The organism is Ruegeria sp. CG8, assembly GCF_056537165.1.
Genome location: NZ_JBQFRA010000001.1, coordinates 840,568 through 895,949 on the forward strand (window position 1 = coordinate 840,568; position 55,382 = coordinate 895,949).

Annotated in this window: 54 protein-coding genes (1 of these 54 running past the window's edge); 25 read left to right on the forward strand and 29 right to left on the reverse strand. The window is 62.5% G+C overall.

Features of this window, described 5'->3' with window-relative positions:
• The first annotated feature begins 105 nt into the window (after window positions 1–105).
• Window positions 106–867, forward strand: a complete 762-nt coding sequence (locus ACR0EF_RS04120; RefSeq protein WP_170357534.1) for an ion channel — start codon at window positions 106–108, stop codon at window positions 865–867.
• On the opposite strand, the gene cobS is transcribed toward ACR0EF_RS04120, so the two are convergent.
• Window positions 864–1,628, reverse strand: coding sequence for an adenosylcobinamide-GDP ribazoletransferase (cobS, locus tag ACR0EF_RS04125; RefSeq protein ID WP_170371247.1), 765 nt, complete (start codon window positions 1,626–1,628; stop codon window positions 864–866). The genes ACR0EF_RS04120 and cobS overlap by 4 nt on opposite strands.
• Window positions 1,629–1,707: 79 nt before the next feature.
• Here cobS and cobT point away from each other — a divergent pair, with 79 nt between their 5' ends.
• Complete coding sequence (cobT, locus tag ACR0EF_RS04130) at window positions 1,708–2,721, forward strand: nicotinate-nucleotide--dimethylbenzimidazole phosphoribosyltransferase (protein WP_170371246.1); 1,014 nt, start codon at window positions 1,708–1,710, stop codon at window positions 2,719–2,721.
• A gap of 27 nt (window positions 2,722–2,748) precedes the next feature.
• Here cobT and ACR0EF_RS04135 read toward each other — a convergent pair whose 3' ends face one another.
• Both ACR0EF_RS04135 and ACR0EF_RS04140 read right to left on the reverse strand, forming a co-directional pair.
• Window positions 2,749–4,626: a monovalent cation:proton antiporter-2 (CPA2) family protein gene (locus tag ACR0EF_RS04135; protein ID WP_170371245.1), complete on the reverse strand. Its 1,878-nt coding sequence runs from the start codon at window positions 4,624–4,626 to the stop codon at window positions 2,749–2,751.
• Between the two features lie 19 nt (window positions 4,627–4,645).
• A complete protein-coding gene (locus tag ACR0EF_RS04140; RefSeq protein ID WP_093961793.1) occupies window positions 4,646–5,101 on the reverse strand; it encodes an Lrp/AsnC family transcriptional regulator in 456 nt (151 codons plus the stop codon).
• Between the two features lie 145 nt (window positions 5,102–5,246).
• Here ACR0EF_RS04140 and hppD point away from each other — a divergent pair, with 145 nt between their 5' ends.
• On the forward strand, window positions 5,247–6,344 hold the full coding sequence (hppD, locus tag ACR0EF_RS04145) for a 4-hydroxyphenylpyruvate dioxygenase (protein WP_170371244.1): 1,098 nt from the start codon (window positions 5,247–5,249) through the stop codon (window positions 6,342–6,344).
• A 61-nt stretch (window positions 6,345–6,405) separates the two neighbouring features.
• On the opposite strand, the gene ACR0EF_RS04150 is transcribed toward hppD, so the two are convergent.
• On the reverse strand, window positions 6,406–8,436 hold the full coding sequence (locus tag ACR0EF_RS04150; RefSeq protein WP_170371243.1) for a hypothetical protein: 2,031 nt from the start codon (window positions 8,434–8,436) through the stop codon (window positions 6,406–6,408).
• A 164-nt stretch (window positions 8,437–8,600) separates the two neighbouring features.
• Here ACR0EF_RS04150 and ACR0EF_RS04155 point away from each other — a divergent pair, with 164 nt between their 5' ends.
• Entirely contained in the window at window positions 8,601–9,296 is a 696-nt protein-coding gene (locus ACR0EF_RS04155; RefSeq protein ID WP_170371242.1) for an SIMPL domain-containing protein, read from the forward strand.
• A gap of 2 nt (window positions 9,297–9,298) precedes the next feature.
• On the opposite strand, the gene ACR0EF_RS04160 is transcribed toward ACR0EF_RS04155, so the two are convergent.
• The 3 genes from ACR0EF_RS04160 to ACR0EF_RS04170 all read right to left on the reverse strand — a co-directional run bounded on the left by ACR0EF_RS04160 (window position 9,299) and on the right by ACR0EF_RS04170 (window position 12,376).
• A complete protein-coding gene (locus ACR0EF_RS04160) occupies window positions 9,299–10,009 on the reverse strand; it encodes a GNAT family N-acetyltransferase (RefSeq protein WP_170371241.1) in 711 nt (236 codons plus the stop codon).
• A 6-nt stretch (window positions 10,010–10,015) separates the two neighbouring features.
• Window positions 10,016–11,308, reverse strand: a complete 1,293-nt coding sequence (locus ACR0EF_RS04165) for an O-acetylhomoserine aminocarboxypropyltransferase/cysteine synthase family protein (protein WP_170371240.1) — start codon at window positions 11,306–11,308, stop codon at window positions 10,016–10,018.
• A 72-nt stretch (window positions 11,309–11,380) separates the two neighbouring features.
• On the reverse strand, window positions 11,381–12,376 hold the full coding sequence (locus ACR0EF_RS04170; protein WP_170371239.1) for a hypothetical protein: 996 nt from the start codon (window positions 12,374–12,376) through the stop codon (window positions 11,381–11,383).
• 151 nt (window positions 12,377–12,527) lie between these two features.
• Here ACR0EF_RS04170 and ACR0EF_RS04175 point away from each other — a divergent pair, with 151 nt between their 5' ends.
• The 3 genes from ACR0EF_RS04175 (at window position 12,528) to preA (ending at window position 16,028) form a co-directional block, all read left to right on the forward strand.
• Window positions 12,528–13,160, forward strand: coding sequence for a cupin domain-containing protein (locus ACR0EF_RS04175; RefSeq protein WP_170371603.1), 633 nt, complete (start codon window positions 12,528–12,530; stop codon window positions 13,158–13,160).
• Window positions 13,161–13,319: 159 nt separating this feature from the next.
• The gene (locus ACR0EF_RS04180) at window positions 13,320–14,654 is read left to right on the forward strand and encodes an NAD(P)-dependent oxidoreductase (RefSeq protein WP_170339638.1); all 1,335 of its coding nucleotides are present in this window, start codon (window positions 13,320–13,322) and stop codon (window positions 14,652–14,654) included.
• 69 nt (window positions 14,655–14,723) lie between these two features.
• Complete coding sequence (preA, locus tag ACR0EF_RS04185) at window positions 14,724–16,028, forward strand: NAD-dependent dihydropyrimidine dehydrogenase subunit PreA (protein ID WP_170371238.1); 1,305 nt, start codon at window positions 14,724–14,726, stop codon at window positions 16,026–16,028.
• 43 nt (window positions 16,029–16,071) lie between these two features.
• Here the strand turns inward: preA and ACR0EF_RS04190 are convergent, their stop codons facing one another.
• Window positions 16,072–16,680 carry a TetR family transcriptional regulator C-terminal domain-containing protein gene (locus tag ACR0EF_RS04190; RefSeq protein WP_170371237.1) on the reverse strand — a complete coding sequence of 203 codons (609 nt, stop codon included), beginning with the start codon at window positions 16,678–16,680 and terminating at the stop codon, window positions 16,072–16,074.
• A gap of 171 nt (window positions 16,681–16,851) precedes the next feature.
• On the opposite strand from ACR0EF_RS04190, the gene ACR0EF_RS04195 reads away from it, so the two are divergent.
• The 10 genes from ACR0EF_RS04195 (at window position 16,852) to ACR0EF_RS04240 (ending at window position 26,140) form a co-directional block, all read left to right on the forward strand.
• A complete protein-coding gene (locus ACR0EF_RS04195) occupies window positions 16,852–18,102 on the forward strand; it encodes a Zn-dependent hydrolase (protein ID WP_170371236.1) in 1,251 nt (416 codons plus the stop codon).
• A 72-nt stretch (window positions 18,103–18,174) separates the two neighbouring features.
• Window positions 18,175–19,629, forward strand: coding sequence for a dihydropyrimidinase (hydA, locus tag ACR0EF_RS04200; RefSeq protein ID WP_170371235.1), 1,455 nt, complete (start codon window positions 18,175–18,177; stop codon window positions 19,627–19,629).
• 51 nt (window positions 19,630–19,680) lie between these two features.
• Window positions 19,681–20,478, forward strand: a complete 798-nt coding sequence (locus ACR0EF_RS04205) for an ABC transporter ATP-binding protein (protein WP_170371234.1) — start codon at window positions 19,681–19,683, stop codon at window positions 20,476–20,478.
• The gene (locus tag ACR0EF_RS04210; RefSeq protein ID WP_170371233.1) at window positions 20,478–20,909 is read left to right on the forward strand and encodes a GNAT family N-acetyltransferase; all 432 of its coding nucleotides are present in this window, start codon (window positions 20,478–20,480) and stop codon (window positions 20,907–20,909) included. The genes ACR0EF_RS04205 and ACR0EF_RS04210 overlap by 1 nt, the downstream gene beginning before the upstream one ends.
• Window positions 20,906–21,823, forward strand: coding sequence for an ABC transporter permease (locus tag ACR0EF_RS04215; RefSeq protein ID WP_170371232.1), 918 nt, complete (start codon window positions 20,906–20,908; stop codon window positions 21,821–21,823). The genes ACR0EF_RS04210 and ACR0EF_RS04215 overlap by 4 nt, the downstream gene beginning before the upstream one ends.
• Window positions 21,820–22,665, forward strand: coding sequence for an ABC transporter permease (locus ACR0EF_RS04220; protein WP_170371231.1), 846 nt, complete (start codon window positions 21,820–21,822; stop codon window positions 22,663–22,665). Before ACR0EF_RS04215 ends, ACR0EF_RS04220 begins: the two co-directional genes overlap by 4 nt.
• Before the next feature lie 53 nt (window positions 22,666–22,718).
• Window positions 22,719–23,708, forward strand: coding sequence for an ABC transporter substrate-binding protein (locus tag ACR0EF_RS04225; protein WP_170371230.1), 990 nt, complete (start codon window positions 22,719–22,721; stop codon window positions 23,706–23,708).
• A gap of 153 nt (window positions 23,709–23,861) precedes the next feature.
• Entirely contained in the window at window positions 23,862–24,575 is a 714-nt protein-coding gene (locus ACR0EF_RS04230) for an ABC transporter permease (RefSeq protein ID WP_093961810.1), read from the forward strand.
• Window positions 24,568–25,302 (forward strand): ATP-binding cassette domain-containing protein, encoded by a 735-nt coding sequence (locus tag ACR0EF_RS04235; RefSeq protein ID WP_170371229.1) that lies wholly within the window; start codon window positions 24,568–24,570, stop codon window positions 25,300–25,302. The genes ACR0EF_RS04230 and ACR0EF_RS04235 overlap by 8 nt, the downstream gene beginning before the upstream one ends.
• A 19-nt stretch (window positions 25,303–25,321) precedes the next feature.
• The gene (locus ACR0EF_RS04240; RefSeq protein ID WP_170368320.1) at window positions 25,322–26,140 is read left to right on the forward strand and encodes an ABC transporter substrate-binding protein; all 819 of its coding nucleotides are present in this window, start codon (window positions 25,322–25,324) and stop codon (window positions 26,138–26,140) included.
• Between the two features lie 6 nt (window positions 26,141–26,146).
• Here ACR0EF_RS04240 and ACR0EF_RS04245 read toward each other — a convergent pair whose 3' ends face one another.
• The 10 genes from ACR0EF_RS04245 to ACR0EF_RS04290 all read right to left on the reverse strand — a co-directional run bounded on the left by ACR0EF_RS04245 (window position 26,147) and on the right by ACR0EF_RS04290 (window position 35,317).
• Window positions 26,147–27,019: a helix-turn-helix transcriptional regulator gene (locus ACR0EF_RS04245; RefSeq protein ID WP_170371228.1), complete on the reverse strand. Its 873-nt coding sequence runs from the start codon at window positions 27,017–27,019 to the stop codon at window positions 26,147–26,149.
• A complete protein-coding gene (locus tag ACR0EF_RS04250; protein WP_280525655.1) occupies window positions 27,020–27,145 on the reverse strand; it encodes a hypothetical protein in 126 nt (41 codons plus the stop codon).
• 13 nt (window positions 27,146–27,158) lie between these two features.
• Complete coding sequence (locus ACR0EF_RS04255) at window positions 27,159–28,421, reverse strand: c-type cytochrome (protein ID WP_170371227.1); 1,263 nt, start codon at window positions 28,419–28,421, stop codon at window positions 27,159–27,161.
• Entirely contained in the window at window positions 28,422–29,630 is a 1,209-nt protein-coding gene (locus tag ACR0EF_RS04260; protein WP_170371226.1) for a formate dehydrogenase subunit gamma, read from the reverse strand.
• A 71-nt stretch (window positions 29,631–29,701) separates the two neighbouring features.
• The gene (gene fdh3B, locus ACR0EF_RS04265) at window positions 29,702–30,295 is read right to left on the reverse strand and encodes a formate dehydrogenase FDH3 subunit beta (RefSeq protein ID WP_005983764.1); all 594 of its coding nucleotides are present in this window, start codon (window positions 30,293–30,295) and stop codon (window positions 29,702–29,704) included.
• Between the two features lie 11 nt (window positions 30,296–30,306).
• The gene (locus ACR0EF_RS04270) at window positions 30,307–33,201 is read right to left on the reverse strand and encodes a formate dehydrogenase subunit alpha (protein WP_170371225.1); all 2,895 of its coding nucleotides are present in this window, start codon (window positions 33,199–33,201) and stop codon (window positions 30,307–30,309) included.
• 129 nt (window positions 33,202–33,330) lie between these two features.
• Window positions 33,331–33,519, reverse strand: a complete 189-nt coding sequence (locus ACR0EF_RS04275; protein ID WP_005983760.1) for a twin-arginine translocation signal domain-containing protein — start codon at window positions 33,517–33,519, stop codon at window positions 33,331–33,333.
• A gap of 61 nt (window positions 33,520–33,580) precedes the next feature.
• A complete protein-coding gene (locus ACR0EF_RS04280; RefSeq protein WP_005983758.1) occupies window positions 33,581–34,192 on the reverse strand; it encodes a TorD/DmsD family molecular chaperone in 612 nt (203 codons plus the stop codon).
• A gap of 4 nt (window positions 34,193–34,196) precedes the next feature.
• Complete coding sequence (locus ACR0EF_RS04285) at window positions 34,197–34,766, reverse strand: DUF3306 domain-containing protein (protein WP_170371224.1); 570 nt, start codon at window positions 34,764–34,766, stop codon at window positions 34,197–34,199.
• Window positions 34,763–35,317 carry a DUF3305 domain-containing protein gene (locus ACR0EF_RS04290; RefSeq protein ID WP_170371223.1) on the reverse strand — a complete coding sequence of 185 codons (555 nt, stop codon included), beginning with the start codon at window positions 35,315–35,317 and terminating at the stop codon, window positions 34,763–34,765. The genes ACR0EF_RS04285 and ACR0EF_RS04290 overlap by 4 nt, the downstream gene beginning before the upstream one ends.
• 252 nt (window positions 35,318–35,569) lie before the next feature.
• Between ACR0EF_RS04290 and ACR0EF_RS04295 the strand changes: the two genes are divergently transcribed.
• Complete coding sequence (locus tag ACR0EF_RS04295; protein WP_170371222.1) at window positions 35,570–37,525, forward strand: 4Fe-4S binding protein; 1,956 nt, start codon at window positions 35,570–35,572, stop codon at window positions 37,523–37,525.
• On the opposite strand, the gene ACR0EF_RS04300 is transcribed toward ACR0EF_RS04295, so the two are convergent.
• On the reverse strand, window positions 37,519–38,247 hold the full coding sequence (locus tag ACR0EF_RS04300) for a c-type cytochrome (protein ID WP_170371221.1): 729 nt from the start codon (window positions 38,245–38,247) through the stop codon (window positions 37,519–37,521). The two genes, ACR0EF_RS04295 and ACR0EF_RS04300, sit on opposite strands and share 7 nt — an antisense overlap.
• Before the next feature lie 63 nt (window positions 38,248–38,310).
• On the opposite strand from ACR0EF_RS04300, the gene ACR0EF_RS04305 reads away from it, so the two are divergent.
• The 4 genes from ACR0EF_RS04305 to ACR0EF_RS04320 are packed head-to-tail and all read left to right on the forward strand — an operon-like array spanning window position 38,311 to window position 40,737.
• Window positions 38,311–38,508: a DUF6494 family protein gene (locus ACR0EF_RS04305; protein ID WP_005983748.1), complete on the forward strand. Its 198-nt coding sequence runs from the start codon at window positions 38,311–38,313 to the stop codon at window positions 38,506–38,508.
• Window positions 38,505–39,566 carry an Mrp/NBP35 family ATP-binding protein gene (locus tag ACR0EF_RS04310; RefSeq protein ID WP_170371220.1) on the forward strand — a complete coding sequence of 354 codons (1,062 nt, stop codon included), beginning with the start codon at window positions 38,505–38,507 and terminating at the stop codon, window positions 39,564–39,566. The genes ACR0EF_RS04305 and ACR0EF_RS04310 overlap by 4 nt, the downstream gene beginning before the upstream one ends.
• Window positions 39,563–40,261 (forward strand): biotin/lipoate--protein ligase family protein, encoded by a 699-nt coding sequence (locus tag ACR0EF_RS04315; protein ID WP_170339035.1) that lies wholly within the window; start codon window positions 39,563–39,565, stop codon window positions 40,259–40,261. Before ACR0EF_RS04310 ends, ACR0EF_RS04315 begins: the two co-directional genes overlap by 4 nt.
• On the forward strand, window positions 40,258–40,737 hold the full coding sequence (locus tag ACR0EF_RS04320; RefSeq protein WP_170339033.1) for a DUF6505 family protein: 480 nt from the start codon (window positions 40,258–40,260) through the stop codon (window positions 40,735–40,737). Before ACR0EF_RS04315 ends, ACR0EF_RS04320 begins: the two co-directional genes overlap by 4 nt.
• On the opposite strand, the gene ACR0EF_RS04325 is transcribed toward ACR0EF_RS04320, so the two are convergent.
• From ACR0EF_RS04325 to acs, 8 genes are all read right to left on the reverse strand, one after another.
• On the reverse strand, window positions 40,738–41,238 hold the full coding sequence (locus tag ACR0EF_RS04325) for a flavin reductase family protein (RefSeq protein WP_170371219.1): 501 nt from the start codon (window positions 41,236–41,238) through the stop codon (window positions 40,738–40,740).
• Between the two features lie 86 nt (window positions 41,239–41,324).
• Window positions 41,325–42,737 (reverse strand): 3'-5' exonuclease, encoded by a 1,413-nt coding sequence (locus tag ACR0EF_RS04330; protein ID WP_170371218.1) that lies wholly within the window; start codon window positions 42,735–42,737, stop codon window positions 41,325–41,327.
• 2 nt (window positions 42,738–42,739) lie between these two features.
• Window positions 42,740–43,258 carry a hypothetical protein gene (locus ACR0EF_RS04335; protein ID WP_170357569.1) on the reverse strand — a complete coding sequence of 173 codons (519 nt, stop codon included), beginning with the start codon at window positions 43,256–43,258 and terminating at the stop codon, window positions 42,740–42,742.
• A gap of 30 nt (window positions 43,259–43,288) precedes the next feature.
• A complete protein-coding gene (locus tag ACR0EF_RS04340) occupies window positions 43,289–45,112 on the reverse strand; it encodes a DUF294 nucleotidyltransferase-like domain-containing protein (RefSeq protein WP_170371217.1) in 1,824 nt (607 codons plus the stop codon).
• Window positions 45,113–45,220: 108 nt separating this feature from the next.
• A complete protein-coding gene (locus tag ACR0EF_RS04345) occupies window positions 45,221–47,005 on the reverse strand; it encodes a sodium:solute symporter family protein (protein ID WP_170371216.1) in 1,785 nt (594 codons plus the stop codon).
• A 15-nt stretch (window positions 47,006–47,020) separates the two neighbouring features.
• Complete coding sequence (locus ACR0EF_RS04350) at window positions 47,021–47,305, reverse strand: DUF4212 domain-containing protein (protein WP_093962930.1); 285 nt, start codon at window positions 47,303–47,305, stop codon at window positions 47,021–47,023.
• Window positions 47,306–47,487: 182 nt separating this feature from the next.
• Window positions 47,488–48,171 carry an adenylate kinase gene (locus ACR0EF_RS04355; RefSeq protein ID WP_170357572.1) on the reverse strand — a complete coding sequence of 228 codons (684 nt, stop codon included), beginning with the start codon at window positions 48,169–48,171 and terminating at the stop codon, window positions 47,488–47,490.
• Window positions 48,172–48,178: 7 nt separating this feature from the next.
• Window positions 48,179–50,143: an acetate--CoA ligase gene (gene acs / locus ACR0EF_RS04360; RefSeq protein WP_170371215.1), complete on the reverse strand. Its 1,965-nt coding sequence runs from the start codon at window positions 50,141–50,143 to the stop codon at window positions 48,179–48,181.
• Window positions 50,144–50,572: 429 nt separating this feature from the next.
• Here acs and ACR0EF_RS04365 point away from each other — a divergent pair, with 429 nt between their 5' ends.
• From ACR0EF_RS04365 to ACR0EF_RS04375, 3 genes are read left to right on the forward strand one after another with little or no spacing between them, the layout of a single operon-like run.
• Complete coding sequence (locus ACR0EF_RS04365; protein ID WP_170371601.1) at window positions 50,573–51,589, forward strand: C4-dicarboxylate TRAP transporter substrate-binding protein; 1,017 nt, start codon at window positions 50,573–50,575, stop codon at window positions 51,587–51,589.
• Window positions 51,590–51,647: 58 nt separating this feature from the next.
• Complete coding sequence (locus ACR0EF_RS04370) at window positions 51,648–52,277, forward strand: TRAP transporter small permease subunit (RefSeq protein WP_170371214.1); 630 nt, start codon at window positions 51,648–51,650, stop codon at window positions 52,275–52,277.
• Window positions 52,278–52,280: 3 nt separating this feature from the next.
• Complete coding sequence (locus ACR0EF_RS04375) at window positions 52,281–53,684, forward strand: TRAP transporter large permease (protein WP_170371213.1); 1,404 nt, start codon at window positions 52,281–52,283, stop codon at window positions 53,682–53,684.
• 172 nt (window positions 53,685–53,856) lie between these two features.
• Here ACR0EF_RS04375 and ACR0EF_RS04380 read toward each other — a convergent pair whose 3' ends face one another.
• Window positions 53,857–54,897, reverse strand: coding sequence for an ornithine cyclodeaminase (locus tag ACR0EF_RS04380; protein ID WP_170371212.1), 1,041 nt, complete (start codon window positions 54,895–54,897; stop codon window positions 53,857–53,859).
• Between the two features lie 10 nt (window positions 54,898–54,907).
• On the reverse strand, window positions 54,908–55,382 hold the 3' portion of the coding sequence (gene ctlX / locus ACR0EF_RS04385) for a citrulline utilization hydrolase CtlX (RefSeq protein ID WP_170371211.1). The gene runs 446 nt beyond the window's last position; the window shows 475 of its 921 coding nt (coding positions 447–921); its start codon lies off the right edge, out of view — the gene reads right to left on this strand; the stop codon is at window positions 54,908–54,910.

Here is a 55,382-nt window from a genome sequence, read left to right on the forward strand (position 1 = left end):
AAGGGCCGCTCTGGTTTCAGAGCGGCCTTTTTCATGCCCGATCGCTTGGTTCGCGCCGCCTTTCCCGCTAATTTCCCTGTTATTGGAACCGTATACGGGTCAGTCATGAAGCAGACGGTCAAGGCACTCTATATCGGCAGAGGGGCGGTTTCGGTCTGGTTCCGGTACTGTCTGATCCTGTTCGACCTTGCCTCGATCGTGTTTTTTGTGGCGACGGCGAACATTCCGCACGGCCCAGGATTGATTGCAGTCAGTTGGGCGGTGGGGCTGATCATTCTGCTGGATTTCTCGGCTCGGATGTGGATCGCGAAAGACCGCAAGAAGCTGCTGTTCAAAATCTACACGCTTGCGGATCTGGTCGTGATCGCCTCGCTGATCCTTGACCCCTTCCTGACCGGCAGCCTTGCGTTCCTGCGGATTCTACGCGCGCTGCGGCTGATCCATTCCTATCACCTGTTGCATGATCTGCGCCGCGACAGTGAGTTTTTCCGAACCCACGAGGATGCGGTCATCGCGGCCGTGAACCTGCTGGTGTTCATTTTCGCAACATCCACCGCCGTACTGGTTTTCTATATCCCCGAGGACAGCCAGACCCCGTATATCGATGCGCTGTACTTCACGATGGCGACACTGACCACGACGGGTTTCGGCGACATTACACTGAACTCTCCGGGCGGCAAGCTGTTTTCCGTGTTCATAATGGTGGTCGGTGTGGCGCTTTTCGTGCGGCTGGCTCAGGCCATTTTCATGCCACAGAAAGTACGCCACAAATGTCCCAATTGCGGCCTGTTTCGGCACGACCCGGATGCCGTCCACTGCAAGCACTGCGGTGAGACACTGCGGATCAAAACCGGCGGTGTCGGCTAGAGCAGGGCGGCAACGGCCAGCAGGAAAGCAACCTCGGACAGCTGTTGAGAAGCCCCCAGGATATCACCGGTCTGACCGCCAATCTTGGTTTTGGCTATGATTGCCAGACCCACGGTTGCGGCTGCCGCACAGGCGACGGGCAGAAGGGCGGTCCAGCCCAGAAGGGCCAGAGAAAAAACGAAAGCCAGCCCGAGACCGGCTGCAACCGACAAAGGCGGAGGAGCGCCGACGCTATGGCTCAGACCGCTGCCGCGGGCGTTCGGCAGGCCCGCCATCAGTGGTGGCATCACCGCTCGGGAAATCACAGCCGCCGCCAGTATTCCGGCCGGACTTCCTGCCGCCAGTAGTGTTGCGACCGCCGAGATCCTGAGCAGTTGAATGACCAACAAGGCCAACACCCCGTAGGTGCCGATATGGCTGTCCTTCATGATCTCGAGTCTGCGTTCGGGTGTATATCCGCCCCACAGCCCGTCCGCGGTGTCGGCCAGCCCGTCCTCGTGCATGGCGCCGGTCGCTGCGATCAGAACGGCGACAGCAAGGACTGCGCCGACTGTCCCGGAAAGGCCCACGGCCATCGCAGACCAGCCTACGATGCAGCCCAAGCCGCCAACGACCAGCCCGGCCGCAGGATAGGCCCAAGCGGCTTTGGACTGTCGCTCGAAGAGCGATTTGGGCAGCACGGGCAGTGGCAGCCGTGTCAAAAGAACCAGAACCAGCGGCACGTCCCATGGCGAAAAGGTTCGAGTGTCGTTTTTGTGCACTTGCGCGCCTTTCGAGGGGTTGTTGCTTTGCCTGCTTCGGTTAAACACGCAGGACCACTCCGATGCAACGAGGCTTTGAATGCTGCCTGAACTCAATGATCTGAATACCTTCCGCGACGCCTTGCGCAATGTCCCGGGCCCGGATGAGGCTGCAAAGCAAGGGGCTGCCGACCGCAACGGACAGCTGACCAAGCCGCCGGGTGCGTTGGGCCGGCTCGAAGATCTGGCGATCTGGTATGCCGGTTGGCGCGGGGATGCCCGACCGCAGATTGAGGCACCTCAGGTGATTGTATTTGCCGGCAATCACGGCGTGACGGCGCAGGGTGTTTCGGCCTTTCCGCCCGAAGTTACGGTTCAGATGGTCATGAACTTCGAGCACGGAGGCGCGGCCATCAACCAACTGGCCAAGGCGGCCGGGGCCAAGATGACGGTACACGCGCTGGACCTGGATCGGCCGACGGCCGACTTCACAAAGGCCCCGGCAATGTCCGAGGACGAGCTTCTGACCGCTTTGCAGACCGGCTGGAACGCCGTTGATCCCACCGCAGACCTTCTGGTCGTGGGCGAAATGGGCATTGGTAACACCACCCCTGCAGCGGCCATCGCCTGCGCGTTGTTTGGCGGAGAAGCCGCCGATTGGACCGGGCGCGGAACCGGTGTGGACGATGCTGGCCTTGCCAACAAGACGCGCGTCGTGGCCGAAGGTGTTGCGCTGCACAGAGCATCGGACGACGGGCTTGAGATCCTGCGGTGTTTGGGAGGGCGCGAGATCGCGGCCATGGCAGGGGCCATTGCAGCCGCTCGAATTCTGCGCATCCCGGTCATTCTGGATGGGTTCATCTGCACCTCGGCTGCGGCTTGCCTCGATCGTCTGGCGCCGGGCACGCTGGACCATGCCGTTGCTGGCCACCAGAGTGCGGAAGGTGCGCACGCAGCCATGCTGACCAAGCTGGACAAAGCGCCCTTGCTGAGCCTCGGGCTGCGGCTGGGCGAAGGGTCGGGGGCTGCGCTGGCCATCAACATCCTGAAAAGCGCCGTCGCTTGCCATTCGGGTATGGCCACTTTTGCCGAAGCCGGTGTGTCGGACGGTTGAGCTCGGCTGACCCGGGAGATCCCCGGGTTAGGCCGACTTCTTTTCGTTCTTTTCGGCCAGTTCCAGCAGGGCGGTCTCCAGGTCTTTCTCCAACTCGCGCGCGCGTTCGATGTACTTCTTATTCTCGGCTGTCGGCATGCCGGGAACCCAGAGTTCGGCCAGTTCGCGAATTGCCTGCCGATCGTGATGATAGAAGGTCTGCTGTGCTTGCGCGGCCTCGTATTCGCTCAAACCAATGTTCTCCAGCACATAACGCCCGGCCCGCAGAGAGCTGTCGAACAGCTCACGCACGATGTCATCAGCGCCGGCCTGATACAGCTCGTATACATGGGTCCGGTCATGCGCGCGCGCGACGATGTGAAGGTCGGGGCGCTGCCGGCGGGCGTAGCCGACCAATCGGGTCACTTCCTTGCGGTTGTCCATCGCAGCCACCAAAACGGAAGCCTTCTCAAGACCTGCGGCCCGCAGCAACTCGGGGCGCGTCGGATCACCCAAGAATCCTTTGACGCCGAAACGACGCATCAGTTGGATCGTTTCGATATTGTGGTCCAGCACCACCGTCTTGAACCCGCTGGCGCGCACCAGCCGGTTGACGATCTGTCCGAACCGCCCAATTCCCGCAATGATGACGGGTCCTTTTTCGTCTATTTCCTCGGGTTCAACCTCGGGTGAGTTGTCGCGGATGTGGCGCGAAAGGTAGTCATAGATGATGAACAGAAGCGGTGTGATCAGCATCGTCAGGGCAATGATCATCAACAGCTTCTGCGACAGGGCCGGGGGAATGACATTTTGCTTGGTCGAAAAGGCCAGCAGCACGAAGCCGAACTCACCCGCCTGAGCCAAACCCAGCGTGAACAGCCAATGGTCGCGGCCGCGCAACTTGAATGCACGACCAACGGCATACAGGATCAGGCCCTTGACCAGGATCACCAATAGGGCCAGCCCGATCAGGTCGAACGGGTCGTTGAAAAAGTACCCTATGTCGATCCCGGCCCCGACCGTGATGAAGAACAGGCCCAGCAGCAATCCCTTGAACGGCTCAAGGTCGCTTTCCATTTCGTGCCGGAACTCGGAACTGGCAAGAACGACGCCAGCGAGGAAGGCGCCCAACGCCGGGGACAGGCCCACCAGCGTCATCAGGAACGAGATCCCTACTACGATCATCAGGGCCAACGCCGTGTACATCTCGCGCAGGCGGGTGGTGTGGATGAATCGGAACAAGGGACGGGTCAGGTAGACGCCGACTACGATCACGAATGCGATCGCGCCCAATGTCACCAGCGTCACCGCCCATCCGGGCAGGCCATCGACCAATGATAATGTATGGTGCGCGTCGCCGTGCCCGTCGCCGCCGCGCGTGATTGATCCGTCATCCTCGATAAAGATGCTGGCCGGCATGGCCAACAGCGGCAGAAACGCCAGGATCGGGATCACGGCGATATCCTGCGTCAGAAGGACCGAGAACGTGGATCGTCCGCCGTTTGTGCGCATCAAGCCCTTTTCCGACAGCGTCTGCAGCACGATGGCAGTTGACGATAGAGACAGTGTAAGTCCCACGGCCAAGGCAACTGACCACGGTTGACCAGTGTAGAAGGTAACTGCTCCAATCACGACCGTAGAGACCGAGATCTGTAGTCCGCCAAGCCCCAACAACCGGTGTCGCATATCCCAAAGTGCGCGGGGCTCAAGCTCGAGCCCGATCAGGAACAGCATCATGACGACGCCAAATTCCGCGACATGCTGCAAGTCCTTGGTTTCCGCACCCACGAGCCCAAGGATCGGGCCGATGGCGATACCGGCGGCGAGATATCCGAGGACAGACCCCAGCCCAAGCCGCGCCGACAGGGGGACGGCGATCACGGCGGCTGCCAGATAGATCGAAGCCTGATACAGGAACTCGTTCATCTTCTTCCTTTCCTTGCCGTCAGGTCGGCAGCGGAGCGTCGCGTTTCAGCTGGTCCATCACGATCTGGCTTTGCACCCGTGCCACCGCAGGATGGGGCAGTATCACCTCGTGAAGCAAGGTGTTCAGCGCGGAAAGATCCTCGCAATAGACATGGAGCAGATAGTCTGCCTCGCCAGTCATCGTCCAGGCGCTGGTGATTTCCGGGCGGGTTTCCACCATGCGCGCAAAACTTGATGATTGTTCGGGGCCGTGGGTGCCGAGGTGAACCTGTACGAATCCCTGAACCTGCAGCCCAAGTTTGCGCGGGTCGAGCCGCGCCGCGTAGCCAGTGATATAGCCCTCGGCCTCCAGCCGCTGACGGCGGCGCCCGGCCTGACTGGGGGACAGGTTCAGCATTTCGCCCAACTGATGCGCGGTCAGGTGCGCGTCTTTTTGCAGCGCGGCCAGAAGGCGAGTATCGGTTGCGTCCAGCATGTGCGGAGATTCTCACAATTTTCGGGTTTTGGTGCGGAGATTTCGCAGGCTTCTGTAGTTTACATGAAAAGAATGCGCAAAAACAGCGCTGAAAAAGGCGTATTCTTGAATCAGCAAAGAATTTCCTGTTTCAAGAGGACAAGCCATGGGCCCTTTCCCGCACAACGCCCCGAAATCCGTGATCAGCGCCGAGAACCCTGCCGGCACCGACGGCTTCGAATTCGTCGAATTCGCCCATCCCGAGCCGCAGGAACTGCGCTATCTTTTCGCCAAAATGGGTTTCGAAATGGTTGCCCGCCATAAGGACAAGCCGTCGATCGAGCTGTGGCAGCAGGGCGACATCACCTATATTCTAAATGCTGATCCCGACAGTTTTGCCGCGAAATTCGTGGCCGAGCACGGCCCCTGCGCCCCGTCGATGGGGTGGCGCGTGGTCGATGCGCAAAAGGCGTATGACCATGCGGTGTCGAAAGGGGCCGAGCCCTATGAGGGCGCCGACAAAACCATGGACGTGCCCGCGATCAAGGGCATCGGCGGGTCGCTGATCTATTTCATCGACCAGTATTACGAAACCTCGCCCTACAATCAGGAATTCGAGTGGCTGAAGCAGTCTAAGCCGCGCGGCGTCGGTTTCTATTACCTCGATCACCTGACGCACAATGTTTTCAAGGGCAACATGGACAAGTGGTTCAAGTTCTACGGCGATCTGTTCAACTTCCGCGAAATCCGTTTCTTTGACATCCAGGGCAAATATACCGGCTTGCTCAGCCGTGCATTGACCTCGCCCTGCGGCCGTATCCGGATTCCGATCAACGAAGACCGTGGCGAGACCGGTCAGATCGTATCCTACTTGAAGAAGTACAAAGGCGAGGGCATCCAGCACATCGCCGTCGGCAGCGAGAACATCTATGACTCGACCGATGCAATCGCTGAACGCGGCCTGAAGTTCATGCCCGGTCCCAACGATGCCTATTATGATATGTCCTTCGACCGCGTGAAGGGCCATGACGAGCCGGTGGACCGCATGAAAAAGCACGGCATCCTGATCGACGGTGAAGGCGTGGTGGACGGCGGCGAGACCAAGATCCTGCTGCAGATCTTCTCGAAAACCGTGATTGGTCCGATCTTCTTCGAGTTCATCCAGCGCAAGGGTGATGACGGCTTTGGCGAGGGCAATTTCAAGGCTCTGTTCGAGTCGATCGAGCGCGAACAGATTGAATCCGGAGAGATTTCTGCCGCCTGAAGAAGACCCAGAATTTGGAACCCAGCCTACCGGGTTCCAATTTTCCGAAACGCGGCGCGCTTTACCCGCGCGGCATCTTCAACGTGACGTTGCGGCCGCCTTTCTGATAACGAAGCTCGCTGTCGCCAATCGCGACGACTTTGCCGCCGTCAATCCGATCTCCCACTTTCAGCTTCTTGTACCGACCGCTTGGTAGCCGGACCAAGGCACGCCGATTGGCCGGCGTACCGTAAACGCCGATCAGGTTCAGACGCCGCAGATTCAAAGCATTGTCAATCGTGGCTTGGCGCGCCACCGAGGCCCGGCTGGGTATCTTGGGTGCGACGGTTGTGGGTTTGAACGATCCCGCTTCATCGTCATCCGCCTTTGCTACCGCTGCGGTCGACCCCAGAGTGGCCGAGCCGGTTGTTGCTTTTCGGGCCGCCAGAGCGGCCACGGTCGACGGACGAACGCGGGGGCGAGGGACGCGCACCACGGCCAATGCGGTTGGCGTGCGGTCCACCGCCTCGCGCTCTTGGATAGACGCCGGCCTGGATTTCGGACGAATGACCGCCAGCTCGTCCACCGTCCGGCCGCCCAACTGCCCACGCTCAAAGTTCTCAACCAGCGTTTCAGGGCGCAGGCGCGGACGCAGGCCGGCCAGCCTTGTGTCGTCGTCTGTGACAGTCGGGTCGGTTTCGAACCTGACCGGCACCTGGGGGGGAACCGACGATGGGCGGCCGAGGAACACGAGGATGCCGTCCGGGTTCAACGTCCCTTCGGGTGTCGGAGTGACAAGGCCACGGTCATCAAGGTCAAAACGACTGCCCGCGGCATTGGGCAGACCAACAGTGGCCACCGGCTCGTCGGTATCAAAGCTCTCTTCGGCAGGAAGCGCCACGGCATCCTGCGACAGCTCCGCGTGATCGACGGACGACAGGTATACGTCCTCGGGCACCTCGGGGTCTGGCACCGGCAGCGGATCGGGCGCGGTGATCGTCAGGCCAGAGGCTTCTTCGAAATCCTCGACACTTTCCGGATCGCGTTCGACCTGCTCGACGGGCGAGGGCGCAACATTCAATGCTTCCAGAATTGCCTGATCCGTCGGCGTCAATTCGGGGGGCGTGGGTGTCTCCGGCTCGACCAGGGGCGTGCTGGCTTCAAACGTCAGGTCTTCGTCGGCCATTGCCTCGGGGTCGGGCGTGTCCTCGGGCTCAGGAGCGACTTCTGCAAGTCCTTCAGCTTCGGTCTTGGTCAGCGGTGGGGCAGCGATAGAAACTGGCGCAGGTGCCGTTTCGACGACCGGCGCAGTCGCCACAGGGCTGCCAGTTTCGTCTGACCCCGACCAGATCAATGCGACAACGGCCAACGCGACGGCGCCCGCCGCAGCGGCACCAATGTAGCGAACCGGTATGCCGGAGTTTGATGCCGCAGGATTCTGTGAGGCGGTTTCAGTCGCTTCTATCGGCGATACGAATACGTCCGGCTGAGCCGGGTCAGCAATCGGATGCGCCTGAGGCGAGGGGGCCGGATCGGGTTCCGATGCCTGCGAAGCTTGAGGCGCGGGATCTGCGTCTTCGGCCGGCGCGACAGTATCAATCTCCTCGGCCGGTGGCTCGGGCGGTTGTGTGACGGATGTCGCGCGCTCAGCAAACTCGAACTCTCCGGTACCGGTCCAAGGCGCATCGGGGGCCAGTGTTGCAGCGAACCGAACAGGCACGAACCCGTAGCGACTGGCAAAGGCTCGGGCCTCTTCTACTGTCTCTTTCGCCACCGCAGCTACCAGAAGATCCGACCCATCCGCACGGAGGTCATACATCAACTCGGCAATCTCACAGCCCGTGGCCTGAGCCAATTCCGCCTCGACCACTTGCGTCACGTCGGAGTCGTCTGGGCTGGCGACCGTGAGGTAGCGCACGTGGTCCGAAGGAATCACGACCGTACAGCTCAGGTCATTGGCCAGCGCGAAACCTCGACCGCGAAGCTCGTTCAGCTGTTCGGAAAAATCCGGCGCGTCCAGTGATACGGTACCGATGCCAAACCATTCGTCATCCGAATGGTGCAGCAGAGTGATCCCGTTATCCGAAAGAGACAGCGCAAAAGCGGGTTTCATTATTCAAGGGTGCCGTAATTGTCTGAACCAAAGCAAACGCCCTTGCGTCCGCGCACCGAGATTAAAGCAGGAACCCGCCGAGGGAAAGGAAAAGGCAAAATCTCCCCTTGTCCGGCGAAGGCTTGCCAACCCATCTTTGATCTCAGAAAACAGGAGAGATCACATTGAAGACATTTGCTTTTTTGGCGGCGGTATTGGCGGCGACAGTTGCCGTGGCCGCCCATGCGGAAGAACGTCGCATCCAGGTTTATGGGACCGGAACAGCCGAGGCCGCGCCGGATATGGCAACCATCACGGTGGGGGTGACAAATCAAGACGCGCAGGCTTCGGCAGCAATGCAGGCGACCTCGGACGCGGTTGCCACCGTCCTGAGCCGCCTGAGTGAGATGGGGATCGAATCGCGCGACCTGCAGACCCGCGATCTGTCTCTGTCCCCGGTCTGGTCCGGACGGGGCAACGCGGATGGCGAAGCACCGAGGATCACGAGCTTCGTTGCGTCGAACCGTGTGTTCGTGCGGGTCAGAAATCTGGATGATCTGGGGCAGATCATGGATGCGGTCATTCAGGATGGTGCGAATGATTTTGGTGGTTTGACCTTCACAGTTCAGGATCCCAAGCCGCTTGAAGCGAAGGCGCGCGCCCAAGCCGTCGCCGATGCGACAGCCAAGGCCGAACAATTGGCTCAGGCCGCCGGTGTCACCTTGGGTTCAGTCGTGTCGATCAACGAGCAGGGAGGGGGCATTCGCCCAATGCCCCAGATGCGCGAGATGGCCATGGCCGATTCGGGCGGGGTACCGGTCGCCGGTGGCGAGGTTTCGGTTTCGGTCACCGTGTCGATGGAGTTCGACATTTCCGAGTGACCTCAGCTTTCGCTGCGGGCCGTCAGCGGTTTCCGCTGTTGGCCCGTGGCATCGAAATTCTCAGGTGACAGCCAGGTTTCGAACGCCTGCCGGATGCGTGGCCAGTCCGTGTCGACGATCGAAAACCACGCCGTGTCGCGGTTGCGCCCCTTGTAATGGGTGGCTTGCCGAAATTCGCCTTCAAAGACAAAACCCAACCGTTCGGCGGCCCGGCGCGACGGGGCATTCAGCGCATCGCATTTCCATTCGTAGCGGCGATAGCCCAACTCATCGAACACGCGGCGCATCATCAGAAACATCGTTTCGGTCGCGACCGGCGTGCGCTGCATCAACGGCGAGAAATGGATGTGTCCCACCTCAATCGCGCCCGCATTGCGGTCGATACGCAGGTAGGACGCCATCCCGACGGGCTGTCCGTCTTGGTCCAGAACCGTGTGGAACAGCGGATCGTCCCCCGTGCAGGTTTGGGCCAACCAGGCGGCGAACTCGGCTTGCGAGTCGAACGGGCCGTAGGGCAGGTAGGTCCAGTTGCGCCTGTCGGTATCGGCGGCAAACGCCCGGAACAGGCCGGGCGCATGCGCATTCATATCCAAGGGCACCACGCCGCAAAACCGCCCCTGCATGGGCGCACGGGGCGGGGCCGGGCGCGGAAACTCCCCCGCAACCGGCAGGCCCACGGGCTGGCCCAATGCATTGATCCGGTGCCCTGGCATTTCGGACTAGGCGCAAGCCTTGGACAGCGCCTGATCAAGATCGGCGATCAGATCGTCGGCATCCTCGATCCCGATCGACACCCGCACCACGTTCGGTCCGGCGCCGGCGGCCTCTTGCTGTTCGGGGGTCAGTTGCCGGTGCGTGGTCGAGGCCGAATGGATGATCAGCGACCGCGCATCGCCCAGGTTGGCGACGTGGCTGAAGATTTCCAGCGCGTTCACCAGCTTGACGCAGGCGTCATAGCCGCCCTTGACCGCAAAGGTGAACAGGGCCCCGGCGCCTTTGCGGTAATGCTTCTTGACCCGGTTGTGATATGGCGACGAGGGCAGGCCCGCATAGGTCACATAGTCCACGCGGTCGTCTTTCTCGAGCCAGGCGGCGATCTTTTCGGCGTTTTCGACATGGCGCTGCATGCGCAGGCTCAGCGTCTCGATCCCCATCAGCGTGTAATGCGCCGCCTGCGGGTTCATCGTCATGCCCAGATCGCGCAGGCCCACGGCGATACCGTGGAAGGTGAAGGCCAGCGGGCCGAAGGTTTCGTGGAACTTGAGGCCGTGATAGGCAGGCTCCGGCGCGCTGAGCGAGGGAAACTTGTCATTGGCGGACCAGTCGAACTTGCCCGAATCCACGATGCAGCCGCCGGTCACCGTGCCATTGCCGGTCAGGTACTTGGTGGTCGAATGCACGACCAGCGTGGCGCCATGCTCGATCGGGCGGCACAGATAGGGGGTGGCCGAGGTGTTGTCGACGATTAGCGGAATACCGGCGGCATCGGCCACATCGGCCAGTGCGCGGATATCGGTGACATAGCCGCCCGGATTGGCGATGGATTCGCAGAACACCGCGCGGGTATCGTCGTCGATGGCGGCCTTCACCGCATCCAGATCATCGGTATCGACGAACTTGGCTGTCCAGCCAAAGCGCTTGATGGTCTGGCTGAACTGCGTGACCGTCCCGCCATACAGCCGGGTCGAGGCGACCACGTTGCAGCCCGGCCCCATCAGCGGGAACAGCGCCATGATCTGCGCCGCGTGCCCCGAAGAGCAGCACACCGCGCCAACGCCACCTTCCAGCGTCGCCACCCGTTCCTGCAGAACTGCCACCGTGGGGTTGGTCAGGCGCGAGTAGATATAGCCGACCTCTTGCAGGTTGAACAAAGCGGCCGCGTGATCGGCATCGCGGAACACATAGGCCGTGGTCTGATAGATCGGGGTCTGGCGCGCGCCGGTCGCCGGATCAGGGCGGGCGCCCGCGTGAATTTGCAGCGTGTCAAAACCATAGGTGGGGCCGTCGGACATCCGTCACTCTCCTGTTGGGAATATGCGTCGCAGAATCTCTAGGCGATTGCCGGGCCCGGCACAATGTCCGCGTCAGCGCAGCCACAGCCCCTTGTTCTTGATGACCTTGCGGATGGCCTGTTCGCGCTGGGGCAGGTTGTCCCGGTCGAACATGGCGCGGATCTTGGCGCCCTTGCCCTGATAAACCAGCCGTTTCAGCGGATCATAGTTCTTGAGCACCTTCTTGACCTTGTTGGGCGCGGCAACGGTTTCCAGCACCTCGACCACCCGGTCGCTTTCGCGCGCATAGAGCAGCGGGAACAGGCGATAGTGGCAGCTGACCGAGCCATCCAGCAGGCCCACGGGCAGAACATCGCGCCCGCCGCCAAGCGCGTGGACGACCAGCGGAAGCGCCGCCTGATCCAGCCACGGGTCCAGGTTCTGGCCGGTCAGGGCGGGGATCTCTTCATCCCGGATCGTGCGCGCATAGTCCAGAAACCGTGCGCCGAATTGGCGGGGGCATTTGTAGAAGAAATAGCCCGCATTGAAATACAGGTACCGCCGCCAGTATTCCGCCGGTTGGGTCGGGTCGATCGAGCTTTGGAAATCCAGCCCGAACCGGTCATAAAGCGCCCGCCAGATGCCGTCGAAGCCAGGCCCGTACAGGGTTGGCTTGGGCCAGGTGCCCTCGACCTTCTGCGATGCGCCGGGCCGGTCGAAATCGAACGGCACCGCGGCTAGGTCGCCGGTGATCAGCGTGTCGGTGTCGAAGAACACAAAGGGCTCACCCTCGGGCAGGGCAGCCAGCGCTTCGATCTTGTTGCCGTAGGGATAGCTTTCGCCGAACACCTCGGACGAAAAGGGCAGGATCTCGGCATCGAGCTGTTTCAGCGCCTTCAGAACATCCTCGTTGCGGATGCTCGGGTCCTGACTCCAGCGCGGGCCGGGTTGTGGAACGCCCACGAACAGGCGGCCCGAAAATCCGGGCGCGGAATGGCGCAGCGAGGCGGCGAACAGAACGGCTTCGTATTGTAGGCGGTTGTTCTGCCCGATGATCAGGATGTTGAATTTCTGCCGGTCTGCCTGCATCTGCGCCTTCCGTTCGGGGCGCTTGCCCGCCCCTTGCCGTTGGTTTCGACCTACAGCATCGCGGAACCTGCGTCAAAACCGTTGACGCCCCGTGTTTGAAATCGGGCCCGGCGCGCCCATGTTGATGGAGAGGATCAGACAGGAGCGCGACATGCGGATCAATGCGGATTTCACCCAGCGGGTGGCGGTTCACTTCGACCAGACCGAGTGGGTGGCCTCGCCCGCCGAAGGGGTCGAGCGCAAGATGCTGGACCGGATCGGCGACGAGGTGGCGCGCGCCACGACCATCGTGCGCTTTGCCCCCGGCAGCGCCTTTGCCGCCCACACCCATGACGGGGGCGAGGAATACCTGGTTCTGGACGGCGTGTTCCAGGACGAGACCGGAGATTTCCCGGTGGGCAGCTATGTCCGCAACCCGCCGACCTCGTCGCATACGCCCTCGGCCAGCCAAGGCGCGACGATCCTGGTCAAACTGCACCAGTTCGACCCGAACGACCGCACCACCGTGCGCCGCTCGATCAACGGTGCGGACCACGTGCCGCTGTTCAAGGACGACCATGAAGCGGTCGAAATGCGCAGTTGGCCGCCGGGTCAGGTCGTGCCGATTGACGCGCCCGGCGGGGCCGAGGTCTTCGTGATCGACGGCGGTTTCACCGAACAAGGCGAGGAATTTGCGCGATGGGACTGGCTGCGGCTGCCGCCCGGAACGCGCACCGAATTGGGGGCAGGACCGGATGGCGCCCGCGTCTGGGTGAAATCAGGGCACCTGTCCGGCATGGTCTGAGGCCGGTTTCGCCTGAAAAACAGGCAAGTGCCGCCAAAAACCGGGTCATTCGGCCCGGTTTTCTCTTTTTTGACCAATTGGCAAATTTTACCAATTGATAAAATTTTTGTTTGTGGCAAGCTGGTCTCAATAACAAACATATCTACAGGGAGTAGAGTGATGGCACAGGGCCAGATGGCACCCGGCATCGTCGCCGGACGGCTTTCCAGCGATGAGCTGACCTCGAATTTCACCGATCTGCATCCGCCTCTGGCGCCGCACGAGGCTGCTGTGGCGGCCGATCGGTGTTATTTCTGCTATGACGCGCCGTGCGTGACGGCCTGCCCGACCGACATCGATATTCCGCTGTTCATCCGGCAGATTCAGGCGGGACAACCGGAATCGGCGGCCAAGACGATCCTCGATCAGAACATTCTGGGCGGCATGTGCGCCCGTGTGTGTCCGACCGAAACGCTGTGCGAGGAAGCCTGCGTGCGCGAAACAGCCGAGGGCAAGCCGGTCGAGATCGGGCGCTTGCAGCGGTATGCGACCGACACGCTGATGCAGGCCGGTGTGCACCCGTTCACACGCGTGGCCCCCACCGGCAAGACCGTTGCCGTGATCGGGGCAGGGCCGGCGGGGCTGGCCTGTGCGCATCGGCTGGCGATGTTGGGCCATGACGTGGTTATCCATGAGGCGAAACCCAAACCCGGCGGGCTGAACGAATACGGGATCGCCGCCTACAAGGCGACCAATGACTTTGCCCAGGCCGAGGTGGACTGGCTGCTAAAGATCGGCGGCATCGCGATCGAAACCGGATCGGTCCTGGGCGACACGATCTCGTTGGACGGATTGTTGGAGGCCTACGACGCGGTCTTCCTGTCAATCGGCCTTGCAGGCGTCAACGCCTTGCGCGCGCAAGGGTCGGACAAGGACGGCGTCAGGAATGCTGTCGACTTCATCGCAGATGTTCGGCAAGCATCCGATTTGGCAAAACTGCCGGTAGGCCGAAATGTGGTGATTATCGGCGGTGGAATGACGGCCGTGGATGCCGCGGTGAAATCCAAGCTGCTGGGGGCCGAACATGTGACCATCGCCTATCGCCGCGGTCGTGACGCAATGGGCGCCAGTCGCTACGAACAGGATCTGGCCGCATCCCACGGCGTCCGAATTCTGTGCAACGTCCAGCCCGTTGCCATCCATGGCAACGGAGCGGCGGCCGAGATCGAATTGGAGTATACTGCCACCGTAGATGGCACGTTGACCGGCACGGGCGAAACCATTCGCCTGCCTGCGGATCAGGTTCTGAAGGCCATCGGTCAAACCTTGGATGGTGCTCCGGAAGGTTTGGAACTCGACGGCAACAAGATCGCCGTTGACGCTACCGGCCGCACCTCGGTTCCCGGGGTCTGGGCCGGCGGAGACTGTGCCGCAGGTGGCGAGGATCTGACCGTGACCGCAGTGGCCGAGGGCCGCGATGCCGCGATGGACATTCACGCCAGCCTGAGTGCCTGAGCGAGGCGTCGGCGCGTGAATATGTGTGACAAGACGAAGATGCATCTTCGCATCAGGGAGGCCGGATAAATGGCTGATTTAAAAACGAACTTTCTGGGCATCGAAAGCCCCAACCCCTATTGGCTGGCCTCGGCGCCGCCGACCGACAAGGAATACAACGTCCGCCGCGCCTTCGAGGCCGGATGGGGCGGCGTCGTGTGGAAAACGTTGGGATCCGAAGGGCCGCCGGTGGTCAACGTGAACGGCCCCCGTTACGGGGCGATCTACGGGGCCGACCGGCGTCTGCTGGGCCTCAACAACATCGAACTGATCACCGACCGACCGCTCGAGGTGAACCTCGAGGAGATGGCCCGCGTCAAGGCGGATTACCCGGATCGCGCCCTGATCGCCTCGATCATGGTGCCGTGTGAGGAGGAGGCCTGGAAAGCCATCCTGCCGCGCGTCGCTGAAACCGGCGCCGACGGGATCGAGTTGAACTTCGGCTGCCCGCACGGGATGAGCGAGCGCGGCATGGGCTCGGCCGTGGGGCAGGTGCCCGAATACATCGAAATGGTCACCCGCTGGTGCAAGAAATACTATGACCGCCCGGTGATCGTGAAGCTGACGCCCAACATCACGGACATTCGCAAGCCGGCGGCTGCGGCCAAGAATGGCGGGGCCGATGCGGTGTCGCTGATCAACACGATCAACTCGATCACCAGTGTCAATCTGGACACGTTCAGCCCTGAGCCTTCGATCGACGGCAAAGGCAGCCACGGCGGCTATTGCGGCCCGGCGGTCAAGCCCATCGCCCTGTCGATGGTCTCCGAGATCGCCCGCGCCGAGGCGACCCAAGGCCTGCCGATCTCGGGCATCGGCGGGGTGACCACATGGCGCGACGCGGCCGAGTTCATGGCGCTGGGCTGTGGCACGGTGCAGGTGTGTACCGCGGCGATGACCTTTGGGTTCAAGATCATCGACGAACTGACGGCGGGCCTGTCGCAGTGGATGGACGAGAAGGGATACTCCAACGTCTCGGAAATCGTCGGGCGGGCCGTCCCGAACGTGACCGACTGGCAGTATCTGAACCTGAACTACGTCGCCAAGGCCAAGATCGATCAGGATCAGTGCATCAAGTGCGGCCGCTGCTATGCGGCCTGCGAGGATACCAGCCATCAGGCCATTTCGATGTCGCCCGACCGCTTGTTCGAGGTGATCGACGAGGAATGCGTGGCCTGCAACCTGTGCGTGGATGTCTGCCCGGTCGAGGGCTGCATCTCGATGGTGCCGATGGCGGCGGGCGAGGTCGATCCGCGCACCGGCAAGGTGGTTCAGTCGGACTATGCCAACTGGACGACCCACCCGAACAACCCGATGGCCAAGGCCGCCGAGTGACCGGCGTCAGATCACCAAAAGGGGCCGCGCTGCGGCCCTTTTTTCATGGGGTCAGCAATTTACGGTACAGGGTGTCGATGAAAGGCGCGGCCCCTTCGAACGGGTCTTCGTCGCCCAGGATCGCGCGCACCTGAACATCAAAATCCGCATAGTGCTGGGTCAGCGCCCAGATCGAAAAGATCAGGTGATGCGGGTGCAGGCGGGCGATTTTTCCCTGGTCCATCCAGTGCGTCAGAATGGTTGCCTTCTGATCGACCAGCGCCTTCAGATCGTTCGACAGGGCGTCATGGATGCGAGGCGCGCCCTGCACCAGTTCGTTCGCGAACAAGCGGCTTTCGCGCGGCAACTCGCGGCTCATCTGCAGCTTGCGCTTGATGTACGAGAGGATCTCCTCCATCGGCTCGCCGTTTTCGTCAAGGTCGTGCAACGGCGCCAGCCAAGTATCTAGCAGTCCGGATAGAAGCGCAGTGTGGATCGCCTCTTTTGACGGGAAATAATACAAAAGGTTCGGCTTGCTCAGCCCGGCTTCGGCCGCGATCTGATCGACGGTCGCCCCGCGAAAGCCGTGGGCCGAAAACACGTTCAGCGCGGCCTCGAGAATCGCGGCGCGGTTCTTTTTCTGAATTCGGGTCGGGGCGCGGTCTTTGGGCATGTATGCAGGGCGTCTCTTTTTCGAACAAGCAGGTGTTGAATATGCCGATTTTTGCATCGGTGCGATGCAATTTCTTGACTGATGTCGAACCCGTGATAGCGTGAGTTTGACCAGATGGTCAAATCAAGACACCAAAAGCGAGCCAAATCGCAAGCAACAGGGAAGACGAACATGGCAGCTCCGGCGCAGAATCTCAGGATCAACGGCGACAGGTTGTGGGACAGCCTGATGGAGATGGCCAAGATCGGCCCGGGCGTTGCCGGCGGCAACAACCGCCAGACCCTGACCGACGAGGATGCCGAGGGCCGCGCGCTATTCCAGAAATGGTGCGAAGAGGCCGGCTGTACCACGGGCCTTGACCAGATCGGCAACATGTTCGCCATACGCCCCGGCACCGACCCCGATGCGCTGCCGGTCTATGTCGGTTCGCACCTGGATACGCAGCCGACGGGCGGCAAGTATGACGGGGTGCTGGGGGTTCTGGGCGCGCTCGAGATCATTCGCACCCTGAACGATCTGGGCATCAAGACCAAACACCCGATCGTGGCCACCAACTGGACCAACGAGGAGGGCACGCGGTTCGCCCCCGCCATGCTGGCTTCGGGCGTGTTCGCGGGGATGCACACGCAGGACTGGGCCTATGACCGCGAGGATGCCGAGGGCAAGAAATTCGGCGACGAATTGCAGCGCATCGGCTGGCGCGGTGACGAAGAGGTCGGGGCCCGCAAGATGCATGCCTTCTTTGAGTTGCATATCGAACAGGGCCCGATCCTCGAGGCCGAAGGCAAGGATATCGGCGTCGTCACGCATGGGCAGGGCCTCAGCTGGACCCAGGTGACCGTGACCGGCAAGGACGCGCATACCGGATCGACCCCGATGCCGATGCGCAAGAATGCCGGGCTGGCGATGGCGCGCATTCTTGAAAAAGTGGACGAGATCGCCTGGTCGCACGCGCCTCATGCCGTCGGGGCTGCCGGGCATATCGACGTCTATCCGAACTCGCGCAACGTGATCCCGGGCAAGGTGGTGTTCACGGTCGATTTCCGCTCGCCCGAGTTGGATGTCATCAAGGACATGGAGAACCGCCTGCGTGTCGCCGCCGAGGACATCGTGGATGAGATGGGCCTGCAGGTCGAGTTCGAGAAGGTCGGCGGGTTCGACCCGGTGAAATTCGACGAGACCTGCGTCGCCGCCGTACGCAACGCGGCCGAGCGGCTGGGCTATTCCCACACCAACATCATCTCGGGCGCGGGGCACGATGCCTGCTGGATCAACCGCGTGGCGCCGACCGCCATGGTGATGTGCCCCTGCGTGGATGGCCTGAGCCACAACGAGGCCGAGGAAATCAGCAAGGAATGGGCAACCGCCGGGGCGGATGTTCTGTTCCACGCGGTCGTCGAAACCGCCGAGATCGTGGAGTAGCCGGGGCCGCACGCCCCCAATCCGCCGGAAAGCCAACGGAGGCGCAACAGACGCGCCCGCAGGGAGTTGAACATGAGCACAGTCATCAAGAACGGAACCGTCGTCACCGCCGATCTGACCTACAAGGCCGACGTCAAGATCGAAGGCGGCGTGATCACCGAGATCGGGCCGGATCTGAAGGGCGACGAGCAACTGGACGCGACCGGCTGTTATGTCATGCCCGGCGGGATCGACCCGCACACGCATCTGGAAATGCCGTTCATGGGAACCTATTCCAGCGATGACTTCGAAAGCGGCACCCGCGCGGCGCTGGCCGGCGGCACCACGATGGTGGTGGATTTCGCGCTGCCGAACCCGGGCGAAAGCCTGCTGGATGCGCTCAAACGCTGGGACAACAAATCGACCCGCGCCAATTGCGATTATTCCTTCCACATGGCCGTGACCTGGTGGGGCGAGCAGGTGTTCGATGACATGAAGACCGTCATCGAACAGCGCGGCATCAACACGTTCAAGCATTTCATGGCCTACAAGGGCGCCCTGATGGTCAATGACGACGAGCTGTTTGCCTCGTTCAAGCGGCTGGCCGAGCTGGGCGGGATCGCGATGGTCCATGCCGAGAACGGCGACGTGGTGGCCGAGTTGCAGGCCAAGCTGTTGGCCGAAGGCAATACCGGCCCCGAGGCCCATGCCTATTCGCGCCCGCCGCAGGTCGAGGGCGAGGCCACCAACCGCGCCATCATGATCGCCGACATGGCCGGTGTGCCGCTCTATGTGGTGCACACCTCGTGCGAAGAGGCGCATGAGGCCATCCGCCGGGCCCGGATGCAGGGCAAGCGCGTCTGGGGCGAGCCGCTGATCCAGCACCTGACGCTGGACGACAGCGAATATGCGCATCCCGATTGGGACCACGCCGCGCGCCGGGTGATGAGCCCGCCGTTCCGCAACAAGCAGCACCAGGACAGCCTGTGGGCGGGGCTGCAGTCAGGCTCGCTGAGCGTGGTGGCCACCGATCACTGCGCCTTCACGACCGAGCAGAAACGGTTCGGCGTGGGCGATTTCACCAAGATACCCAACGGCACGGGCGGCCTTGAGGATCGGATGCCGATGCTGTGGACCCATGGCGTGGCGACCGGGCGGCTGACGCCGAACGAATTCGTGGCCGTGACTTCAACAAATATCGCCAAGATACTGAATTGCTATCCAAAAAAAGGTGCCGTTCTGGTGGGCGCAGATGCCGATCTGGTGGTGTGGGACCCGGACAAGACCAAGACCATCAGCGCGGCGACGCAGCAGTCGGCGATCGACTACAACGTGTTCGAGGGGCACGCGGTCAAGGGCCTGCCGCGCTTTACCCTGACCCGTGGACAGGTCGCGGTGCATGATGGCGAGATTCGCACGCAGGAAGGCCATGGCAAATTCGTCGCGCGCGAGGCCAACACCACCGTGAACAAGGCGCTGAGCACCTGGAAAGAGCTGACCGCCCCGCGCCCGGTAGAGCGGTCGGGCATCCCGGCGACGGGGGTATGATGCACGAAGGTTACCGAACGGGCAAAAAAGCCAAAACTTCAAGGCAGTAGGATGACATCGGAAAGCAATACCCAGCCCGTGATCGAGGCAAAGAACCTCGACCTGACCTTCCAGACCAATGACGGACCCGTGCACGCCCTCAAGGACGTGAACCTGGCGGTCGACAAGGGCGAATTCGTCAGTTTCATCGGCCCTTCGGGCTGCGGAAAAACGACCTTCCTGCGCTGTGTCGCTGCGCTGGAAACGCCTACGGGCGGCACGCTGACCGTCAACGGCATGACTCCGGACGAGGCCCGCCGGAACCGGGCCTATGGCTATGTGTTCCAGGCGGCGGGCCTGTACCCGTGGCGGACCATCGCCAAGAACATCAAACTGCCGCTCGAGATCATGGGATACTCGGCTCAGGAACAGGAAGAACGTGTAAAGAACGTTCTGGAGCTTGTTGATCTAGCAGGGTTTGGTGAAAAATTCCCATGGCAGCTTTCGGGTGGAATGCAGCAACGGGCCAGCATCGCCCGGGCACTGGCCTTCGACGCCGATATCCTGTTGATGGACGAGCCTTTCGGCGCGTTGGACGAGATCGTGCGCGATCACCTGAACGAACAGCTTCTGGCGCTGTGGGCGCGAACCGGCAAGACGATCGGTTTCGTCACCCACTCGATCCCCGAGGCGGTGTATCTGAGCACCAAGATCGTGGTGATGAGCCCACGCCCCGGGCGGATTACCGATGTGATCGACAGCCCTCTGCCCAAGGAACGGCCGCTGGACATTCGCGACACGCCCGAATTCATCGAGGTCGCGCATCGCGTGCGCGAAGGGCTGCGCGCCGGGCACGGGGACGATGTGTGATGGGCAGGGATGACATCAGACGCGCGACCGAGGCGGATGCGCCGGCCTGCGCGGCGGTGGTTTCGACCTGGGTCCGCCAGACCGAGTGGATGACGGATGAACTGCCCCAGCAGGAGTTGGAGGCGCTGATCGCGCAGGCCTTCCCAGACCGCGAGATGTGGGTCGTGGGCGAACCCGTCGATTGCTACATGTCGGTCGATCCCGCGGCGCAGAAGGTCGGCGCGCTGTATTGCCTGCGGACCGGGCAGGGCATCGGCAAGCGCCTGCTGGACCGGGCCAAACAGGGGCGCAGCTTTCTGTGGCTGACGGCCCATCAACCGAATGCCGCCGCGCAACGGTTCTATCGCCGCGAGGGTTTTGTCGAAACCGGAACCGAGGCCGCAACGCCGCCCGAGACCGTCCCCGTGGTGCGGATGGAGTGGCACGCATGAAGCAGCTTGTTGCCGTTCTGACCGTTCTGTTGGCCATCGTCGTCATCTGGTACGCGGCCTGCATTCCGATGAACATCAAGGGCGTTCTGACCGAACAGGAACGGGCCGGGGCCGAAGTGGTTCCGCCCTCGGCCAAAGACCGCCGCGACATGGGGGAAATCGGCCTGGCGCTGCGCAACAGCTTTGCCATTCCGGCGACCTGGGCGCAGGACCGGCCGCGTCTGCCCGCGCCGCATCAGGTGGGCATCGAGCTGTGGGAGACCACGGTTCAGAAGAAGATCACCTCGAAACGGTCGCTGGTCTATCACGGCTGGGTGACGCTCAGCGCGACGTTTCTTGGCTTTGCCATCGGCACGGGGCTGGGCATCCTGCTGGCGGTGGGGATCGTGCACAGCCGGGTGATGGACCTGTCGGTCATGCCCTGGGCCATCGTCAGCCAGACCATTCCCATCATCGCGTTGGCGCCGATGATCATCGTGGTGCTGTATTCGATCGGCATTCAGGGGATCATCCCCAAGGCGGTGATCTCGGCCTATCTGAGCTTCTTCCCGGTGGTCGTGGGCATGGTCAAGGGCCTGCGCAGTCCTGACGCGATGCAGTTGGACCTGCTGCGCACCTATAATGCAAGCAACGGGCAGGCGTTCTGGAAACTGCGCCTGCCGGCCTCGATGCCCTATCTGTTCGCCTCTCTCAAGATCGGGATCGCCGCGTCGCTGGTGGGGGCCATCGTCGGCGAACTGCCGACCGGCGCCGTGGCGGGGCTGGGCGCGCGTCTGCTGGCCGGCAGCTACTACGGCCAGACGGTGCAGATCTGGTCGGCGCTGTTTGCCGCGGCCATTCTTGCGGCCTGCCTGGTGGGCCTGCTGGGCCTAATCGAGCGGGCGGTGTTGAAACGCATGGGGATGGCGCAATGATGATGGTCGGTCTTGCAATCCTTTTGTGGCTGGCCGGTTGGTGGCTAAACACCCGCCTTGCCAGCGGAACCTATGCCGACGCGCGGGCGGTGCGCATTCTTGCGCCACTGATCTTCGGCCTGACCGTCATCGGGGTGTGGGAATTGCTGGTGCGCGGGCTCGAGGTGCCTCTGGTCATCCTGCCCGCGCCTTCGGTGATCTGGGACCGGTTCTGGGACAGCCTGCCGATCCTGTGGGCCGATTTCGTGCAGACCATCATCAAAGGCGCGCTCAGCGGCTATGTCATCGGGTGCGGCGCCGCCTTCCTGATGGCAATCGCCGTGGACCGGTGGGACTTCCTGCGCCTGGGCCTGCTGCCGGTGGGCAATTTCGTGGCCGCGTTGCCGATCGTGGGCACCGCGCCGATCCTGGTGATGTGGTTCGGGTTCGACTGGCACTCGAAGGCTGCCGTTGTGGTGGTGATGGTCTTCTTCCCGATGCTGGTCAACACGGTGGCCGGCCTGCGCGAGGCCACTGCAATGCAGCGTGACCTTATGGAGACCTATGCCGCAACCTATTGGCAAAGCTTTCTGAAGCTGCGGCTGCCTGCGGCCATGCCGTTCATTTTCAATGGGTTGAAAATTTCCACCACGCTGGCCCTGATCGGCGCTATCGTGGCAGAGTTCTTCGGCTCGCCCACTTTGGGCATGGGGTTCCGGATTTCGACCAGTGTCGGGCAATTGTCGCTGGACATGGTCTGGGCGGAAATCGTGGTCGCGGCGCTGGCCGGGACCGCGTTCTACGGTCTGGTCGCCATGATCGAGAAACTGGTGACCTTCTGGCACCCCTCGCAGCGGGGATAAATCATTCAAAAGACCCCGAAAACGGGGCGCAACAACAACTAGGAGAAATGAAGATGAAGAAGTTTATCAGCGGGGCAATCACGGCCCTGGCCCTGACGGCCGGATCGGCCTTTGCCGCAGACGAGGTGACGCTGCAATTGAAATGGGTCACGCAGGCCCAGTTCGCAGGCTACTACGTCGCCAAGGACAAAGGATTCTACGAAGAAGAGGGACTGGACGTCACCATCCTGCCCGGCGGCCCCGACATCGCGCCCACGCAGGTGATCGCGGGCGGTGGCGCTGACGTTACCGTGGAATGGATGCCCGCCGCGCTGGCCGCACGCGAAAAGGGCCTGCCGTTGGTCAACATTGCGCAGCCCTTCAAAAGCTCGGGCATGATGCTGACCTGCTGGAAGGACGCGGGCATTTCCTCGCCCGAGGACCTCAAGAACCGCACGCTGGGCGTCTGGTTCTTCGGCAATGAATTCCCGTTCATGAGCTGGATGAGTCAACTGGGCATCGACACCGGCGGCAAGAGCGAGAACGGTGTCGAGGTTCTGAAGCAGGGCTTCAACGTCGACCCGCTGCTGCAGCGCCAGGCCGATTGCATCAGCACCATGACCTACAATGAATACTGGCAGGTGATCGATGCCGGCGTCAGCCCCGACGAGCTGGTGACCTTCAAGTACGAAGACCAGGGCGTGGCCACGCTGGAAGATGGCCTGTACGTGCTTGAAGAAAACCTCAGCGACCCGGCCTTCGTTGACAAGATGGAACGCTTTGTGCGCGCTTCGATGAAAGGCTGGAAATACGCCGAGGAGAACCCGGACGAAGCCGCCGAAATCGTGTTGGAGAACGATGCGACCGGCGCTCAGACCGAGGAACACCAGAAGCGCATGATGGGCGAAATCGCCAAGCTGACCGCAGGTTCGAATGGCGCGTTGGATCCGGCTGATTTCGAGCGCACGGTGAACACGCTGCTGGCCGGCGGCTCGGACCCGGTGATCACTAAAAAGCCCGAAGGCGCGTGGACCAGCCAGATCACGGATGCAGCCCTGAACTGATTGGCTGTACAATGACAACAATTCAGCGCGGCCCCCTGTGGGCCGCGTTTGTTTTTGCGGATGTCGGAATTTAACTGTCTTCAGAGGCAGTTTCCTCTATTATTCCTGTAAGATTTTGCGATCCCTACGAAAATTGGTGGGTTTGGGAATAAAATGCAGGATTTTGCATCACAATTCAGCCAAGCAGGCCACTTGATCCTGACCGGGGATCCGGACCTTTGGGCGATCGTGATGCTGTCGCTGCAAGTTTCGGTGCTGGCTGTGTTGATTTCAGCCGTGATCGGGATGCCGGTTGGCGCGGCCTTGGCGGTGGCCCGCTTTCCCGGACGGCGCGCGTTGATCATTCTGATGAACGCACTGATGGGCTTTCCTCCGGTTGTCGTCGGCCTCCTGGTCTACCTGATGCTGTCCCGTTCGGGCCCGCTGGGCGTGCTGGAGCTTTTGTACACGCCAACCGCCATGATCATAGCCCAAACAGTGCTGGTAACCCCGATCGTCGCGGCGCTGACACGGCAGGTGATCGAGATGCTGGCCGAGGAATATTCGGAACAGTTGCGCTCGTTGGGAGTGTCTCGGCTGGCGTCTGTTCCCGTGCTGTTGTGGGATGCGCGTCTGGCGTTGGTGACTGCATTGCTGGCCGGGTTCGGACGAGCCATCGCCGAAGTCGGCGCGGTGATTATCGTCGGCGGCAACATCAACCACGTGACACGGGTCATGACGACGACGATTGCGTTGGAGACCTCGAAAGGCAACTTGGCCTTGGCGCTGGCCTTGGGGACGATCCTGATCGGAATTGCCGTGGCCGTGAATGCGGCAGTCAGCGCATTGACGCTTCGGACCGAGCAGGAAGGGTTGCGCCATGCGTGATCTGATGTCGGAAATGCCCAATTGTCTGCAGGCTGATGGTCTGCGAGTGGAACGAAATGGCAAGCTGTTGCTGGATGTCCCGCAGCTGATGATGGATGGTCCGGGCCCGACTTTGATCCTTGGGCCGAACGGTGCTGGCAAAAGCCTGCTGCTGCGTTGCCTGCATGGTTTGATCAAGGCCGATGCGGGGCAGGTTCTGCAGGATGGCGGAGTTCTGAATGCAGCCCACAAGGCCCGGCAGGCCATGGTGTTTCAGCAACCGGTTCTGCTGCGCCGCTCGGTGTCTGCCAATCTGGACTTTGTTTTGAAACGGTTGGGGCTCGGCAGGACTGCTCGGAAGAACCGGATCCAGGAACTTCTGGCCGAAGGAGGGCTTGAGACAAAGGCCCGGCAGTCGGCGCGCTCGCTGTCGGGTGGCGAGGCACAGCGTCTGGCCATCCTTCGCGCGCTTGCGCTTGGCCCCGAGACCCTGTTCCTGGACGAGCCCACCAGCGCCCTCGATCCCGCGGCGACCCAAATGATCGAGGCGATGATCCTGCGCGCCTCGGCCCGGGGGGTGCGGATCGTGATGGTCACCCACGACGTCGGGCAAGCCCGTCGGCTGGCGGCGGATATCGTGATGATGCAGGGCGGGCGCGTGGTCGAGCATGGCACCGCCAAACAGGTGCTGGAAGCGCCACAATGTCAGGCATCGCGCCAGTATCTGGCGGGCTGGCTGGTCACATAACAACAACCGGAGGCAATCCATGTTTCGCGCAGCAATCAAAAGCGCAATGATCCTGTTCGGGCTGTTGGCCGGTCCAGCAGCGGCCGAAGAACCATTCATTGTCGTGCAGTCCACGACATCGACGCAGAATTCCGGCCTTCTGGACTTTATCCTCCCGGGGTTCGAGGCGGAAAGCGGGATCGATGTCCGTGTTGTGGCCGTGGGGACAGGGCAGGCGATCCGAAACGCGATCAACGGCGACGGTGACGTTCTGCTGGTGCATGCCAAGCCAGCGGAAGAGCAATTCGTGGCAGACGGCTGGGGTGTCGAGCGGCGGGACGTGATGTACAACGATTTTGTCTTGGTGGGGCCGAAATCGGACCCGGCCAAGATCAAAGGCGGCGACGACGCAGTGGCCGCGTTGGCAGCGATCGCGCAGGCCAAAGCTCCGTTCGCGTCGCGCGCGGATGACAGCGGGACCCACAAGGCGGAGAAGGCTCTTTGGAGCCTGTCCGGAACGGACCCGACCTTGTCTTCGGGCGAGTGGTACCGCGAGACCGGGTCGGGCATGGGTGCGACGCTCAACCTGGCTGCGGGCATGGATGCCTATGCTCTGACCGATAGGGCCACATGGCTGTCGTTCGGCAACAAGGGAAACCTTGAGGTTCTGGTCGAAGGCGATCCTCGGTTGTTCAATCAATACGGAGTGATCCTCGTGAACCCCGAAAAGCATCCGCGGGTCCGGGCGGCCGCGGGAAGAAGGTTCATCGACTGGCTCACTGGCCCCGACGGTCAGGAAGCGATCGCGGCGTACAAATTGAACGGTGAGCAGCTCTTTTTTCCGAACGCGCAGCAATAGGGCCGGTCAGTCACTTGCGCCGTTGTGATGGATCTGTCCCAAGCCGGACAGATAGTATCCGCCCAATTCATCTGCGCGACGCCTGAATTTGTCCGTTCCCAAAAAAGTCAGCAGTTTCTGCATCGGCGGATCGAAACAGGACCGCCGCCAGATGGCGAGGTCGAGACGTTCGGAGTGGGTCGGAATGAAGCCCAACCCGTAGAGACGCGCCAAGGCTCCGATGCCGAACCCTGCCTCGGCCTTCCGGTCGTGCAGGGCGATTGCCAGTTCCTCTTCGGTGCGGGCACAAGTCGGCAGGGCGTCAAGATCGGCGCGGCTCAGGCCGCAGCTCTCCAACTGGGCATCGAACAAGTGCTGACTGGCGGCACTGTCCTGGCGCAGAACGATACGGCGGCCTTTCAGATCACCAAAATCGGAAATTCCCTGAACCTCGGGGGCCAGCAACAGGCCGCGCTGGCGGCTTGCGACCTCGTACAGAACCACGGGCGCCTCTCCCAGCGCATCGCGGACGGAATTGACGTTGAACCCGCCCGGTTCATGGATGTGCAGTACCGCGGCCTGTGCGTCACGTCGCGCAAGGCGGTTCAGCCCGTCGAATGAGCCGTCGTAATAGGTGGCCAACCCCGAGCCGCTTTCGCGGAGCGCCCAATCCAAAAGGGGGTCATGGCTACCAGCCACGATGTCGGGCAGGGGCGGTTTGACCGTGTCCGGCCCAGTACGCGACGCATTGAGCCAGGCCAGTACCTCGGCCCGGGGAAAGAGAAGTTTTCCCATCGCTTTCACGCAGGGCACTTCGCCCGAAGACGCCAGATCATAGGCCTTGCGTTCGCCAATGCGCAGCAGGTCCGCCAACTCTCGTGTGGTCAGGAATTCGGACATTCAGTCTAGTCGCACCGAGGAGCCGGTCTGTGTCTCGGCGGCTGAGTGTCCGAGTTGCTTCAAAACCATCGGTGCGGCCGCAGTTATGACGACCATTGCGGCGGCAGCTGCAAGAAAGGCTTTCATCTTATCCTCCGGCTTAGTCTGCGGGCGCCGTCGCGCTGCGCAGAAACTCAATCAGGTCAGTGCGGTCCTGCTCCTGCGCGATCCGCTGCATCGGCATCTTCGATCCCGGAATGTAGTGGTCCGGTCCCTGATCGAAAAGAGCGTTTATCGTCTGTTCGTTCCAAACGATATCAGACCCTTTCAGCGTTTCCGAGTAGATGTATCCGGGCAGTGTCCCGGCCTGACGCCCGAATACGCCATGCAGGGTCGGTCCGGCCCGGCGCTGATCGTCCGGCGTAAGGCTGTGGCAGATTGAGCATTTCCGGGCGAACTGCCGTTCTCCGTTTTGCATTTCGCCGGGGTCCTTCAGGAAACTCGGCTCTTGGCTGGTCATCCGTTCCTGTGACCCCAGCGCGGCCACCGGCCAGCTGTACATGGCCTGATCCAGCCCGCCTGCGTACAGGTTCTCTCCATCGGGGGAAAAGGCCAGTGCCCAGACCGGGCCGCGTAGCGTTGCCCGGAAATCCTGCGCAATCCGCCAGTTCTGCGTGTCGATGACCATGATGTAGCCCTCACCATCGCCCACCGCCAGCAGTGACCGATCCGGGCTGAGGGCGAGCGCAAGGATCGGGCGGCGGTCCAACGTGAAATCACGCTCGGCCCCGGTGGTCAGGTCCAGAATGCGGGTTACGCCATCGACCGCGCCATATGCGATCCAACCGTCTTGCGCGTTCAGGACCAGTTCGTTGATGCCGAAACCATGCTCGACCAGTCGCGCGGTTTCGGCCCCGGTCGTCACGTCCCAGACCCGCAAGCTGCCGTCGACCCCGGCGGAGTACAGCGACCGTCCGTCCGGCGCGAAGGCCACCGCGTTGACGCCGCTGCCCGTCGGGCCCAGCAGCTTGGCCGCACCGCCTTGGGTTGGCCACAGGCCGATGGTCCCATCCCAACTGGCAGTCGCCACAAGGGTCTTTGAGGCAGCAAGGCCGACGACCTTGCCCTTGTGCTGACCAACGACCTGTCCACCGGGCCAACGGCGCAGGGTAAAGTCGTCGCCGGCCGAATAGATCGCGGTGCCGTTGAAAACAACCGCGTTCACGGCAGCCTCGTGACCTTCCAGCCAGTCCGGCTGCTGCCCGGACCACAGTCCCACGGAATTGTCGAAACTGGCGGTGGCAATGCGCCCGTCCGGGGCTGTGGCGATGTCCATGATCGGTCCGCCATGGCCCTTGAGCGTGTAGAAATCCGCCGCCAACGGCAGCGGCAGCAGGGCCAGCGCCAAAGCCAGCCCGCGCATCTATTCGGCAGGCGAGGCCGCGGCGTCGCTGGCCTCCTGCGCCTTTACCTCTTCCAGCCACAGCGAATGGTGCTCGCGCGCCCATTGCTCTTCGACCTCGCCGGTACCCATGGCGTCAAACGCGCCCTCCATGCCGACCGAGCCGAGGTAGATATGGGCTAGGATGATGGCGATGAAGGCATATGCGACCATGACATGCCAGATCTGGGCATATTGCATCTCTTCCTGCGGAGACATCTGCGTGGGCAAGTCCAAGCCCATCAGTTGGGGTAAACCGGTCGCGTTGGCGATCGAAAACGTCTTGGCGAACATCGGAAGCTCGAATGGGAACAGCAGCGACAGACCCGACAGGCTGATCGAGACGCCAAGCAGAATGCACAGCCAGAAAATGATCTTTTGACCGGCGTTGAATTTCTTGGCCGGGGGGTGGCTGCCTTTGGTGAACAATCCGCCGCCTGCCGCCAACCATTTCAGGTCGGTCCGGTTGGGGATGTTGTGGGCGATCCAGTTCACGGTGATGATGACCAATCCCAGCATGAAGGCCCAGGCCAGATTGTTGTGCAACCACTTGCAGCCTTGCGCGATGGTGGCGAACCCTTCCTTGCCGAACAGTGGGATCAGGAAATCCCGGCCATAGAGCGTCAGCAGGCCGGTCAATCCAAGTATCAGGAACGAGCCGGCAAACAGCCAGTGCCCGAACCTTTCAAATCCTGAAAACCGGGTGACCGTGCGGCCCGTTTTCTCGCCGTCGATGCGGATGCGCCCTCGGATCAGGAAAAACAAAAGCAGAACGACCAGCATCCCGCCCAGAATGTAGGTTCCGTATTCACGCAATGGACCGGTGCGGAAAGTCCACCACCACATGCCACCGTCCTGGATCAGCACGCCGGCAGCCGGCCCTTTGGTCGACACGGTGACATCGGCTGAGCCATAGCGGATGGCGCGATACACATCGCTGTCCGAAGCCACGCCGCGCGTACCCAACTGACCCAGCAGCCCTTCGGCATTGCCTTGCCCGGTATTCTGTGCGCGATAGCTGTTGTCGACCTTCTCGCCGCGTTGCCGGGCCAGAATATCCTCGAGCGTCGTGGCGCCACCGGTCTGCGCGCGCGGGGCAGCGGCTGGTTCGTCTGTGCCGGTCGTGTCCTGTGCAAGCGCGCCGTGCGCGATCCCAAGTGTCAACGTCAAAGCCAGAAAAATGCGCAGCATCGGAACCTCGGTATCAATCCAAAATCGGGTGACCCACCTGCGCGGGTCACCCGTGTTGTCAGGCTGGGGTCTCAGCCGTCCTTCTGGTCGTAGGCCGTGCCCCAACCCCAGGCGCCCGAGCCGAACCCGCGCGCCACGACGCGTTCGCGGTAGATGGCCGATACCACGTCACCGTCACCGGCGAGCAGGGCCTTGGTCGAACACATCTCGGCGCAGATGGGCAGTTTGCCCTCAGCGATCCGGTTGCGGCCGTATTTGGCGAACTCTGCGGTCGAGTGCGTTTCCTCGGGACCGCCGGCGCAGAAGGTACATTTGTCCATCTTGCCGCGCGATCCGAAGTTGCCGGCCTGCGGGTATTGCGGCGCGCCGAAGGGGCACGCATAGAAGCAATAGCCGCAGCCGATGCACAGGTCCTTGGAGTGCAGGACGACGCCTTCTTCGTTCTGATAGAAGCAGTCGACCGGGCACACAGCCATGCAGGGCGCATCCGAACAATGCATGCAGGCGACCGAGATCGAGCGTTCACCCGGTTTGCCGTCATTGATCGTCACCACCCGGCGGCGGTTGATGCCCCAAGGGACCTCGTGTTCGTTCTTGCACGCGGTCACGCAGGCGTTGCACTCGATGCAGCGTTCAGCGTCGCAGAGAAACTTTGCTCTAGCCATTGTCGTCCTCCTTACGCTGCCCAGATCTTGCAGAGAGTCGCTTTGGTCTCCTGCATCTGGGTCACTGAATCATAGCCATAGGTCTGGGCGGTGTTGGTGCTTTCACCCAGCACGTACGGGTCGGCGCCTTTCGGGTATTTCTCCCTCAGGTCCGCGCCCTGGAAATGGCCGCCAAAGTGGAAGGGCATGAAGGCCACGCCGGCACCGACCCTTTCGGTCAGCATCGCCATCACCTTGACCTTGCCACCCTCGGGACCTTCGACCCAGACCTGCGATCCGTCGCGAATGCCAAGGTTGTTGGCGTCACGAGGATTGATCTCGACGAACATGTCCTGCTGCAGCTCGGCCAGCCACGGGTTCGACCGTGTCTCGTCGCCGCCACCTTCATATTCGACCAGACGACCTGACGTTAGGATTATCGGGTAATCCTTTGAAAAGTCGTTCTTCTGGATCGAAGCATACAAGGTCGGAAGGCGATAGGCCTGACGGTCCTCGTAGGTGGGATAGTCGGCCACCAGGTCACGCCGCGGCGTGTACAGCGGCTCGCGGTGCAGCGGGATCGGATCCGGGAAGGTCCAGACCACGGTGCGGGCCTTGGCGTTGCCGAAGGGCGCACAGCCATGCTTGATGGCCACCCGCTGGATGCCGCCCGACAGGTCGGTCTTCCAGTTGGTCTTGGGCCCGGCCACTGCGTCGATGGCCGCGCGTTCTTCGGCCGTCAGGTCGCCATCCCAGCCCAGATCCATCAGCATCTGCATCGTGAACTCGGGGTATCCGTCCTGGATTTCCGAGCCGACGCTGTAGACCCCTTCGGCCAGCAGGTTCTGACCGTCACGCTCGACGCCGAAACGCGCGCGGAAGGTCAGGCCGCCCTCGGCCACCGGTTTGGACATGTCATAGAGGTTCGGCGTCCCCGGATGCCCCATCTCGGCGGTGCCCCAGCAGGGCCACGGCAGACCGTAGTATTCGCCGTCATTCGGACCGCCCACCGCCTGCAGCGTCGTTCTGTCGAACGTGTGCTGGTTGGCCATATGGCTTTTGATCCGCTCTGGCGACTGACCGGTATAGCCGATCGTCCACAGCCCCGCGTTGAACTCGCGCGTGATGCTTTCGACATTCGGGGTTTCGGGGTCCTCCATCTCGATATTGCGGAAGAACCGATCCGCCCAGCCGAATTTGTTGGCGAACTTGGCCATGATGACCTCGTCCGGCAGGCTTTCGAACAGCGGATCGACCACCTTGTCGCGCCACTGCAGCGAGCGGTTCGAGGCCGTGACCGAGCCACGGGTTTCGAACTGCGTGCAGGCCGGCAGCAGATAGACGCCATCGGTCCGGTCATGCAGGACGGCGGAAACGGTGGGATACGGGTCGATCACGACCAGCATGTCCAGCTTTTCCATCGCCGTCTTCATTTCGACCATCCGGGTCTGCGAGTTGGGCGCGTGGCCCCACAGAACCATGGCGCGGACGTTGTTGGGCTGATCCATGTTCTCGGGATCTTCCAGAACACCGTCGATCCAGCGCGAAACCGGGATGCCCCGTTCGTTCTGCAGCGACTTGTCCTTGCCGTCCTTGTCCTTGACCATTGCGAACTGGCCAGCCAGCCACTCCGGTTCCTCGCCCCAGACGCGGGCCCAGTGACCCCATGCGCCTGCGGACAGGCCGTAATAGCCGGGCAGGGTGTGGGACAGAACGCCCAGATCGGTTGCGCCCTGCACGTTGTCATGGCCGCGGAAGATGTTGGTGCCGCCACCAGAAGTGCCCATGTTGCCCAACGCCAGCTGCAGCACGCAATAGGCGCGCGTGTTGTTGTTGCCGTTGGTGTGCTGGGTGCCGCCCATGCACCAGATCACGGTGCCGGGACGGTTGTTGGCCAGCGTCCGCGCCACGCGCTTGAGCTGCGATCCCGGCACGCCGGTGACGCGCTCGGTCTCTTCAGGGGTCCAGTTGGCGACCTCCTCGCGGATCTGGTCCATGCCCCAGACACGGGTGCGGATGAACTCTTTGTCTTCCCAGCTGTTGTCGAAGATGTGCCACAGGATGCCCCAGATCAGCGCCACGTCGGTGCCGGGGCGGAAGCGGACATATTCGTCGGCATGGGCCGCGGTGCGCGTAAAGCGCGGGTCGCACACGATCAGCGGGGCGTTGTTCTGCTCTTTCGCGCGCAGAACATGCAGCAGCGAGACGGGGTGCGCCTCGGCCGGGTTGCCGCCGATGATAAAGATCGCCTTGGAATTGTGGATGTCGTTGTAGCTGTTGGTCATGGCGCCGTAGCCCCATGTATTCGCAACACCCGCAACGGTGGTCGAGTGGCAGATCCGCGCCTGGTGGTCCACGTTGTTGGTGCCCCAGTAGGCCGCGAATTTGCGGAACAGATAGGCCTGTTCGTTGTTGTGCTTGGCCGAACCCAGCCAATAGACGCTGTCAGGTCCGCTTTCCTCGCGGATGCTCATCATGCCGTCGCCGATCTCGTCGATCGCCTGTTCCCAGCTGATGCGCTTCCACTCGCCACCCTCTTTCTTCATCGGGTATTTCAGGCGGCGTTCGCCATGGGCGTGTTCACGGACAGCGGCACCCTTGGCACAGTGAGCGCCCAAGTTGAACGGGCTGTCCCAACCGGGTTCCTGCCCGATCCAGACGCCGTTCTGCACTTCGGCAACCACGGTACAGCCGACCGAGCAATGCGTGCAGACGGATTTGATGTTCTCGACAGCCGTGTTGGCTGCGGTCTGGGCGCTGGCGGGCGACACGGTTCCACCCGTGGCGCTGATCGCGGCCAGGCCGCCGATCGTCAGGCCCGAGCCACGCAGGAACGCGCGGCGATCGACGCTCTTTTCGCCGATTTGGGACAGGATACTTGTCCGCTGGGGGCGTCTCGCAACCCCGTTGGTCTTTTTCCTAAGCATTTCCTTCCTCCCTTGCTGGCCATGTTGACCATGGCTGGCTTGGTGTTTCGAAATCGACGTCAGGGCCAATCGCAACCGTCAGCCGAGTGTGACCACGTCCGGACCGATGCCGGGCGTCGTCGGGGCGGCCTAGAAGCGCGCGCTGTCGAAATAGGCGCGGGTATGCGCCGTGTCCTGAATGCGGGTCTCGTCCGAGGGTTGCTCGGCCGCTTCGGCCTCGGTTCCCAGGCTGGCCGCTGCAACGGCTGCCGGGGCCGCGGTGCCCGCCAGTTTCAGGAAGTCGCGGCGGCTGGCGCCGGTCTCCTTGGTCTTGCTCATGGGATCCTCCTTTCCCATTTGCGGTTCAGCGCCCGCCGGGGCGCCAGCGAATGACGGCCGCCTAATGCGTCGTCATGCGGAAGGCCTCGCGTTCGATCTCCATGAAAACCCGGCCAGCGGTGCCGACCGAGGCATAGAGAACCGAATGCTCGGCTGCTTCCAGGTCCGAGAAAAAGTGCTCGGCCCAGGGGCCGATATGCTTGTTCCAGAACGTCTTTTGATCTTCCAACGCGGCCGGGCCGCCGAAACGGCCGACGATCATACCGCCCATCATCTCCATCAACGAGGCGATGTTGTCTTCGGGTTCGAACACGTTTGCCGCCCGGGTAATGCCCCGCGCCGCCATGTCGTTGCGCAGCTGCGCCAGCGGTTTCTCGTTCAGGAACCCGGTCAGGTAGAAGCTGGCATAGGGCAGCAGTTCTCCGCGCCCCAGCCCGATGAACAATGCGTTGAACTCGCGCTCGGCCGCTTCGGGCTTGGTCACTTTGGCCACGCGGGCCATGGCCTGAATGGCCTGGCCCAGATCGGTCTCGTCCCCCGACAGCGCCGCGATCTGGCTCAGCAGGGTCTGGTCAGGGGGTGTGGCGAGCAGCAGGCCCAGAAAGTTGTAGAAATCCGCGCGCAGACGGTCCTCGGGGGAAATCTCGAACGTCTGCGGGTCGCGAATGTTCATCGGGTCATCCTTCGAATTCGAATTTCATGCGCCGCGGGGCCGGGGGGCGTTCGTCCTCATCCGGTTGGATGGCGTCTGCCACTTCGACAGGGGGCGCGGGCTCGGCTTCAGGCTCGGGCGTTTCGGTAGTCGGCTCGGCTTCGGCCTCGACCGGGTGTTCCTCGGCTTCCTTCTGCTCGGCCAACGCCTCGATATGGCGCAACATGCCTTTGCCCACCTGGTATGCCGTCTGCAGGTTTTCGACCACGCAGGCGGCGTCGGTGTAGTCCTCACCGTAATCGACCAGCCCGTCCACATTCGCCAGTACCGGGTTCAACCGCCACAAGCGCCGCAAGGCGCGGCGGCGCAGACGGTCCGGCACGGCCTTGTCCATGAAGCCAGAAACATCGTCGCCCGACTGCAGCAGGTCCGGGTCGGGCAGGTCAAGCTCGGCCAAAATCTCGGCGTCGTTCTTTTCTTCCAGTTCGGCCTGCTGCGCGGCGATCTCCTGCGCGGTCAGGGCCTCTTGTTCGGCATGCGCTTCGGCCTGCACGGCGGCCTTGCGGCGAGACCAGAAATCCTCACGGGTGCTCATTGTACGGCCCTCCGCGGGGCGCGGTAGACATCCGAGGTCTGGCGGATGCGCGCATCGCCCTTGCCGTCTTCCACAAGATCCACCCGTTTCTTGTCGCGGCGGCGTTTGACGAACACCTCATCGCGGTGATGGGCCAGAGTGAAATCGCGCACCCAAGCAATCAGGCCTTCGGTCATCGGGATCTTTTCCACGATCTCTTCGCCGGTATCGGCATAGTCCTGCCCTTCATAAGGTGAAGCGGTGATCAGAAACGCGTTCAGCGGGCGGTCACCTTCGGCATCGTGACGCAGGACAAGATACAGCGATGGCTGGCTGTCCGAGAGATTGGCCATATAGGCCTCGGTTTCGTCGGACCAGAGTTTCAAGGGCAGGGTGGCGGCGTGGTATTCGACCGCGTCGCCCTCGCGGCGCAGTTCGACCCAGTCGGCGGGCGGGGCGCCGGGCAGCACCGCGACAGCGCGCCAATTCCACCGGGCCCAGCGAGTGACCCCCGGTGTCTTGCGCACGACGACGCCAACCGGCATTTCGATCTGTTTTGCGGCCTCGGCCACTTTGATCCTCCCCGGAAAAGCTCTCCCCTGCCTTCCCTTAGGTTCACTATGGTACACAAATGGGCCACGTGCCAAGTCCGCAGCGGCCTGAAATGGTCGTGATCTGGAAAAAAATCGTCGCAAATGGGTCCCGGCGACGATCAGCCGACTTTGGCGGGCGAGGCAGAGTTTCTGACCAGAACCGGCCGCCACACGTTGCATGGGCGGCGTTTGGGTCTAAGGTTGGGGCAAGGAAGAGATGCGGGGGGGAATATGGTCACCAAATTGGTTTTGTGCGATTGCGCCGGAAGTCAGGCCCTGGACGGGCAGGGGATATCGGCTGCCTGCGGTGCTGAATGCAGCAGGGTCCACACGGCGCTGTGCACCTCCGAACTGACCGCTGCGGCCAAGCTGCTGCAGTCGGATGACCAGATCGTCATTGCCTGCGGGCAAGAGGCCCAAGTGTTTCACGAGTTGGCCGAGGAACTGGGCGTGGATCACCCCGGCTTTGTCGATCTGCGCGACCGGGCCGGCTGGTCCGAGCAGGGGCGGTCGGCGATGCCCAAGATAGCGGCGCTGGCGGCCGAGGCTCTGTTGCAGCAGCCGATCACGCCCAGCGTGGATGTCATCAGCGAAGGCACCGCCTGCATCATCGGGCCGGGTGAGGTTGCATTTGACCTGGCCCAGCGGCTGTCGGACACGATGGCCGTGACGGTGGTCGTCACCGATGAGGCGCAGCCTGACAGTCGGGCCTATGACGTGGTACGCGCGCGGGTCCGGGCTGTCTCGGGGGCGCTGGGCGGGTTCACGCTGCGGCTGGATGCATTGCAGCAGATTGATCCGGCCGGACGCGGTGCGTTTGCCTGGACCCCGCCGCGCGACGGTGCGGCGTCGGCCTGCGATGTGCTGATCGACCTGGCGGGGGGTACGCCCTTCGTGACGGCCCCGGACAAGCGCGAAGGTTACCTGCGCGCCGATCCGCGCGATGCGGTGGCGGTTGCCCGGTTGGCCTTTGACGCGGCGCAGCTGGTCGGGACCTTCGAAAAGCCGCTGTATGTCCGGCTCGAAGAATCCCTGTGCGCCCATTCGCGGGCCGGGCAGGTGGGCTGTTCCAACTGTCTGGACATCTGCCCCACAGGGGCCATCACCCCGGCCGGAGATCACGTGGCCATCGACCCGATGGTCTGCGCGGGTTGCGGCGAATGCGCGGCCCTGTGCCCCTCGACCGCGATCAGCTACGAAGATCCGCCGGTGGCGGCCCTGCTGGCGCGGATGCAGACCCTGGCGGCGACCTATCGTCGGGCCGGAGGGCGTGCCCCGCGCCTGTTGGTACATGATGCCCACGGGGCCGAGATGATCCGGCTGGCCGCGCGGTTCGGGCGCGGGCTGCCCGCCGATGTGATTCCGCTGGAGCTGGGTGTGGTGTCCGGCTTTGGACATGCCGAGATGCTGGCTGCCTTGGCTCATGGCTTTGCCGGGGTCGACATCCTGCTGGCCCCGACGACCGAGCGGGATGCGTTGGAGCGCGAACTGCCGTTGGCGCTGGCCATCGCCGGAGCGGACGTCGTTGGAGTGATCGACGAATCCGATCCCGATGCGCTGGCCGATCTGCTCTATGCGCAGGACGTGCCGCGGTCACTGGCCCAGCCGGTTCTGCCGCTGGGCAACCGGCGCCAGATTACGCGGCTGGCGGCGCAGGCGCTGCGCCCCGATGCGTCCGAGCCGCTGCCTCTGCCGGAACACGCACCCTATGGCGCGGTGGCGGTGGACACCGAGGCCTGCACCCTGTGCCTGAGTTGCGTGTCGCTGTGCCCGTCGGGCGCATTGATTGACAATCCCGATATGCCTCAGCTGAACTTTCAGCAGGATGCCTGCCTGCAATGCGGGCTGTGCAAGACCATCTGTCCCGAAAGCGCGATCACCCTAGTGCCAGAACTGGACCTGAGCGACCGCGCGCTGTCGCCGCGTGTCCTGAACGAAGAAGAGCCCTTTGCCTGCATCGAATGCGGTGCTCTGTTCGGGGTGAAATCTACGGTCGAGCGGATCATGGAAAAGCTGGCCGGCAGCCACCCAATGTTCGCCTCGTCCGAGCAGGCGAAGATGATCCAGATGTGTGACGATTGCCGTGTGCAGGCGCAGTTCCACAGCGAGGATAATCCGTTTACCTCAAAGCCCAAGCCCAAGGTCGTTACCACCGATGACTACTTCAGCAAGCGCAAAGATCACTGAAGCTTGAGCGGCGCCCCCAGATCGGCCGCGCGGATGACCGAGACATACGCCAGGATCGCCTCAAGCTCGTCCTGCGTCAGTCTCAGCGGGTGAATGGGCGGAGGGCGTTCGGGGTCGAAGGGCGCAGTGATCCCTACGATCTGGGTAAAGGACGGATGTGGGTTCAAGGCGAAGAACGCCTGGAACCGGTTCGACCAGTCCGGCATCGCGCGCAGCACCGCAAAGGACGGCGTGGAGCCCAACCCGTTCATCCTGTTCTGCGGGCCAATCACATGGCAGCGCCCGCAATGGGTCAGCGACAGCTTTTCGCCCAGCAAGGCGTCGCCTTCGATTGCATCGGACTCGGGCGCAGCGACCGTTTCGAAACTGGCCGAGAACGGGTCGCCCTCGGTCGGTGCAAAGCTTTCGACGGTGCGCTTGCCCACATCGGACATCAGCCAATCCTGAAAGCGGGCCTGACGCGTTTCGTCCTGAATGCGCAGGTGATAGATGTCGCCGCCGCGCTGAAACACCGGCTGCCCCGGCGGTCCGACCGCAAGCACCATCGCGCCCGCATCATCCGCGACAACGCGGATTCCGGTCTTGAGCGAGAAGCGCGGAAGAATATGTTTCAAAAGACCCGAGCGTGCGACATCTTCCGGCGCGGCCAGACCAATCTCCTCCTGCGACCAAGAGGGGCTGGCGAAGAGCGTCAGGCTCAGGCACAAAAGAACAAAGCGCATGGCCCAGCCTAACGGTGACAGGGCGAATGCGTCAAATGAACGAACAAGACGGAGACAACGGCGATGAGCGGCGATTACAACATGTCGATGCGCAAATTCCTCAAACAGGTTGGCGTGACCAGCCAGCAGGCCATCGAAGACGCGCTGCGCAAGGCGGGCGATCCGGCAGGCAAAAGTTTTGAGGCCAAGATGGTCCTGACGATCGACGGTCTGGATGTCGAACACGTGGTGACCGGCCAGATCAAGGACGGCGACGCATGAGCATCCGCGACGCGGTTCTGGCGAACCTGAAGAAGATCACCGACCCGGTTTCGGGTCAGGACATCGTCAGCGCGGGCGTGGTCCGTGCGCTGAATGTCGAGGGCGACACCGTGCGCTTCGTTCTCGAGATCGACCCCAAGAATGCCGAAAAGATGGAACCGGTGCGCGCCACCGCTGAAAAGGCGGCGCAGATGGTCGACGGGGTGGCCAAGGTCTCGGCCCTGCTGACCGCGCATTCCGACAAGGCGCCGCCGGATTTGAAACCCAAGCCCAAGCCCTCGCAGACCGGGCCGCAGGCGGTGCCGGGGGTTGACCGGATCATCGCTGTGGCCTCGGGCAAGGGCGGGGTGGGAAAGTCAACCGTCTCGGCCAACCTGGCTTGTGCGCTGGCGGCCGAAGGGCGGCGCGTTGGATTGCTGGATGCTGATGTCTATGGACCTTCGCAGCCGCGCATGCTGGGCGTGTCCGGTCGACCCGCCAGCCCCGATGGCAAGACCATTCTGCCGCTGCGCAATCACGGCGTCACCATGATGTCGATGGGGCTGATGACCAATGAAGGTCAGGCGGTGGTCTGGCGCGGTCCGATGCTGATGGGCGCGCTGCAGCAGATGATGAGCCAGGTGCAGTGGGGCGCGCTGGACGTGCTGATCGTCGACCTGCCGCCGGGCACCGGTGACGTGCAGCTGACGCTGAGCCAGAAGTTCAAGGTGGACGGGGCGATCGTCGTGTCGACCCCGCAGGACGTCGCCCTGATCGACGCGCGCAAGGGCATCGACATGTTCCGCCAGCTGAAGACACCGATCGTCGGCATGATCGAGAACATGTCCACGCATATCTGCTCGAACTGCGGGCACGAGGAACATGTGTTCGGTCATGGGGGCGTCGCCGCAGAAGCCGCCGAACTGGGTGTGCCGTTGCTGGGAGAAATCCCGCTGCATCTGGATATCCGCGTGGCCGCCGATGGCGGGGCGCCGATCGTGGTCAGCAAACCTGACAGCCCGCAGGCCGAGGCCTTCCGCAAGATCGCCCGCGACCTGATCGCCGCGGGCAAGGCATGACACAGCCGGTCTTTCCCCCGTTGCTGTCCGGGCACCCGGTACAGGGTGGGGAAGACCCGTTCGACCACGCACAGGCCATGGCGGCGCTGGGCTGCGACGCGGGCAGCGTCGTCTACAACATCCAGGCGGATCGCCTGCGCGCGGCCATCGTCTTTGCACCCGAGGTGCCCTTGCAGGACGCAATGGCCATGCTGCCGCTGTGCGCCGTCGGGTTCCAGAACGCGCTGGGCGCGCTGGCTCCGCCCGAGGTGGCGGTGCATCTCGGCTGGGATGGTCCGATTTTCGTCAACGGGGCCCGGTGTGGCCGATTTCGCGTGACCGCGTCGACCTCGGATCCGGAAGCCGTGCCCGACTGGCTGGTCGTCGGCTGGGAACTGGCCTTGCTGCAAACCGGGGACGAGCCCGGCAAGTCGCCCGATGTGACGGCGCTGTATGACGAAGGCTGCGCGGATGTGTCCCCGGTGCAGCTGGTCGAAAGCTGGTCGCGCCACATGCTGACCTGGCTGAACCGTTGGTCCGAGGACGGCAACGCACCATTGCACGGGGAATGGATGGGCTTGCTGCAGGGCGTCGGAGAGCCCTATGGTGATCGCGGCGTGTTTCTCGGGGCCGATGAGCGGTTCGGCATGCTGTTGCGGAACGGGGCGGATACGCAGATTGTTCCCTTGACCCATCTGTTGGAGGACGCCCATTGAATCTGGCCCGCGCCATTCATTTCGACGAAAGCGACCTGAACGTCTTTCACTCGCCTGCCCGAACGGGCGAGTGGTGCATCTCGGGCGGGTTCGAGTTTTCGAACTGGGGCGAGGCCGACCTGGCCGGCAAGGCGCGCCAGGCCTTTGCCAATGGGTGGCTGGGGCTCGAGACCTTCGGGCGCGTGACCTTCGTAGCGGTGACGCAGATCGAGCCGGTCGAGATGGAGCGGCTGGCCACCAACCTGGCCGAGCATTTCGTGCGCCTTTACGGCGCGCCGTCGGTCGAGGCGGCGCTGGACGTGGCCCGGGCCGAGCTGGCTCACATGTCCGAGTTGTGTGACGATCATGCCCCCAACACCCTGCTGACCGTTGCCCGCAGCCTGACCGAGTCCGGCGTTCACGAGGCTTTTCGGGTGATCACGCCGCAAGAGGCCGAGTTGGAGGCCTTTGCCGTGCACGGGTCATTGGACGAGTGATTACAAAAGGTCGGCAAAACCGCCGAACTGTCCGCGCTTGAAGATCAAGCCCTTGCCGGTGCGGTACATGACCTGTTCGACCTCTCCCACGAGAATCAGATGATCCCCGGCCTCGTGGCGGGCAGACAATGTGCAGTCAAATCGGGCCAGACACTGGCTCAGCTGCGGCCGACCTTTGTGATCCGGGGACCAGTCTGCATGCGAGAAATCGAGGCCATTGCGGGCAAAACGAAGGGCCAGATCCTGCTGATCCTCGGCCACGACATGGATCGAGTAATGTTGCGCTGCTTGAAAGGCCCCGTAACGGTTCGACTCTTTTGCCAGACACCACAGGACCAATGGTGGATCCAGCGACACTGATGCAAACGAGTTGACGGTGATGGCCGAGGGACCGTCCGGGGTGCTGGTCGTGACGACCGTCACACCAGTGCCAAAGCACCCGAGAGCCTCGCGGAAGGCCATGCTTTGATCGGGTCCGGGTTTGAATGTTCTTTCGGTCATCGCGCGCTCGTTTGGTGGCCGGGCACGGGGTGCCATGCCGCAGCAGAATTGTCCACGAAAAGCTGTATCGCGATCAATAGGCTGATTCAGTTCAGGTCTTCCAGCAGCCGACCGTGCTTGCGGGTTTCTGCGATCACGTCGCCGAATGTCTGCATACCGCGTGCAGCCAGCATCGGCAGCATCCGCACCAATCCTTCAGCCGTCGCAACCGCATCCCCCAAAGCCGTGTGGCGGAGCGTCTCGGGGATTTCCACGCCCAGTCTTTCGCACAAAGCGTCGAGCGTATGGGTTTCGCTGGCTCCGAAAAGGACCGCTGACAGCAGAACCGTGTCCAGGATGGGGTGATCCCACGTCACTTCCATGCGCTTGGCATGACGGCGCAGAAACGCCATGTCGAATGGTGCGTTATGCGCCACGATCACGGCATCACGGGCGAAGTGGTGGAACATGCGCCCGGCTTGCGCGATATCGGGCGCGTCCTGCACCATACGGTCACTGACCTTGTGAACCTTGGTCGAAGCGGGTGGGATCGGAATGCCCGGATTGACCAGCGTGTCCAGCCGCTCGCCCTCGACGATGCGCCCCTTGACGACACGGACGGCGCCGATCTGCACGATCTCGTCCTTGTGCGGCAGCAAACCGGTGGTTTCGGTGTCGAAGACCACAAAGCACAGTTGCGATAGCGGGCGGTTTTCGAACGCCTCGTCGCCTGGGGTGTCCAGAAGATCGAAATCATAGACCAGAGGGCGCGCGGCCTCTGGCGGAATGCGGGCGACGCTGTCTTCGAAGATCAGCATATAGCCCGGCGCATCGCCCAGCGGTTTCATGCGTGCCGTGTAGGTTTGGCGCCCGTCCACGCTGGCCAGGGTGCAATAGACATCCATGCCGGTTTTCCCCAGCTTCTCGTAAGCGTCCAGCAGAGGTTTGCGTTCGAGATAGTCGAACAGCGAGGCGTTCAGGCGGGGATGGGCGATCTGCGCCAGAACCTCGGCGGCCTGCGCGTCGTACAGAACGATCTGGTGGTTTGGCCCCGCGAGCAGCATCGCGACAGGGATCTCGGACAGAAGCGCGGTCAGACGTTCCTTCTCTGACGCGAGATGCGCGGTTTCGGCAGCCACAGCCTCGGCCGTGGACAGGGCGGTGGTGGCCAGTCGCTCGGCAAGGCTGGCGGCGGCGGGGGCCAGATCACCCAAATAGCGTGCCGCCTGCAAGTCGAGATCGGTATCCACCCCCGCATGTGCACGCGCACGCAGCTGCGCCGACAGGCGTTCGATCGGTTTGGCCACGTTGTCGTCGAACAGCAACCAGACACCGACAACCAGCCCCAGCAAGCCAAACGAGATCAGCAGGCCGCTGAACACGAAGGCGCTGGTTATGTCCGCGGGGTCGGCCCGGCGCAGGCCAAGCCAAAGCGCGATCAGGGTGATGGCGATGCCTCCCGCGGCAAGCAAGCAAAAGAACAGAAAAATTCTCAGGCGCAGGCTCAGGCGGGTCAGCATGGTCAGGCCTCACAAGTGGCTGAGACCACCGGATCATCCGCGCCAACCGGCACCCAATCGGCACCGACCAGACGCCCGTCATCCGAGAACTCGGCCCCATCCGCCAGACTTGCACGGCTGTGCTCGGCGCAGTTCACCGCGATCGGCATCTTGGATACCGGCGCCCAGCGGCCAAAGAAGTACAGGTCGATCAGGCGCTGATCCGGCACCTGCGCGTTTGTCCGCAACGAAGCCGTATCGACGGCCGCGAACCGGTCGACATAGGGCACCGCATAGGTCCAGGGGCGATAGAGCGCGCGGCTTTCAACCTCTTGCACGACGGTCAGGCCCTCGGGCAGGGCATCACGGGTGCGGTCGTACCAGGAATACTCGCTGATGATCGTGACCGCGATCATGCCCAAACCGGCCGCAACCGGAGCCGACCATTTCGGCAGGCGGCCACCGGTCAGCCGGTTCAAACCCATCACGAGGCCCGCGATGGCAAAGCCCGCAAAGATCGTGCCGATCAGCTCAAGAAACATCTTCCTCCTCCGTTCTTCCTAGCCGGAGCATTACCCCAGCATCCCCTTGCCGTGCCCGACCGCGGATTGCATCGTTTTTACCACGACAAACGCGTCCCGAAGATGACTTCGCTCAAAGTCCGACAATTCCGACGGCGCAAGATAGTTGTCGGGCTTGTCGCCATTCCTGATCTGTTTGACCTGATGGTTCAACCGGGTTTCCGCGATCAGGTCATAGGCATCCAGCAGGTCCCGCGCGCCCGACGGGCTGAGCACCCCTGCGGCCTCGGCGGCCTTGAGGCGCGCGCGGGTGTTCACCTCGGTCAATTCACCCTGCAGGCTGTAGACGCGGCCCAGATCGACCACCGGGACCACGCCGTTGTGCTTGAGGTCCAGCGTGTTGCGATGCTCGCCCGAGCGGATCGTGGCGATCCCGCGCAGCAGGCCCAGCGGCGGCGTGTGCTTCAGCGAATTCGAGATCATGTGCGCCACGAAGATCGAGTTCGCCCGCGCCGCGCGCAGGGTTTCGGCCTGCAGGTCGGAAAACAGCTCGAACCGGCCACCGATGGGGCGCAGGTCGAACATGACCGAGGCCAGCATCTGCGCCTCGGGGTTGGGCTTGGCGATCCAGCCGTTGAAATAGTCGCGCCAGACCCTGACCGGCTGCCGCCAGCGCGGATTGGTCGCCATCATGTCGCCGGGGCAATAGAAATACCCGCAGGTATCCAGCCCATCGGACACGAATTTGGCCAGCGCCTCGAAATAGGGCAGGTCGGCATCGGTGACGCTGTCATCCAGCATCAGGCAATTGTCCTGATCGGACACGCCCGTCTGCTCCTGCCGCCCCTGCGAGCCGCAGGCCAGCCAAAGATAGGGGACGGGCGCCGGGCCGAGTTTCTGCTCGGCCAGCGCCAGCAGCCGGCGCGTCGCGGCGTCAGCGATGTCGGTGATCAGGCGGGTGACGATTTCGTGCCGGTTGCCCGCCGCCACCAGTTGCACCAGCAGGTTCGGGATCTCGGCCGTGACCGCGGCCATCTCGGTCGCCGACCCGGCCTGCGCGATGCGGCCGACCAGCTCGGCCGAGCTGACGGCCTGGAATCGGGTCAGGTCGGTTTGGGTGACCATTCCGACCAGACGCCCACCCTCGGTGATGGGGATATGGCCGATACCGCGTTCCAGCATCGCGTGCAGCACGTCCGAGCCGATGTCGCCGGGCGACAGGGTCAGCGGGTCCGGGGTCATGATCTGTGACACCGGGGTCGTCGGGGGCAGGGCGCCCGCCACGACCTTGCCCGACAGGTCCCGAACCGTGGCAATGCCGCGCAACGCGCCGCGCTCGGTGATGCAGACCGACGAAATGCCCCGGTCGCGCATCAGGCGCGCGGCTTCCTGAACGGTCGTGTCCGGGGAGCAGGTGGCCGGCTTGCGCGCCATCAGGGTCTCGACACGGGTGGTGGCCAGTGATTGCTGTTCAGGTCGCGCGGGGCGGGCCCGGTTGAAGAATCTGGCGACGACGACGTGACGCTGGAGCAGATCGGAAAACAGGTCGGTGGGGATGATCAGCAGAACCGAGGGCGCGTCAGTCGTTGCTGTGGTCACCGCGCGCCCGTCGCGCATCAGACCACGTTCGCCGAACGAGTTGCGCAGGCCCAGATGGGATACGACCGCGCCGTTTTCGTCGGTGATCTCGACCTGGCCTTCGTAGATGATGAACAGGCCGGGCAACTGCGCGCCACGGCGATAGAGGACGGCGCCCTTTGCGATTTCGCGCGCTTCGATCCGGGCGGCGATGTCGGCCAGTTCCTCGACAGGCAGCGCGTCATAGGGGTGCACGGATTTCAGGAACCGGGTGATCTGTTCAGGTGAAAGCGCCATGGGTTCGCCGGTCCGCTTGAATGAAAAGCCCCGCCCGGGGTTTAGCCGGGCGGGAAAAGTTGGTCGAGGGAAACGGCCCGTGATGCATCATCGCGGACCGCATCCGGCTCAGTGGTCCTGAGCCGCGCCCGCACCACGGGGAATGCGCACGCTTTCGACCAGATCCTTGATCTCCTGCGGGGTTTCCTTGGTCATGCCGGCAACCACATAGGCGACGCCGAAGTTGACCATGGCGCCGATCGCACCGAACGAGGTCGATTTGATCGGACCCAGCAGCGGGTCTGCATCGGTGAACGAGTTGGTGCCCGGAATGAACAGCCAGCCCTTGTGCAGGAAGATGTAGACCAGGGTGACGGTCAGACCAGCCAGCATGCCCGCGACCGCGCCGGTGTTGTTGATGCGGGTCGAGAAGATCCCCATCATCAGCGCCGGGAAGATCGAGGCCGCCGCCAGACCGAAAGCCAACGCCACGGTTTGCGCCGCAAAGCCCGGAGGGTTGAGGCCCAGATAGGTGGCAACCACGATGGCCACGGCCATTGCGATCCGCGCCGCCAGAAGCTCGCCCTTTTCCGAGATGCTCGGGTTGATCGAGCCCTTGATCAGGTCGTGCGACACGGCCGACGAGATCGCCAGCAGCAGGCCCGCAGCAGTCGAAAGCGCGGCCGCAAGACCACCGGCCGCGACCAGACCGATCACCCAACCCGGAAGGTTGGCGATTTCGGGGTTGGCCAGAACCAGGATGTCGCGGTTGAACTTGGTCAACTCATTGCCGACCCAGCCCTTTTCTTCGGCAAGCGCCTGCATGTCGGCGTTCTTGTCGTTGTAGTACTGGATCTTGCCGTCGCCGTTCTTGTCTTCCCAGTCCAGCAGGCCGGTTTTCTGCCAGGTGGCCATCCAGTCATAACGGGCATCGTTGTCGATCTGCTCAAGCGATACAGCGCCGCCTTCGATGCCGCCGTTCGGCCACATCATGTCGGTGATGTTCAGACGAGCCATGGCGCCAACCGCGGGGGCCGTCAGGTACAACAGCGCGATGAACACCAGCGCCCAACCGGCCGACCAGCGGGCGTCCGACACTTTGGGAACGGTGAAGAAGCGCATGATGACGTGCGGCAGGCCGGCGGTGCCGATCATCAGCGACAGGGTGAACAGAACCATGTTCAGCGTGTTCGAATGATGAGCGGTGTATTCCGCAAAGCCCAGCTCGGCCACGATGGAATCCAGCTTGGTCAGCAGCGGCTCACCGCCGGCGGTGTCGCCGAACAGGCCCAGGGCCGGGATCGGGTTGCCGGTCAGCTGCAGCGAGATGAAGATCGCCGGAATGGTGTAGGCGGTGATCAGCACGCAGTACTGAGCGACCTGGGTGTAGGTCACGCCCTTCATGCCGCCGAACACCGCATAGGCGAACACGACGCCCGCGCCGATCAGCAGACCGGTGGTGTTCGACACTTCCAGAAAGCGGCCAAAGGCCACGCCCACGCCGGTCATCTGGCCGATCACGTAGGTGACCGAGGCCACGATCAGACAGATCACCGCCACGACGCGCGCGGTCTGGCTGTAGAAGCGATCGCCGATGAACTCGGACACGGTGAACTTGCCGAACTTGCGCAGATAGGGCGCAAGCAGAAGCGCCAGCAGCACGTAGCCGCCGGTCCAGCCCATCAGGAACGAGCTGTTGTCATAGCCGGTAAAGGCAATAAGGCCCGCCATCGAGATGAACGAGGCCGCCGACATCCAGTCAGCCGCTGTCGCCATACCGTTGGTGACCGGGTGAATGCCGCGACCGGCGGCATAGAATTCCGATGTGGATCCCGCGCGGGCCCAAATCGCGATGCCGATGTAGAGCGCAAAGGACGCGCCCACAAACAGCAGGTTGATGGTAAACTGATCCATTGTCCCCTGGCTCCCTTATTCTTCTTCGACGCCGTATTCGGCATCCAGTTTGTTCATGCGCCAGGCGTAGAAGAAGATCAGCGCCAGAAAGACCAGGATCGATCCCTGTTGCGCGAACCAGAAGCCCAGGTCGGTGCCGCCGACGGCGATGCCCGACAGCAACGGGCGCAGCAGAATGCCGAACCCGAAAGACACCAACGCCCAGATGATGAGGCTGATGTAGATGAGACGCAGGTTTGCCTGCCAATAGCCTTTGTCGGACTCGGCAGTCTGCGCGGAGTTTGTTGAATTATCCGCCATTGCGGTTTCCTCCTTGGTTCCTCCAGGGCGGCCCGGTGCATTTGTCCTCCGGCGTAGGGCCGCCATTCGATTGCGCCGAGCGCCGCGATGGCGCCAGGCAAAGCTTCTCCGGTCCGCCAGAGCGGTTCCGTTGAAGAAACTCGTGTCGGGGTCAGTGCCCGCTTTGGGGAGTCCTCTTCCCCTTACCGCATCGCGTCGCCCACGATGCTTTCCAGGCCACGGGCGATCTGATCGATCTGCCCCATGGCATCCAGTTTTCTGAGTACGCCGCGATCCTTGTAGTAGTCGATCAAAGGCGCGGTTTGTTCGTGATAGGCCTCCAGCCGGGACGCCACGGTTTCGGCATTGTCATCGGCGCGGCGGCTGAATTCGGTGCTGCCGCACTTGTCACAAACACCGTCCACCTTCGGCTGCTTGTACTGATCGTGGTAGCCTTCACCGCACATTGCGCAGGTGTAGCGTCCGGCGATCCGGGTGACCATCTCGGCGTCCTCGACCTCGAGGCTGATGGCCGCATTCACCTTCTGCCCGTTTTCGGCCAGCAGCTTGTCCAACGCTTCGGCCTGAACCGTGGTACGGGGAAACCCGTCCAGGATGACACCGCACGCGCAATCGGGCTCGGCAATGCGATCGCGCAGGATTGCGATGACGATGTCGTCGCTGACCAGGTCGCCGGCTTCCATCACTGCTTTCGCGGCCTTTCCGGCCTCGGTTCCGGCAGCAACCGCGGCGCGCAGCAGGTCGCCCGTGCTGAGTTGCACAAGGCCGAATTTCTGTTCCAGCATTCGCGCCTGTGTGCCCTTCCCGGCGCCCGGAGGGCCGAGAAGGATCAGGACAGCGGGCTTTGTGATTGTTTCAGCCTGCATCACGCCCTCACTTGTTGGCCCGGTTGGCGATCAGATCTTCGACGACGGACGGGTCGGCCAGGGTCGAGGTATCGCCCAGCGAGCCGAAGTCGTTCTCGGCGATCTTGCGCAGAATGCGGCGCATGATCTTGCCCGAACGGGTCTTGGGCAGGCCCGGAGCCCATTGGATCACGTCAGGGCTGGCGATCGGTCCGATTTCTGTCCGGACCCATGTGCGCAGCTCTTTCAGCAATTCATCCGAGGGCTCTCGGTCATTCATCAGGGTGACGTAGCAATAGATGCCTTGGCCCTTGATTTCATGGGGATAACCAACGACGGCCGCTTCGGCGACGGCGGCGTGAGCCACCAGTGCGCTTTCGACTTCGGCGGTACCCATGCGGTGGCCAGACACGTTGATGACGTCATCGACGCGGCCGGTGATCCAGTAATCGCCATCTTCGTCGCGGCGGCAGCCGTCACCGGTGAAGTAATACCCCTTGTAGTCTGAGAAATAGGTCTTCTCGAACCGCTCATGGTCGCCCCATACGGTGCGCATCTGGCCCGGCCAGCTGTCCTTGATGCACAGCACGCCTTCGACCCCGTTGCCGGTGATCTCGACGCCCGACTGCGGATCCAGCACGACGGGTTGAACGCCAAAGAAGGGTTTCATCGCCGAACCGGGCTTGGTCGCATGCGCGCCGGGCAGGGGGGTCATCATGTGGCCGCCGGTCTCGGTCTGCCACCAGGTGTCGACGATCGGGCATTTCCCCTTGCCGACCACCTCATTGTACCAGTTCCAGGCCTCGGGGTTGATGGGTTCGCCCACCGTGCCGAGCGTTTTCAGGGAACTCAGGTCGCATTTTTCTACGAACTCGTTGCCCTGACCCATGAGCGCGCGGATCGCGGTGGGGGCGGTGTAGAACTGGTTGACCTTGTGCTTCTCGCAAACCTGCCAGAACCGCGAGGCGTCGGGATAGGTCGGCACGCCTTCGAACATCAGTGTGGTCGCGCCATTGGCCAGCGGGCCATAGACGATATAGCTGTGGCCGGTGACCCAGCCCACGTCCGCCGTACACCAGTAGATGTCGCCGTCATGATAGTCGAAGGTGATTTCGTGGGTCATCGCGGCATAAACCAGGTAGCCGCCGGTGGTGTGCACCACGCCTTTCGGCTGTCCGGTCGAGCCCGAGGTGTAAAGGATGAACAGCGGATCTTCGGCGTTCATCTCGGCCGGCGCACAATAATCGTCGGCCTCCAGCGCCATTTCGTTGTAGTCGTAGTCGCGCCCGTCGATCCAGGTGGTCTGGCCACCAGTACGCTTGACCACCAGACACTTTACCGTGTCCTTGCAGTGCAGCAGGGCGGCGTCGGCGTTCGATTTCAGCGGAGTCTTGCGGCCGCCGCGCGGGGCCTCGTCGGCGGTGATTATGACCTTGGCGTCGCAACCGTTGACCCGAGCGGCCAGCGCGTCGGGCGAGAAGCCGGCAAATACGATCGAGTGGATCGCGCCGATGCGGGCACAGGCGAGCATGGCATACGCGGCCTCGGGGATCATCGGCAGATAGATGACGACCCGGTCGCCTTTGCGCACGCCCATCGATTCCAGAATGTTCGCCATGCGGCAGGTGCGGCGGTGCAGCTCGGCATAGGTGATGTGCTGGGCTTCGTCGTTCGGATCATCCGGTTCCCAGATGATCGCGGTCTGATCGCCGCGGGTCTTCAGGTGACGGTCCAGGCAGTTGGCCGAGACGTTCAGCGTGCCGTCGGCATACCAGTTGATCTTGACCGAGCCGAAATCGTAGTTGACGTCCTTGACCTGGGTGTAGGGCTTGATCCAGTCGATCCGCTTGCCATGCTCACCCCAGAATTTCACGGGGTCGTTGACAGATGCCTCGTACATCTGGGTGTATTTTTCGGCATCGACATGAGCGCGAGCGACGGTTTCTGCGGATGGCGGAAATACCTTGGCTTCTGCCTGGGCAGCGGTGGTCATTCTGAGGCTCCTCCCTCTGACTGGACTTCGGGTGGACCGAGTTTGCCCAATTGATTGGCATTGTCGATCCGTTTCCTCCCCGGTCGGGATAATACGCCTTCGAGAAAAGAAAGAAATAAATTGCCGTAATCCTTGGATTTGTTTGTAAACAAGTTTCCGTTTCTCGAGCCATTTTGTAAATTCGACCGAGTTGAGTTTGCGATAACATGATAAAAAACAATTATTTACAGATTATGGAGTTGTTAACGGCCCAGTGTGACACCTTTTCTCCTGTGGGTCGAACGTGTCGGCGGGGCTTTCTGGGCCGTGCAGAAATCAACGCTTTCACGGGTGCACCATTCGGGCGGCGGGGCTTGGCACGTGTCGATGTTGGCGCTAGCTTGACTCGCAAGCGCCCCGGGAGGGGGTGCACCAATGGGAGAGATCATTATGAACAAGATGTTGAGCGGAGCGGCCATCGCCGCCCTTGGCGTTGCTTTTGTTACCGAGGCGGCTGCGACCGAGTGGAATGCCTCGGTCTGGGGCAAGCGCCGCGCCTTCACCGAACATGTTGAGAAACTGGCCGAACTGGTCAGCGAGAAAACCGATGGCGCGTTCACCATCAACGTCAGCTATGGCGGCCTTTCCAAGCCCAAGGAAAACCTGGACGGCATCGAAATCGGCGCCTTCGAGATGGCCCAGTTCTGCGCTGGTTACCATCGCGACAAGAACCGCGCGATCACCGTCCTGGAACTGCCGTTCCTGGGTGTGAACACACTGGATGAGGAAGTGGCCGTCAGCCACGCGGTCTACGATCACCCTGCGGTCAAGGAAGAGATGGCTCAGTGGAACGCTCGTATCCTCATGACCTCGCCGATGCCGCAGTACAATCTGGTCGGGACAGGCGAGCCGCGTGACAAACTGGCCGAGTTCGAAGGTATGCGCGTTCGTGCGACCGGGGGCCTCGGTCAGGCGTTCGAGGCCGTTGGTGCCGTTCCGACATCGGTTCCGGCGACCGAAGCCTACAATGCGATGCAGTCCGGTGTTGTGGACACCGTCGCATTTGCTCAGCACGCACACCTGTCGTTCGGCACCATCAATGAAGCCGACTGGTGGACCGCGAACCTGAACCCCGGCACGGTGAACTGCCCGGTGGTCGTGAACATCGACGCCTATGAGGCGCTGCCGCCCGAGCACCGTGAGGCGCTGGACAGCTCGATCGACGAGGCGATTGACCACTACCTGACCAACTACGGTGAGCTGCTGAAAAAGTGGGATGGCGTGCTCGAAGAAAAGGGCGTTCAGAAAGTCATGATCGATGACTCGGTTCTGGACGAGTTCCGTGCCAAGGCGGCCGACCCGATCCGCGACCAGTGGATTGCTGACATGTCCGCCCAAGGCCTGCCGGCGCAGGATCTTTACGACCTGGTGCAGGCAACGCTGAAGCAGCAGCGCGGCGGCAACTGATAAAAAACAGCCGGGGGCTGAAACGCCCCCGGGATCATCTGGAACAGGGGACAACCGGATGGCAGGACACGCCACGGTATTGGAGGACGGCAGCCTCCTGAGCCGTCTCGACCGGCAATTGCTGCAACTTGAACGATTTCTGGCCCTTCTCAGCGGCATCGCCGTTTTCGGTTTGATGGTGTTGGCTGTTGTGTCCGTCAGCGGACGCAACGCGATCAACGCGCCATTGCCGGGCTATGTCGACTGGATCGAGCAGGCCATGCCTCTGATCGCGTTTCTTGGCATTTCCTATGTGCAGCGAGACGGCGGGCACATCCGCATGGACATCGTGATCGCACGGCTGCACGGGCGCGCAATGTGGTTGTTCGAGCTGATTTCGGTGGTACTGATCCTGGTCCTGATGTTGGCTTTGGTCTGGGGCAGCTGGTCCCATTTCGATCGATCGTTTGATTTCGGCGCACCGATGTGGAGCCGTGACAGCTCGATCGACATCGGTATTCCGATCTGGCCCGCCAAGCTGTTGGCGCCAGTTGCCTTCTCCGTTTTGTGTCTGCGGTTGTGTCTCCAGATCTGGGGGTATGGTCGGGCGTTCCTGTTGGGGCTGGAAACTCCGGTTGCGGTGCCGCTGATCCAGGACGCCGCCGCGCAGGCCGCGGCCGAAGCCGAGCAGTTTGAGAGGCAGGACTGACAAATGGACACGATTGAAATCGGCCTGTGGGTCACGGGCGGCCTGCTGGTTCTTGTCGTCGGGGGCATGCGCGTTGCGTTTGCCGCAGGCCTTGCAGGGCTGGTAGGGCTGGTCTGGATATTCTGGGCCAAATTCGGATACGACCCGGATCGGTTTGGTAAGGCTTTGACCGTTGCCGTCAAGACGGCGGGGCAGGTGCCGCATTCCAAAGTGGCCTCGCACACGCTCAGCCTGATCCCAACTTTCATCCTGATCGGATACCTGGCCTATTACGCGGGATTGACCCGGGCGTTGTTCGAAGCGGCCAAGCGCTGGGTCGCCTGGGTGCCGGGTGGCTTGGCGGTGTCCACGGTTTTCGCGACGGCCGGCTTTGCAGCCGTGTCAGGCGCGTCAGTGGCTACGTCGGCCGTCTTTGCCCGCATTGCCATCCCCGAGATGCTGGACGTCGGCTACAACAAAAGGTTTGCCGCAGGCGTCGTGGCCGCAGGCGGTACTTTGGCGTCGCTGATCCCACCTTCCGCGATCCTCGTGATCTACGCGATCATCGTCGAGCAGGACGTGGGCAAACTGCTGCTCGCCGGGTTCATCCCAGGTGCGTTTTCGGCGGTGATCTACGGACTGCTGATCATCGGTATAGCGGTTTTCTTCAAAAACGTGGGTCCGCCGGTGCGGGGCTTTACCTGGAAACAGCGCTTTGCCGCGTTGCCCGGTGCGCTGCCGATCTTCGCGGTAATCCTGATCATCATCTGTTTTGTCTACAACCCATTTGGTGACAAGGCGTGGGGAACGCCGACCGAGGGCGGCGCAATCGGTGCATTCATCGTGTTCTGCTTTGCGCTGTTTCACGGCATGCGCTGGACCGAGCTGAAGTCGGCGTTGTTGGAAACCGCCAAGCTGACGGCGATGATCTTCTCGATCATCTGGGGTGTCTTGATCTACGTGCGCTTTCTGGGTTTTGCCGACCTGCCTGGAGCGTTCTCGGATTGGATCACTTCCCTACATATGTCACCCATGCTGATATTGATCTGTATCCTGTTGGCCTATGCCGTGCTTGGCATGTTCATGGATGCAATCGGGATGCTGCTGCTGACACTGCCGGTGGTCTATCCTGCCGTCATGGCCCTGAACGGGGGCGAGGCGGTGAGCGCGGCCGACAGCGCATTCGGTATGTCCGGACCCATGTGCGCGATCTGGTTTGGTATTCTGGTGGTCAAGATGGCCGAGTTCTGTCTGATCACGCCGCCCATCGGCCTGAACTGCTTCGTGGTCGCTGGCGTGCGCCCGGACCTGAGCGTTCAGGATGTGTTCAAGGGCGTGGCTCCGTTCTTCGTCGCTGATGCGGTGACCATTGCGCTGTTGGTGGCGTTTCCGGCGATCGTTCTGTATCTGCCATCGCTTGCCGGCTGAGGTTTTGGGCAATCCAAGCACGGACTGTGATGCATGGCTCTGCCGCGCGCACAGAGATTTCTGGCTGCATAAAGCTTCGGTGCCGCAGTTGACCCAATAGCTCAGCCCCGTAAAGACTGAACGGGGGCAGCGCCCCCATCCGGCCTATAACGTCAAAATCGGGCGAAACGGCTCACTTGGCCCGCATGAGCATGCCAAACAGGTCGCGCGGATCGTCCGGGTCCGCCAGCATGTCCAGTGGCTCGAAGAACTCGGTTCCCTCGATCGCGTGCTTGACGTAGCGCAGGGCCGAGAAGTCCTCGATCGCGAAACCGACGCTGTCAAACAGAGTGATCTGCCGCTCGTCACGCCGACCTTCGGCCTGACCGGTGATGACCTGCCACATCTCGGTGACCGGGTGGTCGGGGTCCAGAGCTTGAATTTCACCTTCGATCCGGGTCTGCTCGGGGTATTCCACGAAAATGTCGGACCGCAGAAGAATGTCGCGATGCAATTCGGTCTTTCCGGGGCAGTCGCCTCCGATCGCGTTGATGTGCACGCCCGGGCCGACCATGTTGTCGGTCAGGATGGTGGCGTATTTCTTGTCGGCGGTGCAGGTGGTGATGATCTGCGCACCCTCGATCGCCTCTTCGGCCGAGCGGCACGAAACCACGTTCAAGCCGGTCCCTTGCAGGTTGGCCGCGCATTTCGCGGTGGCGGCGGGATCGATGTCATAAAGGCGAACGGTGTCAATTCCACACATGGCCTTGAAGGCCAGGCACTGAAATTCGGACTGCGCGCCATTGCCGATCATCGCCATCGTCGAGGCGTTTTTAGGGGCCAGGTACTTACCGACAAGCGCCGAAGTAGCCGCGGTGCGCAGCGCCGTCAGCATCGTCATCTCGGTCAAGAGGGTCGGATACCCAGTGTACACGTCCGCAAGCAGGCCGAACGCGGTAACGGTCTGCAGGCCTTCGGACGTGTTCTTGGGGTGGCCGTTCACATATTTGAACCCATAGGCCTCGCCGTCCGAAGTGGGCATCAGTTCGATCACGCCATGCGGGGAATGGGCCGGGATGCGCGGGGTCTTGTCGAAGCTCTCCCACCGTTTGAAGTCGTCCTCGATCTGGGCGGCGATCTCGGTGATCATTCTTTCGACACCGATGTGGTGGATCAGCCGCATCATGTTGTCGACGGATACGAAGGGAACAAGCGCCTTGTCGGAAGGTTGCATGGGGTCTCTCCTAGCGGCGTGACAGGTGGATGCCTGCGATCATGCAGCGCACCGACCCGCCGGCGGTTTCGATGGTGGGAACGGACAGCGGCAGCGGCGTCGCGCTGTCCTGGATGATCTCGATCTGATCAGGGCGCAGCGCGGCCAAAGCCCGGCTGGACAGCGCCAGAACCAACCCGTCACGGCCCGTCAATTCGATGGCGTTTCCGGCAAATTCGGCGATCTGGTCGTGGGTCAGGTCAATCACCCTGCGGCCGGATTCCTCGAGCCGCGCCTTCACGGTCGCGCGCCGCTCGGGGTCGGTGATCATGTCCAGGCATATCAGGGCGTAATGCGTGCCGATCCCCATCAGCACATTGGTGTGATAGACATCGCGGCCTTGCGCGTCGCGGGCCTCGAAGGCGATGGGCTCATAGTTGAAATGGGTGCAGAACCGTTCCAGCAGCACCGGGTCGGCGCGGTTGGATTTGACGGTATAGGCAATG

Coding starts and splice junctions, on each gene's coding strand:
- ACR0EF_RS04120 (WP_170357534.1), top strand. CDS start 106: ATGAAGCAGACGGTCAAGGCACTCTATATCGGCAGAGGGGCGGTTTCG.
- cobT (WP_170371246.1), top strand. CDS start 1,708: ATGCTGCCTGAACTCAATGATCTGAATACCTTCCGCGACGCCTTGCGC.
- ACR0EF_RS04135 (WP_170371245.1), bottom strand. CDS start 4,626: ATGAACGAGTTCCTGTATCAGGCTTCGATCTATCTGGCAGCCGCCGTG.
- ACR0EF_RS04140 (WP_093961793.1), bottom strand. CDS start 5,101: ATGCTGGACGCAACCGATACTCGCCTTCTGGCCGCGCTGCAAAAAGAC.
- hppD (WP_170371244.1), top strand. CDS start 5,247: ATGGGCCCTTTCCCGCACAACGCCCCGAAATCCGTGATCAGCGCCGAG.
- ACR0EF_RS04150 (WP_170371243.1), bottom strand. CDS start 8,436: ATGAAACCCGCTTTTGCGCTGTCTCTTTCGGATAACGGGATCACTCTG.
- ACR0EF_RS04160 (WP_170371241.1), bottom strand. CDS start 10,009: ATGCCAGGGCACCGGATCAATGCATTGGGCCAGCCCGTGGGCCTGCCG.
- ACR0EF_RS04165 (WP_170371240.1), bottom strand. CDS start 11,308: ATGTCCGACGGCCCCACCTATGGTTTTGACACGCTGCAAATTCACGCG.
- ACR0EF_RS04170 (WP_170371239.1), bottom strand. CDS start 12,376: ATGCAGGCAGACCGGCAGAAATTCAACATCCTGATCATCGGGCAGAAC.
- ACR0EF_RS04175 (WP_170371603.1), top strand. CDS start 12,528: ATGCGGATCAATGCGGATTTCACCCAGCGGGTGGCGGTTCACTTCGAC.
- ACR0EF_RS04180 (WP_170339638.1), top strand. CDS start 13,320: ATGGCACAGGGCCAGATGGCACCCGGCATCGTCGCCGGACGGCTTTCC.
- preA (WP_170371238.1), top strand. CDS start 14,724: ATGGCTGATTTAAAAACGAACTTTCTGGGCATCGAAAGCCCCAACCCC.
- ACR0EF_RS04190 (WP_170371237.1), bottom strand. CDS start 16,680: ATGCCCAAAGACCGCGCCCCGACCCGAATTCAGAAAAAGAACCGCGCC.
- ACR0EF_RS04195 (WP_170371236.1), top strand. CDS start 16,852: ATGGCAGCTCCGGCGCAGAATCTCAGGATCAACGGCGACAGGTTGTGG.
- hydA (WP_170371235.1), top strand. CDS start 18,175: ATGAGCACAGTCATCAAGAACGGAACCGTCGTCACCGCCGATCTGACC.
- ACR0EF_RS04205 (WP_170371234.1), top strand. CDS start 19,681: ATGACATCGGAAAGCAATACCCAGCCCGTGATCGAGGCAAAGAACCTC.
- ACR0EF_RS04210 (WP_170371233.1), top strand. CDS start 20,478: ATGGGCAGGGATGACATCAGACGCGCGACCGAGGCGGATGCGCCGGCC.
- ACR0EF_RS04215 (WP_170371232.1), top strand. CDS start 20,906: ATGAAGCAGCTTGTTGCCGTTCTGACCGTTCTGTTGGCCATCGTCGTC.
- ACR0EF_RS04220 (WP_170371231.1), top strand. CDS start 21,820: ATGATGATGGTCGGTCTTGCAATCCTTTTGTGGCTGGCCGGTTGGTGG.
- ACR0EF_RS04225 (WP_170371230.1), top strand. CDS start 22,719: ATGAAGAAGTTTATCAGCGGGGCAATCACGGCCCTGGCCCTGACGGCC.
- ACR0EF_RS04230 (WP_093961810.1), top strand. CDS start 23,862: ATGCAGGATTTTGCATCACAATTCAGCCAAGCAGGCCACTTGATCCTG.
- ACR0EF_RS04235 (WP_170371229.1), top strand. CDS start 24,568: ATGCGTGATCTGATGTCGGAAATGCCCAATTGTCTGCAGGCTGATGGT.
- ACR0EF_RS04240 (WP_170368320.1), top strand. CDS start 25,322: ATGTTTCGCGCAGCAATCAAAAGCGCAATGATCCTGTTCGGGCTGTTG.
- ACR0EF_RS04245 (WP_170371228.1), bottom strand. CDS start 27,019: ATGTCCGAATTCCTGACCACACGAGAGTTGGCGGACCTGCTGCGCATT.
- ACR0EF_RS04250 (WP_280525655.1), bottom strand. CDS start 27,145: ATGAAAGCCTTTCTTGCAGCTGCCGCCGCAATGGTCGTCATAACTGCG.
- ACR0EF_RS04255 (WP_170371227.1), bottom strand. CDS start 28,421: ATGCGCGGGCTGGCTTTGGCGCTGGCCCTGCTGCCGCTGCCGTTGGCG.
- ACR0EF_RS04260 (WP_170371226.1), bottom strand. CDS start 29,630: ATGCTGCGCATTTTTCTGGCTTTGACGTTGACACTTGGGATCGCGCAC.
- fdh3B (WP_005983764.1), bottom strand. CDS start 30,295: ATGGCTAGAGCAAAGTTTCTCTGCGACGCTGAACGCTGCATCGAGTGC.
- ACR0EF_RS04270 (WP_170371225.1), bottom strand. CDS start 33,201: ATGCTTAGGAAAAAGACCAACGGGGTTGCGAGACGCCCCCAGCGGACA.
- ACR0EF_RS04275 (WP_005983760.1), bottom strand. CDS start 33,519: ATGAGCAAGACCAAGGAGACCGGCGCCAGCCGCCGCGACTTCCTGAAA.
- ACR0EF_RS04280 (WP_005983758.1), bottom strand. CDS start 34,192: ATGAACATTCGCGACCCGCAGACGTTCGAGATTTCCCCCGAGGACCGT.
- ACR0EF_RS04285 (WP_170371224.1), bottom strand. CDS start 34,766: ATGAGCACCCGTGAGGATTTCTGGTCTCGCCGCAAGGCCGCCGTGCAG.
- ACR0EF_RS04295 (WP_170371222.1), top strand. CDS start 35,570: ATGGTCACCAAATTGGTTTTGTGCGATTGCGCCGGAAGTCAGGCCCTG.
- ACR0EF_RS04300 (WP_170371221.1), bottom strand. CDS start 38,247: ATGCGCTTTGTTCTTTTGTGCCTGAGCCTGACGCTCTTCGCCAGCCCC.
- ACR0EF_RS04305 (WP_005983748.1), top strand. CDS start 38,311: ATGAGCGGCGATTACAACATGTCGATGCGCAAATTCCTCAAACAGGTT.
- ACR0EF_RS04310 (WP_170371220.1), top strand. CDS start 38,505: ATGAGCATCCGCGACGCGGTTCTGGCGAACCTGAAGAAGATCACCGAC.
- ACR0EF_RS04315 (WP_170339035.1), top strand. CDS start 39,563: ATGACACAGCCGGTCTTTCCCCCGTTGCTGTCCGGGCACCCGGTACAG.
- ACR0EF_RS04325 (WP_170371219.1), bottom strand. CDS start 41,238: ATGACCGAAAGAACATTCAAACCCGGACCCGATCAAAGCATGGCCTTC.
- ACR0EF_RS04330 (WP_170371218.1), bottom strand. CDS start 42,737: ATGCTGACCCGCCTGAGCCTGCGCCTGAGAATTTTTCTGTTCTTTTGC.
- ACR0EF_RS04335 (WP_170357569.1), bottom strand. CDS start 43,258: ATGTTTCTTGAGCTGATCGGCACGATCTTTGCGGGCTTTGCCATCGCG.
- ACR0EF_RS04340 (WP_170371217.1), bottom strand. CDS start 45,112: ATGGCGCTTTCACCTGAACAGATCACCCGGTTCCTGAAATCCGTGCAC.
- ACR0EF_RS04345 (WP_170371216.1), bottom strand. CDS start 47,005: ATGGATCAGTTTACCATCAACCTGCTGTTTGTGGGCGCGTCCTTTGCG.
- ACR0EF_RS04350 (WP_093962930.1), bottom strand. CDS start 47,305: ATGGCGGATAATTCAACAAACTCCGCGCAGACTGCCGAGTCCGACAAA.
- ACR0EF_RS04355 (WP_170357572.1), bottom strand. CDS start 48,171: ATGCAGGCTGAAACAATCACAAAGCCCGCTGTCCTGATCCTTCTCGGC.
- acs (WP_170371215.1), bottom strand. CDS start 50,143: ATGACCACCGCTGCCCAGGCAGAAGCCAAGGTATTTCCGCCATCCGCA.
- ACR0EF_RS04365 (WP_170371601.1), top strand. CDS start 50,573: ATGAACAAGATGTTGAGCGGAGCGGCCATCGCCGCCCTTGGCGTTGCT.
- ACR0EF_RS04370 (WP_170371214.1), top strand. CDS start 51,648: ATGGCAGGACACGCCACGGTATTGGAGGACGGCAGCCTCCTGAGCCGT.
- ACR0EF_RS04375 (WP_170371213.1), top strand. CDS start 52,281: ATGGACACGATTGAAATCGGCCTGTGGGTCACGGGCGGCCTGCTGGTT.
- ACR0EF_RS04380 (WP_170371212.1), bottom strand. CDS start 54,897: ATGCAACCTTCCGACAAGGCGCTTGTTCCCTTCGTATCCGTCGACAAC.